The organism is Hallella mizrahii, from assembly GCF_009695775.1.
In the GTDB taxonomy this organism is placed as follows: Bacteria; Bacteroidota; Bacteroidia; order Bacteroidales; family Bacteroidaceae; genus Prevotella; species Prevotella mizrahii.
Map to the genome: position 1 here is coordinate 57,672 of NZ_VUNG01000002.1, position 57,671 is coordinate 115,342.

The window sequence follows — 57,671 nt, forward strand, 5'->3', positions numbered from 1 at the left end:
ACCGCCATATCTGAAAGAATTCCGGTACTGGTCAGCAGGGTGGGCGGACTGACAGACCCTTTAAAAATAGCCCCAATCGGTTGGGAAATAGATAAACTCGATGAAAAAGGACTTAAAGAGGCTCTGATGTCAATCATAAAGGCACCCAAAAAAATAAAAGATATCAAGGAAAACTTTCAAGCCTGGGAAAAAGTTGCTGAGCACTATTCTTGGAAAAGAATAGGTAATGAAACGACAAAGCTCTACAACACAATGATAGGACAATCGTAAGTATGGAAAACATAGAGCTCATCCCCACCGGTGGCTTGTGCAACAGAATGAGAGCCATAGCAACCAGCATATCAATTGCGCAACGCTACCACGCAAATCTGAAAATTTATTGGAACAATACAATAGGGCTAAAAGCCGACTTCTCTGAACTTTTCGAGCCTTTTCAGATTCCTCACATAGAAGTACACGAAAATAAAAAATGGCTTTACCGTATCAACGGCAGAAAAGATTATCTGTTGAAGTCTGCATACTTTCATTTTCGCGGGAAGGTATTTTTCAATTACAGCCTTTACAGGGAAGGCAATAATATCTTCCCCCTCACTGATAAGGTCCGACAAAAGAGACTCATCCTTATCACTTGTTATCCAATGTGTGAGCAAAATAACATGAAAAATTTGTTCGTGCCCGTACCAAAGATTAGAAAGGAGATAGAACTCGTTACCAGTAAGTTCAACGAAGACACCATTGGCATACATATCAGACGCACCGATAATAAGACATCCATAATCAACTCTCCCGTCAGTAAGTTCATTGAACTGATGAAAAAGGAAGTGGCTGCCAACCCAAATACAACTTTCTATCTGGCCACAGATGACCATAGCGTCAAACAAGAAATAACTGCACTGTTTGGCAACCGTATCTTTACCCAAAACGAAGAAGCCGACAGAAACAGTATCCGGGGGATGGTCTTCAGTGTCGTAGAGCTGTTCTGCCTCAGCAAGACAAGAAAGATATATGGCAGCTACGCCTCTTCCTATTCCCAAACGGCAGCCATATTGGGAGGATCAGAATATATTCAAGTGACAAAAGACCTTTAACGGATACGCTTATAAACCCGAACCCAATCAAATTGTGTCTCATACACGGCATGGGTGTCTGGCTCGTGCCACCCTTCCTTACCCACACTCTGGTCGAGAATGATAAAGAAATCCCTGTCAAAACTCCATTGACCCTCGTTTTCTCCATCCTGGTACGGCAATCGTGTATATTTTCCCGTGACAACACCGTCTAAAGAAAACACAACTTGATTCTGATCCCACTCAACGGCATAGATATGCCATTTGCTTAAGTCGACCTTCGTAGAAAAAGAATGTTTGGGACAATTTTTCTTCAGTATCTCCGACCGATGGCTATGAACGGTCTGACGCGCTAATCCGTCCTTGCCAAAGGCCTCGAAGATGTCGAATTCCGCATAGGTGTAGGGATGACCATCGTCTACAGGTCTCATCCATACAGCCGGGAAATTTCCCTCCTTAACACAGGTTCTTAATCTCACCTCTATCTTCCCATATCGGATACTAAACCGCCCTTTGGTGTCTATCGATCCCGTCAGCATCTTTGCTGTGTCACTCATCTCTGAATCATTAGGGATAGCCCGGCAACATAACTTACCTTTCTTAATAAATGCCACTTTGCCAGAATTACTGTTCCACCGAGCACAGATGTTGTTGGCACGCTCCCGAAACCTCCACTTCGTGCTGTCGGGCAAGCTGCCATCACATTGGTTAAACTCATCACAAAATACAAGTCTGTACTTTCTCGAAGCATACTCACGCTGTTCTTCCGCCTTCACCAACACGCGGAATGAGAAAAACAGGAAATAGGCTATCAACAAGCCTTGACTTAGAATAGTAATGCCCTTCTTCATTGCCGTATCTTTATTTTTAAATACAAAGGTAACAATATAATATTGGCCGACAAAACCGATAACGCATTTTCTTGAAAACAACAACAATGAATGAATTAGTTTCAGTCATCATGCCAACATACAACACGGTGGCCTTCTTGGAGAAAAGCATCAATAGTGTACTTTCCCAAACTTATCCCCATATTGAGTTGTTGATTACCGACGATCATTCCTCCAATCCGCAAACCCACAAGATTCTCCAAAAATACGCAGAATCTCCCAAGGTAGACATCATTTTCCTAAACGAAAACCATGGTGCTGCCTTTGCCAGAAACGAGTCAATCCGCCGAGCCCGCGGACGCTATATTGCTTTCTGCGACAGCGACGACGTTTGGTTCCCTGACAAAATAGAGAAACAACTCATTTACATGCAAAGAACAGAATGCGCTCTATGCTGCTCCTCCTATTTGCTAATCGACGAGCACGACAACCATTGCAGTATCAGAATACCGCCACGACGCATCTCATTCAGAATGGAAGAAAAAGATAACAAAATTGGATGTTCCACAGCCATTTATGACACCCAAGCCTTTGGCGGCAAAGTGATGATGCCACAACTGAGGAAGCGGCAAGATTGGGGTTTTTTTCTCACTCTACTAAGAGATTGCAAATGTGCTTTTGGAATCCAGCGTCCATTAGCTTATTACCGCATAAGGAGCGACTCTGTATCAAGCAACAAACTTAAGCTGATCGGATACAATCTAAAAGTATATACCGATGTGCTCAACTACTCTTTAGGCAAGGCTTTGGTCTATTTACTATTTTTATTCCTGCCTACCTACTTGATTAAAAGGATAAAAAGAAAAAAAATCAAAAAGAAATTCTTGAAAAGTTCTGTATACTCTAGTCATTTATCCCAATCACCATGCAATATTAATACATCTACAACGTTATAAAAAGAAATTAACGATAGAAAGACTAAATGGAAACAGCAACCTGCAAAAAAGATAACGCTAAAGATTCCGCAGAAGAAAAGGGGTCTAACACTAGAACGATTCCACCATACATCAAATGGAATGATGACAAGGACAACCCACGGTTCATCCCTGATGGTATGAACACATTTGAGCGTAACACCAAAAGGGTTGGAGATTGTCTTATAGCTGCTGTTTCTCTTATTATCTTCTCACCGCTCTTCCTCATATGCTATTTTTTGGTCAAGAATGAGGATGGCGGGCCGGCTATCTTCAAGCAGGAACGCATCGGACGCTTTGGCAGGCCTTTCACCATTTATAAGTTTCGCAGCATGAGAGTGGACGCAGAGAAGGACGGGCCTCAACTCTTCGCCCATAAGAAAGATAAACGCATGACGCACATCGGGCGTTTCCTGCGCGATCATCACCTCGACGAGCTGCCTCAGCTTTGGAATGTCTTCAAGGGTGACATGGCGTTTATCGGGCCACGGCCGGAACGGAAGTACTACATCGACCAGATCATGCAGCACGACCCACGATATGTCTACCTCTATCAGATCAGACCGGGAGTGACTTCCTATGCCACCTTATATAATGGATATACCGACACAATGGAGAAGATGCTCAAGCGACTGGATCTCGACCTCTACTATCTGGAGCACCGCTCGTGGTGGTTCGACGCAAAGATACTCGTCAAGACCTTTATCAACATCGCCTTCGGAAAAGTGTTTTGAGGACAGAGAGAACAGAAAGAGGAAAAAAGACAAAAGGAACAGATATTGAGTCATTCTAAGACAGAAAGGCAAAAAATACAGATGCTGTGCCTCTTTCTAAGACAAAAAGACATAAAAGACAGATATTGTGATGCTTTATATTGCAATTCCCTTCTCCATTCCTTCACGCTTAGCAGCGTCCATGCCGTTCTCGATGTCGCGGTAAGCATAGGCACTCAGCTCGCGGAGAAGGCGGCTCTCAGCATGCGGATTGATATTCATATTATTACGTTTACAATTTCTTTATTTCTTCCGCTGGCAAACCCGTCATTTCCGAAATCATCCCATCCTCCAGTCCTCTTGCCTTCATCTTTCGTGCCACTTCCAATGCTTTTGCCTGTGCACCCTTCTCGGTTCCAATTGCGATTCCCTTCTCGGTTCCAATTGCGATTCCCTTCTCGGTTCCAATTGCGATTCCCTTCTCGGTTCCAATTGCGATTCCCTTCTCGGTTCCGATTGCGATTCCCTTCTCCATTCCTTCACGCTTAGCAGCGTCCATGCCGTTCTTGATGTCGCGGTAGGCATTGGCACTCAGCTCGTAGGCGCGGCGGTCTTCGGTGGTCATCTTAGCAATCTCGGCAGTCTTGAAAAGCTTTTCGAAGACACGACCTTGCAAGGCCATCGGACGGCTCATCAGATTTTGAAGATTCCTTAAGCAATAAATCCATTTCTCCAAAATGCTGTCGCACTCCTCCAAGGTTTTATGGAAATTGGCGAGCTCCACATAGATATAGGTGAGCTTGTCGTAGAAAATTTCGTGTGACTCTGTGTCCATGAGCTTCACTTCGCGGAAGATACTGCTGTCGCTATGCTTGTCCTCGGGAAACGTGAAGTTCAGTATGCCGATGGTGTATACGTCGTGGAGTTCATAGTTCCAGCTACCCCGCTGCGCCTGCTCAGCGATGGGGAATGTGGAATAGTAGATGGAGCGGTCTTTATAGAAATCTTGGTATACATTCTGCATCTCCACTATGATGCGCGCGCCAGTATCCGTTGTGCAGTATACGTCAAAGACAGCGCGGCGGGCTTCCTCGTTCGTACCGAACTTCTCGCTGTTTTTATAGGTGATGTCAGAGACGACAGGATCACCATTGAACAGCGCATTGAGGAAGCTCATCAACAAGTCCTTGTTGAAAGGGGTGCCGAAGATGCGCTTGAAACCAAAGTCGGTCAACGGGTTGATGTATCTTTCTCCTGTGTGTATCATGGCAGCGATTGTTTTTGTTACAAAGATAGGGGTTTCTGTCGACAATCGCAAACTTTCGACCTGACTTTTTGCCATCAGCATAGTAATTTCTACCTTCCCTCATATTGATTTGTTGGAATAATATGCTATTTATGCAAATGTAAACAGCGGTTTATATAAGCGGCGGTTTACTTTTAAGAGGAAGTGAGAAGGCTGAAATCTTGCCTAAAAAGCCGTTCGCGCACTATCTGTACGACCTTAAAGGCCTTTCATTGCAGGATATGTAAGATAACTGAAAACAAAATCAACGAGAAATTTGGTGGAGCGCAAGAAAAGTAGTAACTTTGCAGGCAATTACGCTCCAAGGGTCGTGAAAGACCCGCAACGTGATCATAGAATTCTATAACAAAACGAATAATTAAAGAAATGAAAAAAGGTATTCATCCAGAAAACTATCGCCCCGTCGTGTTCAAGGACATGTCCAACGGCGATATGTTCCTCACACAGTCTACATGCAAGACCAACGACACTGTAGAGTTTGAGGGCGAGACTTACCCAGTGGTAAAGGTAGAAATCTCCAGCTCTTCGCATCCGTTCTACACGGGCAAGAGCAAGCTCGTCGACTCGGCTGGTCGTGTGGACCGCTTCATGAGCCGCTACGGCAAACTGAAGAAGTAAATACCAAAGCTAAGAGAATAGAAGCGCGATCGAACGTAGTTGCATATACGTTTGATCGCGCTTTTTTGTAGAAGAAATTGGAAGACATAATTATGAAGAACAGAAACTGCAATAAGCTTTACGCCATTTGGACGCGAATTGCGACCTTTGTCTTTATCCTTTCTCTCCCAGTCATCGCCTCATGCTCCGGAGACGATAATGGCGAACAGGGGGAGACGGTCAACACCAATGCCAATGCCAACAACAACACTCAGGTCTTCCCGGAATATGCTCGTATGGAGATGCCACGCATAAAAGACGGCAGCCGTATCATCATACACCGGACCAACGCATTCGGCGTGAACTATATCGTAGAATGGGATGACGGACTACGTGCGCAGCGCTGGACATGCTACCGCCTTGATGCAGAAAACAGCATCGTGACAGGCAGTCGCAGTGGTTGGTGGAACGGAAGAGATCCCTTTGCTGAAGACGACCTGATACCCGCCGCGTACCGCACGACACTGAATGACTACAGCCAGATGACCCCTCACTACGACCGTGGGCATATCTGTCCGTCAGCTGACCGTCTCAACTCCAAGGAAGCCAATCAACAGACTTATCTGCTCGGCAACATACAACCGCAGCTCAATGGTTTCAACACCGGCGTATGGCTCTACATGGAGAACAAAATCCACGGCAACACTTACGAGAAGATCATAGGATGGAACCGAAGTGCTTTCCGTGACACCTTATATATATGTAAGGGTGGTACGATTGACAACAACAACTACACGCGTTCCAACACAGGTTTGGTCATCCCGAAATATTTCTTCGCCGCCATCCTGCGCATCAAAAATGGACAGTACAACGCCCTCGGCCTATGGTTTGAACACAAAAACGACCATAGCACAAGTCTGAAGGCTTACGCGTGCAGCATCGACGAGCTGGAGAAGCGCACAGGCATCGACTTCTTCTGCAACCTGCCCGACGACCGCGAACGTGTCATCGAAGCCGCCCAACCCAATGACGCTCTGTGGGGACTGAAATAAAAACAAGACCATCCATTAAATAGGTACATAGTTTAAAGTTTTAATGCTCTGCTATACAGAATAAAGAATATCAACGAATATCAAGAACATCCTCTATATATTCGGTCATATTTGCTATCCCATCGAAGATGGAGCGTTAAAAGTCTAAACGGTTACCGTGTACCTATTTAACGGATGAACTCAAAACATCTTTATTGTGGACTGATCACTTCTTCGCGGTCATCACCACTTTCCAGTGAGTCTTGCCTTTATCCGAGCCACGCGTAGCAGCCTTGGCATTTCCGGTGTAGCGGTTGAACCAGAAGTCATCGACCTCACCACCAGCCGAAGACCACAGATAGCCGGTGAACGTACGGTCGTTGAGATTCAGATCATCGTAGGCGACACGCATGACATAATCTGTCGTGGAGCCATTCTCCAGCACAGTTTTATAAGTGAGATAGATGTCACCTGTCTTCGGATCGATGTACCAGGTAAAGTCACGCTGCAACTCCTTCTCATTCGTCTGAGGGTTGTAGTCATACTGCGTACCCGTGCCCGAGATCGCCGTATTGTTGTATTGCACGAACTCGATATCTGTCGAGTGGTCGATGCTGTCGACAGCCACGCCTTGCTCATTGAGCTCGTAAGCTCTCATGCTGCCGCGCCACTGTCCATTGAGTGTCTGCGCCATAGCCACGAAGAAGTCCTGGTTGTTGACATCATCGTCATCTGGCCGATGGTTGTAGTCATTGCCCCATGTCCAGTCATCATACCAGTCATCGTACCAGTAATCCGGATCATCATCACAACTTGTGAAAAGCATTGGCACGACAGCTATGGCTGCCACTGCCATCATTATCTTAAACGCTTTCATATCTCTGAATGTTTAATCCACCTTGCTTGATCAATCTTACTCTACCTTTCCGAAATGTCTCACCGGCTTTGCCGTACTATCATCTTTAGCGCGCGTTCCAGCAACATTCTTCTTGGCATAGCCACCATAATAGTCGTCGTAGTAGTCATACCCCCAATCAGTGTAGCTATTCCAGTTGGGTGAAGACACCTGGACAAGACTAAAGTCTACGGTCTGGTTACCATAATAGATAGTGCCTTCAAAGCGACCGCGATACAGTCGATAGTCGCGAATCTGTACTGATGTACCCTCTTCTACGAAGTACACATTGATGACACCGTTGGACACTGTCCACTGAATATGGTTGGCTACCTGATTGTTGCGCCACGGCGAGTTCTGATAATAGTCGATCCAATAGCCCGTACCCGAAGAATAAGTATAAGGATCCTGCACAAAGCAGATCTCAGAGGACAAAGCCTGATAATGATAATGCTGACCATTATAATTATAATCTGTACTTACTTTCATATCACCTTGCCACGTTCCTTCAAGCGTCATGGCGATATCACTGTCGTCGTCGCAGGAGACCAGCGTGGTAGCTGTCAGTGCGAGGAGCAGCATAGAGATTATAGACATTAACTTTTTCATTGCCTTTTCATTTTTATGTTATTGATGCCACAAAGTTAACGCATTTCTATTAAACGGCAACGGGAAATCGGATATTTGTGAGAGGGATTTCCCTACTGTGTGAAGAGAATCCCGTTATTAATTAATCAAAAATAACCAGCAAAAGATGGGCTATCTCCATTCTTTTTTGTACTTTTGCCTTGCATTGTCTCAGAAAGGGAGAATGTGAAAACATAAGATTGTAAAACATAACTAAGATAAAGCCAAGAATAGAAAACAATGAGAACCGTTTACGAATTCAGTGTGAAAGACAGAAAGGGTAACGAAGTGTCCCTGCGCGAATATGCCAACGAGGTACTGCTCATCGTCAACACAGCCACCAAGTGTGGTTTCACCCCTCAGTATGAGGAACTGGAGAAACTCTATGAGAAATACCATGCCCAGGGCTTCGAGATCCTCGACTTCCCCTGCAACCAGTTTGGCCAGCAGGCACCGGGCACCGACGAGAGTATTCACTCTTTCTGCAAGCTCACCTATGGCACCGAGTTCCCACAATTCAAGAAGATCAAGGTCAACGGCGACGACGCCGACCCGCTCTATAAATTTCTCAAGTCTCAGAAGGGCTTCGCTGGTTGGGACGAGAATCATCCTATCTATCCCATCCTCGACAAGATGCTCTCTGAGGCCGATCCTAACTATAAGGAGAACCCGGACATCAAGTGGAACTTCACCAAATTCCTCGTCAACAAGAAGGGGCAGGTGGTGAAGCGCTACGAGCCTACGGAGAAGATCGACAACATCGCCAAGGATATCGAGGCTCTGTTATAATTTCATCACCTATACCACCCTATAATATAAAAGGAGAACAACGACATGAAGACAAAGTGCTTAATCATCGGCAGCGGACCCGCTGGCTACACAGCCGCCATCTACGCCGGACGCGCCAATCTCAATCCTACTCTGTACACCGGTTTGCAGATGGGCGGACAGCTCACACAGACCACCGACATCGAGAACTTCCCCGGATTCCCCGACGGTATTGACGCCAACGAGATGATGGAGAACTTCCGCAAGCAGGCAGCACGCTTCGACGCTGACATCCGCGACGGTGTGATCACCGAGGTGGACTTCAGCCAAAAGCCCTACGTGGCCACCAACGACCGCGGCGAGAAGATAGAGGCTGACACGATCATCGTAGCAACAGGAGCATCTGCCAAGTACCTCGGTCTTCCCGATGAGGAGAAATACCGTGGCCAGGGCGTCTCTGCCTGTGCCACCTGCGACGGCTTCTTCTATCGCAAGAAGGTTGTCGCTGTCGTCGGCGGCGGTGACACAGCCTGCGAGGAGGCCACTTATCTGGCCAATCTCTGTAGCAAGGTGTATATGATCGTGCGCAAGCCTTACCTGCGCGCTTCCGAGATCATGAAAAAGCGTGTGGAGGACAATCCCAAGATAGAGATTCTCTACGAGACCAACACACTCGGACTCTATGGCGACAATGGTGTGGAGGGAGCTCATGTGGTTTATCGCAAGGGCGAGGCCGACGAGAAGAAATACGATCTGCCTATTGACGGTTTCTTCCTCGCCATCGGTCATAAGCCCAACACCGACATCTTCCGTGGCAAGCTCGACATGGACGAGGTAGGATATATCAAGACACAAGGCGACACGCCGCGCACCAACATCGAGGGTGTCTATGCCGCCGGTGACTGCGCCGATCCCACCTACCGTCAGGCTGTCGTTGCCGCCGGATCAGGCTGCAAAGCCGCACTGGAAGCCGAGCGCTATCTGCAAGGAAAGTAAGCAGAGTATATATTATAAGTAAGATAACAGAATGCCATACTGCTAATCAACGGACTTGAGCAGTATGGCATTCTATCGTTTAGAAAGATACCTTTTCTTCCCCCTCATATTCCGTTTTTTTTGTTTGGAAGTGTATTACATCTGGGAAACCGTGTATTACTTATATATTAGAAAAAAATATAAATGAGAGTGTATAGGCTATTATGCCACGTGTATAAACGCACTAAGGGAAGCCACTCTCGTCGGCCTCCCTTAGTGCTTGGCGGAAGATGAGGGATTCAAACCCCCGATACCCGAAAGGGGTATACCGGATTTCGAGTCCAGCGCATTCGGTCACTCTGCCAATCTTCCAATTGTGACTACAAAGGTAATAAAAAGTTAGTAAAGGACGATTGTCTTTCTTTGACAATTTTAATAAATTAACACTACAACTTTGTCTCGATCCACTTTTTCAGAACTACAGCCTGGTTGTGAGTTTCGTCTTTTGCACCGAAAAGCAGCGTCACATTGGCTTGCGACAAGAGCGTCCTGCATCTTTCCACAAAGCTTTTGGCCTCGTCGCTCTGATTGAGTTCCTCAATATACTTCTCTGTGAAAGCAGGGAAAAGCGCAGGCTGATGCCCAAACCATTTTCTCAACTCCGTGGACGGTGCGAGCGATTTGTTCCACTCATCAATATTGGCGTTCTCCTTGGAGATGCCACGCGGCCACAACCTGTCGACCAGCACGCGATAACCATCCTGTTCTTCGGCAGGCAAATAGACTCTTTTAACTTTCAGCTGTCCCATCATCCTTCTGATATTTAATTATTTAATGCTGCAAAGATACCATGCTTCCACAATTTCCAACGGTAACAATTGTGCCCATTCATGAACAAAAAAAAGTTAAAAGTGTTCACTTCAACTTATTGCTGTCCAGAATTTTAATGCTTCGTCCATCAATCTCGATAGCACCTTCCTTCTCGAAATCGGCCAACACACGCTGCAAAGAGTACTTTTGGATGCCGAAGCTGTCGGCAATCTGTTGTCGGCTGCGATAGAGCTGGATGACGCGGGAGTTTTGTTCTTTCGCCCTCTTGATCAACAGGTAGCCTACTTTTTCTCTGACTGTCATCAGCGATAGCACGTTGATTTTGTGGGTCAGGAACACGTTGATGTCAGACAGCGTACGGATGAAGTTCATACACAGTCTACTATTCTCATCGATCGCTCTGACAAAATCCATCTTGTCGATGCGGAGAATCAAGCATGGCTCCACGGTCTCCACGCTCACGGGCATGAGATTGTTGGCAGAGAAGATGAAGGCCGGCGCAATGAGATGCCCTGCCCGAAGGCGGCTCACCTCTATCTGCTTTCCGCCCACAGAAGACATCCTGCACACCATTGTTCCTTCCAACACGATGTCGACATGCCGGTATGGCATACCGGCAAGCGCATAGATCTCGTTTTTGCTAAAAGCTATTCGTTTGTAACTGATGCTGTCTAAGAACTGCATGATATCTGTCTCTGAAAAATTCGCAAACAACTTACATTGCTGTAAGGTATTGATCTGTTTATTGTCTAACATGTCAGAAGTAATATTAATCACGGTGCATTATTTCATTGATACCTTTATGAATAATAACGAGCGAACTGACACCTTATTATATATGTCGGCATCCATCTCCCCGCCACGAGGCATACAAAAATCCAGGGCACCCCGAAGAGTGCCCTGCTTGGATATTATGCCATACGCATACACTTCGTCAGAATATACCGGCTTTACCCACAACGATCAAGAGTACAAAGCCAATGATCAGTGTCAGGAAACCGACGATAACACCTGTCTTGGCCATATCCTTCTGATCGATCAGACCTGTAGAGTAAGCGATAGCATTTGGAGGAGTTGAGATCGGCAAAGTCATGGCTGCAGATGCTGCCACAGCAATACCAATCAGCATGGTGGATGTGCCGCCGATGACGCTCAGCTTATCGCCCATGCCCTCGCAGACAACCGTGAGGATAGGAATCATCAGAGCTGCCGTTGCCGTGTTGGAAATGAAATTGGAAAGGAAGTAGCATACCAGACCCGCAATGATCAAGATCACGATCGGACTCCAGTCGCCGAACGGTATAGCCTGAATAGCAACCTTTGCCAACCCTGTGCCATTGAGTGCCAATCCGAGAGCGAAGCCGCCGGCCACCATCCAAATGACACCCCAGTCGATCTTTTGCAAGTCCTTGGCTGTGATGACGCCCGTGATAGCAAAGATGGCAATCGGAAGCATAGCCACCGTGTTGGAGTTCACGCCAACATACTTACCAACGATCCACAACAGGATGGTCAAGGCAAACGTGATACCGACAACAGCTGTACGCCAGTTGTGGCTCATATCACCTTGTATGTTCAGTTCAATGGTTTTCTGAGTAAAAGGAAAGAACTTTTTCAGTACTACCCATGCAATGAACAGCAAAACGATGACCAGTGGTACCATGATCAGCATCCACTGTCCGAAACTGATCTGCATATTGAGTCCTGCAGGATCAATGAGCACTTTATAGGCAAAAGCGTTGGGCGGTGTACCGATCGGTGTGCCCATACCTCCAAGGTTGGCACCGATAGGAATAGACATCGTCAAGGCGATGCGCCCCTTGCCATTGGCAGGCAGTGCCTTGAAGACAGGCGTAAGGAAGGTCAGCATCATTGCGGCTGTAGCCGTGTTGGAGATGAACATGGAGAAGGTACCGGTGATGAGCAGGAATCCCAACAGCACATTCTCACTCTTCTTGCCAAACGGCTTGATGAGCGTCTTTGCCATCCACACGTCGAGACCCGACTTTGTGGCGGCAATAGCAAGGATGAAACCACCGAGGAAGAGGATGATCGTAGGGTCGGCAAAGCAGGCCATGATACCTACCGAGTCCAACAACTGGCCATACTGTCCTTCGTTGCCTTGCAAAAAATTGAAGGAGGAATCACTCACACAGAACAATAGAACAAAGATGATTGCGATGGACGTCGCCCATGCGGGTATAGCCTCCGTAATCCACAACATCACGGCCATCACAAAGATGGCAATCACTCTCTGCTGTACCACAGTGAGCCCAGCAATACCAAAGCAGGCGCTTGGCAAATTCCAAATAATCAGCGTTACCAGTGCAGTGATCAAGAACCAAATCAGCTTCTTCTTGTCTAAGTGACCAGTAACGACATTCTGTTCCGTTTCCTTCGTCATAACTAAATGATTTTAGATGAATACTTATAGGTTTGAGGTATAATTGCTGCAAATATACGTGGATTTATTGAGATAAACAACTATTTTTGTCCTAACTTAGTTTTAATAATCGCTTAATTCTGTTAAATGTATAACAAAAAGAAGCATCTGTCAGAAACATTTTCTATTTTTGTAAGTCTTAAATAATGTAGGCGGGATATGATGCCCGCTGATCAACAAACCAACAAAAAGAATCGCACTCCTTATATATATAGGAGTACAACAGAAAGAAAACAAATAAAAAGTATCATAAAATGAAAAAGAAAGTATTATTGTTCGCCATGCTCCTGTTCTGTTGTATAGGACAGGCCTTTGCGCAGGCTCAGATCAAGTTCGACAAGGTTACCTATAACTTTGGCACATTCTCCGAGAGCCAGCCCGTGCAGAAATGCACATTCACTTTCACCAACGTGGGTGACAAGCCCTTAGTCATCAACCAAGCCCTGGCCAGCTGTGGTTGCACGGTACCTTCCTACACCAAAGCTCCAATCAAGCCGGGAGAGAAAGGTGTGATCTCTGTGACCTACAACGGCAAAGGCAAATTCCCAGGCCATTTCAAAAAGGCCATCACCGTCCGCACAAATGGCGTCCCGGAGATGACGAGACTCTACATCGAAGGTGAGATGAAAGAAGCTAACAATAAATAGGCAAAAGCAAAGCAGTGCTCTCAGACATACGGGAGCACTGCTTTGCTTTTTGCTACAAGCCCCAAACCACATTGCTGTTTAGATCTGTAGCATATTATATTCTATTCCAATGACAAGATGATCGAAGTGGCGCCAAGTGTGAACAATGTTCCATCTTCTATCACCCGACGCTCATGGTCGCCCAACAACTCGTTGCCAACAAAGGTACCAGTATTACTTGGACCATCACGAAGGATATACTTAAGCCGCCCATTGCGGTCACGCGACACGTTCACGACGCAATGTGTCATATCCATACTGGGATCATCCGTGGCAATTGCACAGTCGACATGTGAACTACGGGAAGCTCTACCGATGAAGTTATCGCCGAGATGCAAAGGAAACTCCTGCTTATAATGGAAGCGGTTCTCTATCACGACCAATTTTCCAAAGTTCTCTGATGGTTCTGCAACTGTAGGCGAGACAACAGAATCAGATGCTGCCTTATCCTCTTCTTTTGACAGCGGAGCCTGAGCAACAGATTTCTTCGCGATTTTCAATCTGACTCCGACTTTCTTTCCACATTCAGGGCAAGATGTCACAAACGTTCCGTTCTCATCCACCTCACTCTCATCAAAGTAGATGACGTTTCCACATTTAGGACAACGAATCTTTTTCATGGTTCCATGGATCATTACTGCTTCACTTCCATCACCCAACCTTGAGCAAACTCGTCATAGTCGGCAAGCTTGTTGCGAATCTTTTGAGCCGTATGGGCAGAGGAATACATACCATAGACCACTCTTCTGCGGCCTCTAAGCATAAGCACCTTTGCGCTATCCAAGCCTCTTTTGTGAAGTTTCTGTACATAAGTCTCAGCATTGGCCTTGCTGACCTGACTGGCCAAAACGATCGTATAGCCCGTCCCGACAGTCTGCCCAGTCTGGAATTTCCGAACAGCACTGTCTTGCTTGGCCTTCTGGATTAAAGCTTTCACATTAGCCTTTCTGACCGTCTCGCCTACCGTCTTCTCTCCGAAGGTCTTCTGCTGTGGCAAGACGGGCTGGAGCAGATCGGTGTTAACCCGGCTCTCAATGACACCCTGACCATTGCTCAAACGTGTCGGCAAGAGCAGAAAGACGATAAGTGCAATACACGCTACAGCCACATTACGCCATAAGGCGATCAGACGCACGTCGCGTTTGTCCGACTTGTCTGTAACAGCGTTCTCACTATCGGCACTCTGAATTTTCGGCATCACCACTGCCGCCTTGGCAACAATTTCTTCTTCGCCTGACTCTTTGACAGTGGGACCGAGTGCCTTCATTTCAAACGAGCCCAAGCCATAGAGCGAGGGAGTAAGAATCCCAGCTTCACAGGGTGAGAACTCATAATGGCCATCACTGTTGACACGGATCGTTCCAATATCTGTCAACTCGAAATAGCCTTCGTTTTCCAAATGGCCTTTCAGCTCACGCACTTCCTCCTCTATGCGCTTGCAGGCATCGGGATAGCTGATATCATAAGCTTCGACATAAGATTGTGTAAGCAACGAATCATTGATGGTGAGCTTTGGATTGAAGCCCACCGTGCGCTTTGGCGGTAGAAAGGTGCCGTCGGTCGGATCGTATATAGCACTGACATAGTGCGCCATAAACCCACCAAAGCCGGGAACAATGACACAATCATTGTCCAAAAGCAATATTTCTATATGTCTACTTAATTCTATCACGTTTGCAAAATTAAGAAAAAAGGCCATAAACACCAAAAAATAACATACTAAAAATCAGACCTGACATTTTTTTTAGACAACACTGCAAATTATTCAAATGAATTTGTTATCTTTGTGGCAAAATATTACGAAAGACAAGATGGAATACGAAGAGACAAATATCAAAGGAGTTTGGATATTAACTCCAAAAGTTTTTAACGATAACCGAGGATATTTCTTCGAGGCTTGGAAAAAAAGCGACTTTGAGGCCCATGTGGGCAAGGTCGACTTCATCCAGGACAATGAGTCGAAGTCGTCTTACGGCGTATTGCGTGGACTGCATTACCAAAAGGGAGAATTCTCCCAGGCAAAACTCGTTAGAGTCATCAAAGGCAAAGTACTCGATGTGGCTGTAGATCTTCGTCAGTCATCCCCGACTTTCGGTAAGTATGTGATGGTTGAGCTGTCGGAGGACAACAAGCGTCAACTCTTTATCCCCCGTGGCTTTGCCCATGGTTTCCTAGTGCTGAGCCAGGAGGCCGTCTTTACTTATAAAGTTGACAACATCTACGCTCCTGCCCACGAAGCCAGCATCCGGTGGAACGATCCGCAGATCGGCATCAACTGGCCTATAGACCAGAAAGATGTCGTCACCAGCCCTAAGGACTTGGAAGGCAAAGACTTCAAAGACGCTGACTTCTTTGAATAATTTACCTTTAAGCACAGACTTAGCTTAAACGTATAGAAATGAATATAGCAATTGTAGGTACCGGATACGTCGGACTCGTCAGCGGCACGTGCTTTGCGGACACAGGCGCCATCGTCACTTGTGTAGACACCAATGCCGAGAAAATCCAGCGTTTACAAAACAACGACATACCTATTTACGAACCAGGGCTCGTGGAGTTGGTACAGAAGAATGTCAAGGCAGGCCGATTGAAGTTTACGACCGATTTGGCTTCTATCGTCAACGAACAAGAGATCATCTTCACAGCTGTTGGTACACCACCCGACGAAGACGGGTCTGCTGACTTGACCTATGTGCTGCAGGTGGCCAAGACCATCGGACAAAGCATTAACAAATATGTCGTCGTTGTCACCAAGAGCACTGTGCCCGTAGGCACCGCCAAGAAAGTCAAGGACACGATTCAGAGAGAGCTGGACAAGCGGGGTGCAAAAGTGCAGTTCGACGTTGCCAGTAACCCTGAATTCCTTAAAGAGGGCAACGCCATCAAGGACTTCATGAGTCCCGACCGCGTAGTCATCGGCGTAGAGTCGGAGCGGGCCAAAGAGATACTCTCGCGTCTCTACAAGCCTTTTCTGATCAATAACTTCCGGGTGATCTTCATGGATATTCCGAGTGCCGAGATGACCAAATACGCTGCCAACTCGATGCTCGCCACACGCATATCGTTCATGAACGACATGGCTAACCTATGTGAACTAGTACATGCCGACATCAACATGGTCAGACAAGGCATCGGCAGCGACACCCGCATAGGCCGTAAATTTCTCTACGCCGGTTGTGGCTATGGCGGTTCGTGCTTCCCCAAAGATGTGAAAGCACTTATCAAAACCGCCGACGACAATGGCTATTCCATGGAAGTACTCAAGGCAGTGGAGCATGTCAATGAGCGTCAAAAGACCGTGCTTTTCAAAAAACTTGAGAAGGCCTACGGATCAGAGGGTCTCAAAGGCAAGACCATCGCCCTGTGGGGACTGGCTTTCAAACCTGAGACAGACGACATGCGCGAGTCCACAGCCCTGGTCATTATCAAATTGCTGAAGGACGCCGGTTGCACAATCCGCGCCTACGACCCCGTGGCGATGAACGAATGCAAGCGCCGCGTGGGCGATGCCGTCGTCTACTGCCACGACATGTACGACACCATTGACCAGGCCGACGCGCTGCTCCTGCTCACAGAGTGGAAAGAATTCCGCCTGCCCAACTGGAACGTTATCGCCCGAGCCATGCGGCGCCCACTGGTCATCGACGGCCGGAACATCTTCGATGCCAAGGAGCTCGGTGAGGCCGGAATCGAATATCACTGCATAGGACAATAGTCCATCATCATTTGTCGACAAGGAATCGTGACACCTATATATAAAATGTAGTCTATGAAAAAGCAATTCTTTCTGCTGATATGTTTGCTCACAGCTTTAACGATAAGTATTGGCGGTTGCCGTGAGCGGGCTAAACAAGTTTCAGCTCCGCAAGAAGACCTCGCAGCCAAGAAAATGCTACAAGGTATATGGGTGAACGAAGATGAGGAGAGTGTCGCCTTCGAAGCCCAAGGCGACTCGATCTTCTATCCCGACACAACGAGCCAGCCTGTAAGATTCCAGATAGTTGAGGACACGCTCGTGTTGCATGGTGCCGAGGATATTAAATATCCCATCATCAAGCAGACAACGCACCTCTTTATCTTTAAAAACCAAAACGGCGATGAGGTGAAACTGGAAAAAAGTGATGATCCAGACGATGCCGCACAGTTTACACACCAAAAGCCGAAGGCTGTCAACCAAAACCAGCTCATCAAACGTGACACCATCGTAAGCTACAACAACGTCGGATACCACTGCTACGTCACTGTCAACCCTACCACGTACAAGGTTGTCAAAGCCTCATACAACGACGAAGGCGTGGAGGTAGACAATGTCTATTACGATAATATCGTCAACCTCAATGTCTATCATGGTGCTACAAAACTCTTTTCCGGTGACTTCCGCAAACAACAGTTCAAGCATATCGTTCCTGAGGATTTCCTGGAGCAGGCGATCCTCAGCGACCTGATATTCGACTCTATCGACAAGAATGGTGTTCACTACATTGCTGTGTTGGTCATTCCCGACAGCATGAGCAGCTATGAAGTACAACTCACCGTCAGCTATACCGGACACTTGCAGATGCGATTGAAATAAACATCTCTTGCCCTGCTCCGAGGCTCGGAAAACAAAAAAAATCGTTAGCCGAAGGTCGGTTTTTCTTGCATCCTTGCACGATTGTAGCTAAAATAATGTAAATTTGCAGCAATTATGGAAATAGCGATCGTAAAATACAATGCTGGCAACATGTTTTCAGTGGTAAACGCCCTCAAACGGTTAGGTATTACCCCGCAGATTACCGACGAGGCAGAACAGCTACAGAAAGCGGACCGTGTCCTATTCCCCGGACAAGGCAATGCCAAAACGGCCATGGACTATCTGCGACAGCATGGGCTGGACAAAATCATCACAGGACTGAGACAACCTGTGTTGGGCATATGTGTGGGACAACAATTGTTGTGCCGACATTCTGAAGAGGGTGACACACCATGCTTGGGCATCTTTGACGTGGATGTGAAGAAGTTTGTTCCCAACCACCATGACGAGAAAGTGCCCGCTATGGGATGGAATGAGCTCACACATCTGAAGTCGCCGCTTTTCAAAGGACTCCACGAAGGCAACTACACCTATTTCGTCCATAGCTATTATGTGCCAGTATGTGAAGACACAATCGCTCAGGCCAACTATATCCTCCCCTACTCCGCAGCGATCCATAAAAAAAATTTTTGGGCGACACAGTTTCACCCGGAGAAGAGTGGACAGGTGGGAGAGACCATTCTGCGCAACTTCTTGGAAATAAAAGATTAATCAGGATCAGCCATGCACAACATAGAACTCATACCAGCCATTGACATCATCGATGGCAAATGTGTGCGCCTCACCCGCGGTGATTACCAGCAGGTGGCTACCTACAACGACGATCCCGTGGATCAGGCCAAGCAGTTTGAGGCACTTGGCTTCCGCCGTCTTCATGTCGTGGATCTCGATGGAGCCAAATCCAAGCATATCGTCAATGTTGGCGTACTCTCCGCCATCACCCACGCCACCAGTCTCACCGTAGACTTTGGAGGCGGTGTGAAGAGCAACGATGATCTCGACCGTGCCTTTCAGGCTGGAGCCTCTATGGTCACCGCAGGCAGCATCGCCATCACTCATCCTGAGGAGGTAGGGAAATGGATCGGACACTTTGGTGCTGACCGTATCATTCTCGGTGCTGACGCGCACGACGGTCGCATCAGCATCAACGGATGGAAAGAGGACTCTTCCGTCAGCCTGACAGATTTCCTGCATGAATGGGTCGATGCCGGCATCACAAAGGTGCTCTGCACAGACATCTCTCGCGACGGCACACTGCAAGGCCCCTCCACCGCACTATATCGTGACATCATGGCACGTTATCCCCATCTACAGCTCATCGCCAGCGGTGGTGTGGGCAACATTGCAGACATAGCAGCCCTTGACCAGGCAAAGGTACCCGCCGTGGTATTCGGTAAAGCTTGGTATGAAGGAAAGATCACGGCCGCAGACATTCAACCATACATCAACAGCAAAGAAAGATAAAGATGTTAGCCAAACGTATCATACCCTGCCTTGATGTCAAAGACGGCGAGACCGTCAAAGGCACACACTTCGTCAACCTTAGACAGGCCGGAGATCCCGTGGAACTGGGAAAGGAATATAGCCGGCAAGGTGCTGACGAGCTGGTGTATCTCGACATCACAGCAACATCCGACGGGCGCAAGACCTTCACGGACCTCGTCACGAGAGTAGCCCGGGAGATCAATATTCCCTTCACTGTCGGAGGCGGCATCGAGAGCATTGCCGACGTGGAGCGACTACTCTATGCCGGTGCTGACAAGATCAGCATCAACTCGGCAGCGATCCGCCACCCTGAGCTCATTGACGAGATAGCCAAGCGCTTCGGCTCACAGGTTTGCGTATGTGCCATTGACGCACGCAACGATGCCGACGGCTGGCACTGCTATATCAAAGGCGGACGGGAACGTACTTCTCTGCGCCTCATGGACTGGGCCCGCGAGGTCGCTGACCGCGGAGCTGGCGAGATACTCTTCACCAGCATGGATCACGACGGCGTCAAGCAAGGCTTTGCCAATGAAGCACTGGCAGAGTTGTCAACAGAAGTGGCAATACCCGTGATCGCCAGCGGTGGCGCAGGAAAGAAAGAGCATTTCCGCGATGCCTTCACGCTGGGAAAGGCAGATGCTGCTCTGGCTGCCTCTGTCTTCCATTTCGGCGAGATCACCATCCCCGAACTAAAGCAATATCTCAGAAGAGAGGGGATCAATGTGAGAATATAAACAAATTTAGATACGACAACATACCATAGTAAATAGAGGACAATATGGAAATAGACTTTGAGAAAATGGGAGGGTTGGTTCCTGCCATCATACAGGATGCAACCACCAAGAACGTGCTCATGCTGGGTTTTATGAATCAAGAAGCCTACAAAAAGACCATGGACACGAAGTTGGTCACGTTTTGGAGCCGTTCACGTAACTGTCTTTGGACAAAGGGCGAAACATCGGGCAACTACCTGCATCTGGTTTCCATTCAAAGCGACTGCGACAATGACACGTTGCTGATCAAAGTCAATCCCGACGGCCCTGTCTGCCACAAAGGCACGGACACATGCTGGGGTGATACCAACAAATGTAATCCAGTGGAATTCCTCAGCGAATTGCAGGACTTCATCAACAAGCGCAAAGAAGAAATGCCGGAGAACAGCTACACTACCAGCCTCTTCCGCAAAGGCATCAACAAAATTGCACAAAAGGTTGGTGAGGAAGCAGTTGAGACCGTGATAGAAGCTGTCGGAGGCACAAATGAGCAATTGGTCTATGAAGGTGCCGACCTCATCTACCATCTCATTGTCCTGCTGAGTGCCAAAGGCATGCGCATTGAGACCCTTGCCAATGAACTGGCCAAGCGCCATAATCCCAACTGGGACAAGGCACGTCGCATCAAGAAGTCACAGGAATAGAGTATACCCTGTTTGCGTCCTACTCTGATATGTAACTTAGAAAAATATTAATTGATCATGCTTATCGATTATCATAAAGTAAATATATACCAACAAGACAAACTCATCCTCCATGACGTGGATTTCCATGCCGAGGAAGGAGAATTTATCTATTTGATAGGAAAGGTGGGATCCGGCAAGAGTTCACTGCTCAAGACTTTCTATTGCGAGCTTGATCTTCCACAGAAAGAAACAGAAAAGGCCCAGGTCCTGGGACGTGATTTGAAAGCACTCAAGCGCAAAGAGGTGCCTGCACTCCGAAAGGAAATGGGCATCATCTTTCAGGACTTTCAGTTGCTCCATGACCAGACTGTTTACCGCAACCTGCGCTTCGTGCTCAAGGCCACAGGTTGGAAGGACAAGAAAAAGATCGATCAGCGCATCGACGAAGTGCTTGAGGCTGTGGGCATGGCCGACCGTAAAGAGAGCATGCCCCACGAACTGTCCGGCGGCGAGCAACAGCGCATCTCCATTGCACGTGCCCTGCTCAACCATCCCAAGATCATCATCGCCGACGAGCCTACCGGCAATCTCGACCCAGAGACGGCTTGCAATATCGTGAAGTTGCTCAAAGACATCACTACCACGGGTACGGCTGTCGTCATGTCGACTCACAACATTCCGCTACTCGACCGCTTCCCTGGTATCGTATACCGATGCAAGGAAGGACTGCTCAGTGACGTCACCAAAGAATACGCTAACCTCGACCTCACCGAGGACGAGGCTACGATGTAGCCGGCAACCACTCCTATTTATAATATATAACACGTCAATCCATAAAGACTAAGCAATATGAAGGTTTTAAAATTTGGAGGTACTTCCGTTGGATCACCAGATCGAATGAAACATGTAGCAGGTCTCGTCACCGCTTCAGGCGAGCCCACCTTTGTCGTTCTCTCAGCCATGAGCGGCACAACGAACTCTCTCGTAGAAATCAGCAACTATCTCTACAAGAAGAATCCCGACGGTGCCAACGAGGTGATCAACAACCTCGAAAAGAAATACATGAAGCATGTAGACGAACTTTACGATACAGATGCCTTCAAAAAGAAAACCACAGAATTCCTGATAGGAGAATTCAACTATCTGCGCTCTTTCACCAAAGACCTCTTCACCAGCTTCGAGGAAAAAGCTGTCGTGGCTCAGGGAGAGGTGATGTCAACCAACATGGTTGTCAACTACCTGCAAGAGCAAGGAGTCGATGCCGTGCTGCTCAATGCCCTTGACTTCATGCGCACAGACAAAAACAGTGAGCCTGATACCACTTATATTAAAGACAAGCTCCACGAGGTGATGGAGAAAAACCAAGGTCATCAAATCTATATCACTCAAGGCTTTGTCTGCCGCAACGCCTATGGCGAGGTCGACAATCTGCAACGCGGAGGTTCTGACTACACAGCTTCGCTCATCGGCTCGGTGCTTCCCGCCGACGAGATACAGATTTGGACCGACATCGACGGTATGCACAACAACGACCCGCGTGTAGTAGATCACACCGAGGCCATCCATCAGCTCAACTTCGAGGAGGCTGCCGAGCTTGCCTACTTCGGTGCCAAGATCCTGCATCCTACCTGCGTGCAGCCTGCTAAGTATGCCGGAATCCCTGTTAGACTGAAAAATACACTCGACCCGGACGCTGAGGGGACGATCATCGACAACGTCCTCGTCAGAGGCAAGATCAAAGCCGTCGCCGCCAAAGACAATATCATCGCCATCAAAATCAAGTCGTCACGCATGTTGCTGGCCACCGGTTTTCTGCGCAAGGTCTTTGAGATCTTCGAGAGCTACCAGACTCCGATCGACATGATCGCTACATCAGAAGTAGGCGTGTCCATGAGCATCGACAACGACGCACATCTGAACGAAATCGTTGACGAACTGAAGAAATATGGCACCGTCACCGTCGACACCGACATGTGCATCATCTGCGTAGTTGGCGATCTCGACTGGAGCAACCTCGGCTTCGAGACAATGGCAACAGAAGCCATGAAGAACATTCCCGTTAGAATGATCAGCTATGGCGGCAGCAACTACAACATCTCATTTCTCATCCGGGAAGCCGACAAGAAGAGAGCTCTGCAAAGCCTCAGTGACACACTGTTCAACAATAAATAACAAACATCGTCAACAGACAACATAAGGGATCCCTTGCGGATCCCTCTCATCTGAAGATAAGAAAATGAAAAGAGAGCTGACCAAAGGTCGTTTCCCCATTGAGAAGTTCAGTGGAGTGACGACTCCTTTTTATTATTACGACACAACTCTTTTGCGCAACACGCTGCGCACAATCAACGAAGAGTGTAAATCGTATGACAACTTCAACGTGCACTATGCGGTGAAGGCCAATGCCAATCCCAAGGTGCTCAGCATCATCAGTCAGGCTGGTTTAGGTGCAGACTGCGTTAGTGGAGGAGAAATCCGGGCCAGTCTGAAAAGCGGCTTCCCCGCCAATAAGATTGTCTTTGCCGGCGTAGGCAAGAGTGATTGGGAAATCAACCTGGCATTGGATGCCGATATCTTCTGCTTCAACGTGGAAAGCGTCCCTGAATTAGAGGTGATCAACGAGTTGGCTGCAGCCAAGAATACGGTGGCCCGCGTCTGCCTGCGCATCAACCCAAACGTAGGGGCACACACACACGCCAACATCACGACGGGACTGGCTGAGAACAAGTTCGGTATCGCCATGGAAGACATGCTCCCTACCATAGAGCGCATCAAAGAGATGAAGCATATCGAGTTTCTAGGTCTCCACTTCCATATTGGCAGTCAGATCCTCGACATGGGCGACTTTGAGGCACTTTGCAATCGCATCAACGAGCTCCAGGATCTCTTGGAAAAGCATCAGGTTAAAGTCTCAAATATCAATGTAGGCGGCGGACTGGGCGTGAGCTACGATCATCCCAACCGTCAACCTATCCCCAACTTCCATGACTATTTCAAGACCTATGCCTCACACCTGCGTCTGCGCCCAGGTCAAGAGCTCCATTTCGAGCTTGGGCGTGCTGTGGTAGCTCAGATGGGAAGCCTCATCACCAAAGTACTATACGTCAAGCAGGGCACCTATAAGCAATTTGTCATTGTAGATGCCGGTATGACGGATCTCATACGCCCCGCACTCTATCAGGCATATCACAAAATAGAAAACTTGTCAAGCAATGAGCCTGCGGCCACATACGATGTAGTAGGTCCCATCTGTGAATCAAGTGATGTCTTTGCGAAAGCGGTTGACCTCAACACCGCACACCGTGGCGATCTCATCGCACTTCGCTCTGCCGGTGCCTATGGTGAGATCATGGCCAGCCAATACAACTGCCGCCCATTGCCCAAAGGCTACATTACTGAAGACTTTATATAAAAAATGAACATTGCTTTATTTTTTGATACAACAACGATTGTCTGCGGAGCAGCTGTCATCATTTTGGCTGTTCTGTCTTCTCTCATGAATCCATTTTTCCGTTTCCTGCCCTCACACGATGAGGAAGAGGAACCGGAAAAGGATAGCTACAACACAAACTCTGAAACAAACACTGCTTCAGGAGACGAAGAACCCCTTGAGTCTACGGAGAACCAGGAAGAAAAGATTGACGAACCTGTAAACGCCAATGATACAAAACAACCTTCTCTCCCTAAACTGACAGTGATCCTCTCGCCTCACGAAGAAGCAGAGAAACTGGAACGCCACCTTCCAGACATACTCCAACAGGATTATCCTGCCGGATACCAAGTCATCGTGGTCACAGAATATGGTGCACACGACACGCTGGACGTTTTGAAGCGTTTCAAACACAGCATGGAAACAGATCCCGCGGCTTATCCACATGTGTCGCTCTACGTCACCTATATCCCTAACTCCTCACGGTACATGAGCCGAAAACGATTGGCCATGACCTTAGGCGTGAAGGCTGCACAGACACAGTGGGTGGTGTTTATCGAAACTGATTCTACGCCGTCGAGTCGTCAATGGCTGCAACATATCGGTAAAGCCTGCACGATGGCTGACACAAAAATGGTTATCGGCTATGGTCACTTCGAGCCAGAGACACCGACCGCATGGCGATTCGACCGTCTGCAGGCAGCTTGCTATCTTCTCCGTGAAGACGTCAAAGGTACAGCTTACCGTACGTTGAGCCATACGGTTGCTATACAGAAGGATGAGTTCATGCAGAATGATGGTTTTGAAGGATCATTGAGCTTGGTCAGAGGAGAATATGAATGTCTGGTCAACAAATATGCTGAAAAGGGTATGACGCAAGTCGTTACCCATCCAAAGGCGATAATGACCGACGACAAACCTACCAAACGCGCTTGGCGCAGCAACCGTCTTTTTTATTTAGCTACCCGCCGCCATCTTAGCCGTAGCCTGCCCCACCGCATGTTGTTTATCACAGATCAGATCCTGCTTCATCTGAATGTCTGGGCCATCTTGGGTATTGCTTTATGGGGAACACTGACGCAGAAATGGGTGATGCTGGGTGCAGCTGTCTTAGCTTTCATCCTCACCATTATACTCCGTCTGTGTGGAGCCCACAGGGCTTTTAGCCGTTTACGAGAACCCATCACACTGTGGAGCGTGTTACCATTGGAACTGACCGTGGTTTGGAGAAGGTTAGCCACTGCCGTGCGCTATCTGTTTGCCAGCCCCTATGACTTCACCACACACAAACAATAAATATTGAACATCCATCTATGGAAAAGCAGAATCTCCTCATCTTTCTCCCCTCAGGATCAGCAAGCTATGCATTGGGACAGGCTTATGTCTCAAAGCTACAGACCTTGCTGACCCAAGACTATGAGGTGACCTGCCTTCATTCACTCGACCGCTCGACCCTGGCCGTCCTGGACGATTACGATGTCATACATGTCTTCACCCTTTGGCACCGCTCTGTCCTCCACCTCCTACACAAAGCATACAGTCTGCACATCCCTGTGGTCATCACACCCTTGGGCGACCTGCAGCCTTGGGTCTATGCCCAACATCGGCATTCCTATGACTGGCTGAGATGGAAAAAAGTCATTGCCAAGGCCAGTGCAGTGCAAGTATGTGGAAAACTCGAGGAGCATTCCTTTCAACAGCTTCATCTCAATGCCCGTAAGGTATTGATCAAAAATCCTATTCTCACCAGTATGGTGACATTTGAGTCAGTGGCACAAGCTACCCAAAGACTCTATCGTAAAGTCATCGACTCTAATGTGCGTTTCTCGATCACGGAGGAAATCTATGCTCTGCTTTGCGGCACAATACAGATAGGCATCGATGACTTCATGCTCCGTGACCACGAACAATGCAATAAGCTCTGCCAACAATGGGCCAAGCTCACCAATGAGCAATGGCGCATGATACTCATCTACGCTACCGACGAGCATGTCGACGACTATCTCAGTCTGGGACTGGAAAGACTCAATATCAGCAAGCCGGAACTCAACGTGCACGATATTGACAGATATCCTCTTCCATGGAAATACCCAGAAGATGACCTGCCTTCCGACACGCTGATCCCCCACTCTATCCTTGTCCGTAGCAAACTCAGCGAAAATGTTGACAAGAATGAAGTGGGAGAACGCAAACTGGTCATTGAATTGATCAACCTGCATCATGAGAGTGAAAACGGCCGTGTGCCTCTGCGGCATTTGGCCAACGTCTATATGACACTTCGTTTCACACCGATGGACGAAGATCGGGTGGCAGACATTTTGAAAGCGATGGGGCTTGCCGACTTTACACAAAAAGTAACAAAAAAACTGCAAAAGACACTTCGTCTCCCCGATGGCTATGCTATCAACATGAGGCATTAACAACCTAAACATTCCATAAAACTTTCTTTTTTACACAAATCTTCCAATGATTATGAACGACAATAAGAAACTCGACGTACGATACCTGCAATTGCTGGCACAGTCCTTCCCCTCGGTGGCCGACGCCAGTACAGAGATCATCAATCTCCAAGCTATCCTCAATCTGCCAAAAGGTACTGAGCATTTCCTGGCTGATCTTCATGGAGAATACGAGGCATTCCAACACGTTCTAAAAAACGCATCCGGTAATATCAAACGCAAAGTTGGCGAACTCTTTGGTACAACGTTGCGTGAGACAGAGAAGCGAGAACTCTGCACACTCATTTATTACCCCGAACAGAAACTGGAACTCGTCAAGGCTTCGGAAAAAGACCTCGACGACTGGTATCATATCACAATCCACCATCTCGTAGCCGTCTGCCGTGATGTCTCCAGCAAATACACACGCAGCAAGGTGCGCAAATCGTTGCCCAAAGACTTCTCTTATATCATTCAGGAACTGCTCCATGAACGCACGGAGGATTCTGACAAGACCGCATACGTCAACGTCATCATTGATACGATCATCAACACGGGACGGGCTGATGCCTTTATCATTGCCATCGCAAACGTCATCCAGCGACTCGCCATCGACCAGTTGCATATTCTCGGAGACATCTATGACCGCGGTCCAGGAGCGCATAAAATCTTGGACTTGCTTCAGAACTATCATCACTGGGATATCACGTGGGGCAATCACGACATGCTGTGGATGGGAGCAGCCGCCGGCAATGATGCCTGCATCTGTAGCGTCATACGCATATCACTACGATACGCCAATCTCGCTACACTCGAGGAAGGCTATGGTATTAATATGGTACCATTGGCCACCTTTGCCATGGACGCTTACGCCGATGATCCCTGCACAGAGTTCCGCCCCATCCTCTCGGGTGATGCCGAGAACCTCAATGAGAAGTCCATACGGCTCACGGCCCAAATGCATAAGGCAATCGCTGTAATGCAGTTTAAACTGGAAGCGCAACTCTATGAGAAACACCCAGAATGGAAGATGCAAGATCGCGAGCTTTTCAATTTCATCGATTATGAACATGGCACGATCATGCTTGAAGGGAAGATCTACTCGCTGCGTAGTTGCCATTTTCCAACCATCGATCCTGCCAATCCTTGCGTTCTCACAGATGAGGAGCACGAACTGCTGCAAAGACTGCATCATAGCTTCATGGTCAGTGAGAAGCTCCACAAACATATCGACATGCTGCTCGACCATGGCTGTATGTACTTGGTATGCAACAACAACCTGCTTTATCATGCATCCATACCTCTCGAAGAAGATGGCAGCCTGAAAAAAGTAGAAGTCTATCAAGGTCAACCTGTGGCAGGAAAAAATCTGATGGAGACCGTCGGGCATCTGGTACGCTCCGCTTACCAAAGCGACACCAACCCGGTGGAGCGCGACTATGCCATTGATTATTTCTTCTATCTCTGGTGCGGTCCGGACAGCCCTCTCTTCGACAAGTCTAAGATGGCTACCTTCGAGCGCTATTTCATCGAAGACAAGGAAACACATGTTGAGCATAAGGGCAACTACTTCAAACTGCGTGACGACGAGAAGATTTGCGAGCATATCATGGACGCTTTTGGCGTCACTGGGCCTAACCGACATATCATCAACGGCCACGTCCCCGTGAAAGTGGGTGCCGGAGAGAATCCTATTAAAGCAGGAGGCAAGCTGATGGTCATCGACGGTGGATTCGCACAAGCCTATCATAAGCAGACCGGCATTGCAGGATACACGCTCGTCTATCACAGTCGTGGTTTTCAGCTCGTACAGCACGAGCCATTCACAAGCACCGAGGACGCGATCTTACGCGGTACCGACATCAAGTCCACTACACAGATTGTTGAGATGTCTGCCCACCGTATGTTGGTAGCCGACACGGACAAGGGTGTAGAACTGCGCAAACAAATCGATGATCTCATGGAGCTTCTCTATGCTTACCGTCATGGCATTATCACGCCAAAACTATAGCCACAGAGCACCGCAAGACAGTACCCGACCATTCCTATCTTGCAGACACTCGTCTTGCAGGAACACCCCTATCTTGTGTCTTGCAGCCATCCCCGTCTTGCAGTTCTGTTCGTCACGATATATCGTGGCGCTCCCTATATCGTGACGCTTCCGCCTTCTAAGTAAAAGCACAAAAAAGCTCCCGCCAATCCTGACGGGAGCTTTTTATGATCTTTGACGATGATAATCGCCCTGTTTATACCAGATACTGAGAAGAGATGCTCTCGTTATTCACCACACGACGGATCGTCTCGGCAAACATATCAGCCACGCTGAGCTGCTTTACCTTATGGCAACGCTGCGTATAAGGGATCGAATCTGTGAAAACAATCTCTTCAAGCGCAGAGTTCTCGACACGCTCACTGGCCGGACCACTCATGACGCAATGCGAGGCACAGGCTCTCACACTCAGTGCACCATGCTCCATCATCAAATCGGCAGCCTTAGTAATGGTGCCGGCAGTGTCTACCATATCGTCGACAAGCACCACATTCTTACCCTTCACGTCACCGATGATCTGCATGCTTTCTACCACATTGGCACGTGCTCTTGTCTTATTGCACAGCACCAATGGGCAACCCAGATACTTGGCAAATGTGTTGGCACGCTTAGAACCACCTACATCGGGCGATGCAATCACAAGATCCTTCAGACGCAAGCTTTGCAGATAGGGCAGTAACACACCAGAAGCATAGAGGTGATCTACAGGCACATTGAAGAAGCCCTGGATCTGATCAGCGTGCAGATCCATCGTGATCAGACGGTCAATGCCCGCCACACTCAGCAAGTCGGCGACAAGCTTGGCACCAATGCTTACACGTGGCTTGTCCTTGCGATCCTGGCGTGCCCAACCAAAATATGGAACCACTGCAATAATGTGACGTGCGGATGCACGCTTGGCAGCGTCGATCATCAACAACAATTCCATAAGGTTGTCAGAATTCGGAAAGGTGCTCTGCACCAAGAAAACATCACGGCCACGGATCGATTCCTCATAACTGACAGCAAACTCACCGTCAGAGAAGCGCGTGATGACTAAATTGCCCAACGGGCAACCCAAGCTGGCACAAATCTTTTCTGCAAGGTATCTCGTCTTTGTTCCCGAGAAAACCAAAAAAGAGTTTTTTTCACTCATCTTGTTTAGCGTTTATATAACAAAAGTGTAATGGTCATTGCCTTTGATGATGCAAATGTAGGAATTTTCTGTCACACTCACAATAATATTGGAAAATAAAACGTATCTTTGCATTAAAAAATTGATATATGAAGGTAGATTTGCAGACTTTTAGCCAACTCCATTACCCGGCCTACGTGCTCGAAGAGCTACGCTTGCGTAAGAATCTCAAACTTATCAGCAGTGTAGCCCGCCGTTCTGACACAACGATTATCCTTGCTTTCAAGGCGTTTGCCCTTTGGAAGACTTTCTCTATTTTCCGGGAATACATCCCCGCTACAACCGCCAGCTCACTCTACGAAGCAAGACTTGGTTACGAAAAGTTTGGCAGTCGTGTTCATACATTCTGTCCCGGATATACCGATGACAACATCTCTGAGATTGCACATTATTCCAGTCATCTTATCTTCAACTCTCTGAGCCAACATCAAAGTTTCGCCGCCAAGGCAAAAAATGCCAATCCGGAGATCAGCCTCGGCCTACGCGTTAATCCGGAATATAGTGAAGTAGAGACGTTGCTCTACAACCCTTGTGCACCAGGATCTCGCTTTGGTGTCACTGCCGACCAATTACCGGAAGAGCTACCAAAAGATATAGAAGGATTCCATTGCCACTGCCATTGCGAGAGTGGAGCCGACGTTTTCCAGCGCACGCTCGCTCATATCGAAGAAAAGTTCGGCAAATGGTTTCCACAACTCAAATGGATCAACTTTGGCGGCGGACATCTGATGACTCGCAAAGACTACGACACAGAGTTGCTGATCAACATCCTGAATGGCTTCCACAAACGCCACCCACACTTAAAACTGATATTGGAGCCAGGCAGTGCTTTCCTATGGCAGACGGGACCTTTGGTAAGTCAAGTGGTCGACATTGTTGAGAATCATGGCATACGCACAGCAATTCTCAACGTCAGTTTCACTTGCCACATGCCCGACTGCTTGGAAATGCCTTATCAGCCACAAGTGCGTTTCGCAGAAAGTATTGGTACCGATGCCGACGGTCTTTACCCGGCAGAAAAGGCTCCACACATCTATCGCCTTGGAGGAGACTCCTGTCTTAGCGGTGACTTCATGGGCTATTGGAAGTTTGACCATGAGTTACAGGTTGGCGAGAATATTATCTTTGAGGACATGATCCACTATACTACCGTGAAGACAACAATGTTCAACGGTATCTCCCATCCCTCTCTCATGCTGGCACACCCCGATGGAGAACTTGAGATGCTCCGCAAATTCTCATACGAAGACTACATGAACAGAATGGATTAATCCTTTCCACATCACTATCTCACAGTGATGTGGAAGCACCCTTGATTCACCTCGTATTTGACATAACAGCGCTTTTCCTCACGCATATCACGAAGCACTTCGGCTAAAATGTATTTCAGCGTATCATTGCGCACGACACGCCGTTGCTCTCCGGGCGGTTCTACAGTTTTATAGCGGTTATAGCAGACGTCGAAAGTCGTGCCATAGAGATGACAACTATTTTGCGTGGCATTGCCATTATGACCACGAAGACGCTCCACATCATCCTTGGACCGAAGCACACTGGTGACAATAATCTTATGCAAGGGAATGCCCTTCATCGTCAGGCTGTCGAAATAGCTGCGGCCTATATCTTGTAAAAGAATGGACGCACGGGGAACCAAATAGGGAATGCTGCTATGTAGTTTGTCAATATAGACATAGGGATTGCTCCCCACAAACACCAGACCGGATTTACGTCTGGCAGCTTCGTCACGGTTCTGCACAGGCTGGATTCCCCACTTACTGGCTGACACGAGTTGTACGTCCTGCTGATCCTCGAAGGTACGCTGATAGCCGGGGACACTATAAATAGGTGTGTGGCGCAACGAACCATCAGACTTGAAGAACGGCGAGACACCTGCCGAATAACGCAAAGAAGGCAATGGTGACGGAGCCAACTTGCTCAAATAGGTTCCTTCCAACACTACTTTGTCTGTATCATTTCCTGCTTCACCCGCTTGTGCAACAGCAATAGCCTGACCGGCATGCGCTGTATCTGAGCGCATACCTACACTATCCGCTGCTTCTCTCTGACGCACAGCAGTCTGTGCCGTTCGGTTGTTGGCGATGGAAGGAAACAGCAGACGCACGATGGCTAAGACCACCGTAACAATCAAGAAACTCTGCAGGTATCTTTTCTTTGTAATTCTCATTTCACATGCAAAAATAACACAAATCAGAAGAATATCAAAACAAACAAGAAGAAATCATGCGACTCTAAAACATATTTTTGCCTTTAATCTGTCTTTTCTCGGTATTTTATTGTAATTTTGCAGGGTAATATATTACGTACTTAATAGATATACATTGATAGAAAAACATATCGTACTCGAGGATATCGACCCCGTCGTATTTTACGGAGTCAACAACGCACATCTGCAAATGCTGAAGGCTCTCTTCCCCAAGTTGCGTATCGTTGCGCGGGATAATGTCGTGCGCGTGCTTGGAGACGAGGAAGACATGGCCCGATTTGAAGAAGATATCGAGAAGATGAGAAAACATGTGGTGAAGTATAACTCCATTACAGACGAGGATATTCTCGACATCATCAAAGGACGACAGACTAAGGCCGATGCCGTAAAGGACGTTCTCGTATACAGCATTTCGGGGCGCCCTATCAAGAGCAGATCTGAAAACCAGCAACAGCTCATTGATGCTTTTAATAAGAGTGATATGATATTCGCCGTAGGACCAGCCGGAACGGGCAAGACCTATCTGAGCATTGCCCTTGCTGTGAAAGCACTGAAAGAGAAAGCCGTCAAACGCATCATCCTCAGCCGACCGGCCGTGGAAGCCGGTGAAAAACTGGGATTTCTCCCCGGTGATATGAAAGACAAAATTGATCCTTATCTGCAGCCGCTCTACGATGCCTTGCAGGATATGCTGCCCGCTACAAGACTCAGTGACTTGATGGAAAAGCATATCATACAGATAGCACCGCTCGCCTTTATGCGCGGCCGCACGCTCAGCGACGCCGTTGTCATTCTCGATGAGGCTCAAAACACTACGACCGCACAAATCAGGATGTTTCTTACACGCATGGGATGGAACACCAAGATGATCATAACGGGTGATATGACTCAAATCGACCTGCCAAAAGAATGCAGGAGTGGACTGAAAGAAGCTCTGAAAATACTAAAAGGCGTGGAAGGCATTTCTGTCATAGAGCTCACAAAAAAAGATATTGTCCGCCACCAACTCGTCACCCGCATCGTCAACGCCTATGAAGCTTACGACAAGCATCAAGAGGAAGAACACCGAAAACGAGTTGAAAAACAGAGAAGAGACTCACTTGAAAACAACGATGACGAACAAGAACTGACCATCATCGGCACCGGTAATTTCACTGAAAACTGATTTTCACCTCCCAACTAAATAGAAGACATTTCATAAAAAACTTTTTTATATTCATACTATTATGAAAGCTTTAACTCATACCGATTTTCATTTCGAAGGACAGAAAAGCGTTTACCATGGCAAGGTACGCGACGTTTACAACATCAACGATGACCTCATCGTAATGGTCGCTACAGACCGCATCTCGGCTTTCGACGTCGTCTTGCCCAAAGGCATTCCTTTCAAGGGCCAAGTGCTGAACCAAATCGCATCGAAGTTCCTTGACCAGACAGCCGACATCTGCCCGAACTGGAAACTGGCAACACCCGACCCAATGGTCACCGTAGGACTGAAATGCGAGGGCTTCCGTGTGGAGATGATCATCCGCTCTATCCTTACCGGTTCTGCTTGGCGCGCTTACAAAGACGGATGCCGTGAACTCTGTGGCGTGAAATTGCCGGAAGGTATGCATGAAAACGAGCGCTTCCCCGAGCCCATCATCACTCCTACCACCAAAGCCGATGAAGGTCATGACCTGAACATCTCTCGCGAGGAGATCATCAAGCAGGGTATTGTGTCTGCCGAGGACTATGCTGTCATCGAGGACTGGACACGCAAGCTCTTCCAGCGCGGACAGGAGATTGCAGCCAAACACGGTCTGATCCTCGTCGACACCAAATACGAATTTGGCAAGCGCGACGGCAAGCTCTATCTCATCGACGAGATCCACACACCGGATTCCAGCCGCTACTTCTACGCCGACGGCTACGAGGAGCGTCTGGCAAAGGGTGAGCCCCAGCGTCAGCTCTCCAAGGAGTTTGTAAGACAGTGGCTCATCGAGCACAACTTCATGAACCAGCCCGGACAGACCATGCCGGAGATCACCGACGAGTATGCAGAGAGTGTGTCTGAGAGATACATCGAACTCTACGAGCACATCACGGGTGAGAAATTCGACAAGGCTGCTGAGGAAGGCGACATTGCTGCACGCATCGAGCGCAATGTGAAGAACTATCTCGCAACACGTAAGTAAAAGCTCAACACATCAGGAATGTACAAACAAGAGCGCATCAAGCCCTACAATGGCACAGGTGACAAGGGGCAGCTCGTAGAGGAGATGTTTGACAACATCGCCGACAACTACGACACCCTCAACCACCGGCTGTCATGGAATATCGACAAAGGATGGAGACGCAAGGCTATCAAGGCCCTTGCGCCTTACCACCCTTGTTCTGTCCTTGACGTGGCAACAGGCACCGGCGATTTTGCCATACTCTCAGCCCGAATGCTTCATCCACAGAAGTTGATCGGAGCCGACATCTCGGAAGGGATGATGAACGTAGGACGACAGAAAGTGAAAGCGGCAGGACTGGACAGCATCATCTCTTTCCAAAAGGAAGACTGCATGCATCTGTCATTCCCCGACAACACTTTCGATGCCGTCACAGCGGCTTTTGGCATCAGAAACTTTCAGGATCTGGATCAGGGACTGCGCGAGATGTGCCGGGTATTGAAAAAAGGTGGTCATCTGAGCATTGCGGAGCTTACCGAGCCTGTGCACTTCCCCATGAAGCAGTGCTTCAAACTCTATTCCCACACCTTCCTGCCGGTCTATGGCAGCATCATCTCTAAAGACAAGAGCGCATACAGCTATCTCACAGCCACCATCGAAGCTTTCCCCCAAGGAGAGCAGATGATGGGCATCCTGCAAAAGGCAGGCTTCTCCAAGGTCTCCTTCCGGCGACTGACCTTCGGAATATGCACTCTGTATTTCGCTGAAAAATAACCATCACGTCAAACAAGTAACACCAGCTGCACAATGGACAAATACGGACTGATAGGCTACCCTCTTGGACACTCCTTCTCTATCAGCTATTTCAATGAGAAGTTCCAAAACGAGAACATTGACGCTACGTACGAAAACTTTGAGATCCCCACGATCGAGGAACTACCGGAGATCCTTGACTCCAATCCTGAATTGAGAGGACTCAATGTCACGATTCCCTACAAAGAGAAGGTCATCAGCTATCTCGACTCTCTCTCTCCCGAAGCGCGTGAGATCGGCGCTGTCAATGTCATCAAAGTCACCCATAAGAACAAGAAAACGATTCTTAAGGGCTTCAACAGCGATGTCATCGGCTTCACCCAGAGTATAGAACCGCTATTAGAGCATTTCCATAAGAAAGCGCTCATCCTCGGTACCGGCGGTGCATCGAAAGCCATTGACTTCGGTCTGAAGTCGCTGGGGTTGCAAACGATGAAGGTTAGCCGATACGAAAAGCCGGGGACCATTGAGTACAGCCACATCACAGCAGACACCATCAAGGAGTATAACGTGATTGTCAACTGCACACCCTGCGGCATGTATCCCCACGCCGACGAATGCCCCAACCTCCCCTACGATGCCATGGACAGCCATACGCTTCTCTATGATCTCATCTACAATCCCGATGAGACGCTGTTTATGAAGAAAGGCAAAGAGCATGGCGCTGTAGTGAAGAACGGACTGGAGATGCTCCTGCTCCAGGCTTTTGCCAGCTGGCAGTTCTGGAATGACGAAAGGTAAGACTCCACATTCCGCAGATTCTATCATACCATATTATATTATTATCATTCAAGACTTACGATTGAAAAAATGAATAATCGATACATGATGCGAGGCGTCAGTGCCGCCAAGGAAGATGTGCACAACGCTATCAAGAACATCGACAAGGGTATCTTCCCCCAGGCTTTCTGCAAGATCATCCCCGACATCCTCGGTGGCGATCCGGAATACTGCAATATCATGCATGCTGACGGCGCCGGCACAAAGTCTTCTTTGGCCTATCTCTATTGGAAGGAGACGGGTGATCTGAGCGTTTGGAAGGGAATTGCGCAAGACGCTATCGTCATGAACACCGATGACTTGCTCTGTGTGGGAGCTGTTGACAACATCCTCGTGTCAAGCACTATTGGTCGCAACAAAATGTTGATCCCAGGTGAAGTTATCAGTGCTATTATCAATGGCACCGACGAACTGCTTGCTGAACTGCGCGGCATGGGTATCGGCATCTGGCCCACGGGTGGTGAAACTGCAGATGTCGGTGACTTGGTACGTACCATCATCGTCGACTCTACCGTCACGTGCCGAATGAAACGCAAGGATGTCATCAACAATGCCAACATTCGCCCCGGCGATGTCATCGTAGGACTTAGCTCCACCGGTCAGGCTACCTATGAGCACCAATACAATGGCGGCATGGGCAGCAATGGACTGACAAGTGCACGCCACGATGTCTTCGCAAAGTATCTGGCTGAGAAATATCCCGAAAGTTATGACCATGCCGTACCCGACGAACTGGTGTATAGCGGGAAATACCACCTCACCGACAAGATTGAAGGTGTGCCCGTCAATGCCGGTCAGATGGTTCTCTCTCCTACCCGCACATACGCTCCGGTCATCAAGAAGCTCCTGGATGAGCTACGCCCCGAGATTCACGGTATGGTGCACTGCACCGGTGGCGCTCAGACCAAAGTACTGCACTTCGTAGGCGAAAACTGCAAAGTGGTAAAGGACAACATGTTCCCCGTTCCCCCACTCTTCAAGACCATTCACGACTGCTCCGGCACAGACTGGAAAGAGATGTATCAGGTCTTCAATATGGGACATCGCATGGAGATCTACGTCCGTCCGGAAGTTGCGGATCAGGTCATCGCCGTAAGCAACAGCTTCAACATCGATGCCCAGGTCATCGGACACATCGAAGAAGGCAAGCGCTCACTGACCATCAAGTCAGAATTCGGAACGTTTGAATATTAAATCCAACGCTTGCTTTTAACAAACAAGCGTATGAATATTAAACTATAAGACGATTTATGCCAGAAAACAACAGCATATTGGAGAAGCTCGACGGTTTAGAGGCTCGCTATGAGGAAGTCAGCACGCTTATCACCGACCCCGCCGTCATAGCCGATCAACAACGTTATGTAAAACTCACCAAGGAGTATAAGGATCTCGACGACATCATGAAGGCACGCAAGAGATACATCGACTGTCTCAATGCCATCAAGGAAGCCAAAGACATACTGGCCAACGAGAAAGATCCCGACATGAAGGAAATGGCCCACGAAGAGCTCTCGGAGAACGAGGCCCTCAAGCCGAAGCTGGAAGAGGACATCAAGATTGCCCTCGTGCCCAAGGACCCGGAAGACGCTAAGAACGTGCAGATGGAGATCCGCGCGGGAGCCGGTGGCGACGAGGCAGCCCTCTTTGCCGGCGATCTCTTCAACATGTACAAAAAATACTGTGAGTCGAAAGGCTGGACCGTCAGCGTGACAAGTGTCTCGGAAGGAGCCGTTGGCGGATACAAGGAGATAGACTTCGCCGTGAGTGGCGACAATGTCTATGGCACATTGAAATATGAGAGTGGTGTGCATCGCGTGCAACGTGTCCCCGCAACAGAGACTCAGGGGCGTATGCACACTTCTGCCGCCACAGTCGCCGTTCTCCCGGAAGCCGAAAAATTTGAAGTCCACATCAACGAAGGAGACATCAAGTGGGATACTTTCCGCTCCAGTGGTGCCGGCGGTCAGAACGTCAACAAGGTGAGTTCCGGTGTCCGTCTGCGCTATCCTTGGAAGAACCCCAACACGGGTGAGGTAGAAGAAATTCTCATCGAGTGTACCGAGACGCGTGACCAGCCAAAGAATAAGGAACGAGCATTGAGCCGTCTCTATACATATATATATGATCACGAGCACCAGAAATACGTCGACGACATCTCCAGCCGCCGCCGTTCTTTGGTATCTACTGGTGACCGCAGTGCCAAGATCCGTACATACAACTTTCCACAGGGGCGTGTCACTGATCATCGTATCGGTTACACCATCCATGACCTGCAAGGATTTCTCGGCGGCAACATCCAAGACATGATCGACCATCTCACCGTGGCCGAAAATGCAGAAAAACTGAAGGAGAACGAGTTATAGGCTGCATAGAGCGGTCAGCAAGCTGACAAGGTATATAGCTAATCGATCACTGGCAACAGCAATCTGATAATTAGTAAAAAGTAAACAGATAATTGTTCATAAACGACAGACCATGAACCGTAAGCAATTAGTCGAACAGATATTCCAAAAGAAAACATTTCTCTGTGTAGGCTTGGATCCCGACATCCGCAAGATGCCGGAATGCGTCCAGCAAGAAGAAGATCCAATTTTCTTCTTCAACAAGCAGATCATCGACGCCACAGCACCCTACTGCGTTGCCTACAAGCCCAATCTGGCATTCTACGAATGTCTGGGTGTCAAGGGCATGACTTCTTTCGAGCGTACAGTAGAGTATCTCCAGAAGTTCTATCCCGATCATTTCATCATCGCTGATGCCAAACGCGGCGACATCGGCAACACCTCAGCCATGTATGCGCGCACCTTTTTTGAAGAATACAATGTCGATGCCCTCACAGTAGCTCCCTATATGGGTGAGGACAGCGTTACTCCTTTCCTTGAGTACAAAGGCAAGTGGGTGGTATTGCTCGCATTGACAAGCAACAAGGGCAGCCACGACTTCCAGCTCACAGAGGACAAGGAGGGCGAACGCCTGTTCGAGAAAGTGCTGAAGAAATCACAGCAGTGGGGCAATGAGGACAACATGATGTACGTCGTCGGAGCCACACAAGGACAGATGTTCCAGGACATCCGCAAAGTAGCTCCCAACCATTTCCTTCTTGTTCCAGGCGTTGGCGCACAGGGTGGTTCACTTCAGGATGTTTGCAAATATGGCATCATCAAAGACTGTGGACTCCTGGTCAACTCCAGCCGTGGCATCATCTATGCCGGACATGACGAAAACTTCGCCCAGGCCTCGGCAGAGAAAGCCAAAGATTTGCAACAGCAAATGGAGGTGGAACTGTCTAAAATCGGATAAGTAAAAACGCATTGCTCGTTCAAGCAGAGCCTCATTTTTATTTCACAAAAAGCGTACTAATGTGCAATTAGTGCGCTTTTTTTTATCTAAAAAGCACAAAAACTCAGCCTATCTTCAAAGATTCGAGAATAATTTATTATATTTGCAGAAATGTTTCAATCCTATTAGAAGATGGAATTTACCGCAAAGCAAATAGCTCAGTTTGTACAGGGCACTATTGAAGGAGACGAGAACGCCAGCGTGCACACCTTTTCCAAGATAGAGGAGGGCACGGCAGGCTCTATTTCCTTTTTAGCCAATCCCAAGTATATCCACTATTTATATGATACCAAGTCCACCATTGTTTTGGTAGACTCACAGATAAGCATCGACCGTCCGGTAGCCCCCACGCTCATTCGCGTAGACAACGCACGCGACTGTGTAGCCCGGTTATTACAGCTCTACGAGGCAGCCAAGCCCAAGAAGCATGGCATCGATCCCCTGGCCTTCGTATCTCCTAAGGCCAAAATCGGAAAGGATGTCTATGTGGGTGCCTTTGCTTATATCGCAGACGGCGTAACCATCGGCGACGGCTCACAGATCTATCCCAATGTGACCATCATGGACAATGCCACTCTTGGCGACAACTGCCTGATCTATCCTCAGGTGAGCATCTATCACGACTGCAAGCTTGGCAACAATGTCACGATCCATTCCGGCAGTGTCATCGGTGCCGATGGCTTCGGCTTCGCTCCCAACGCTCAGACTGGTCAGTACGACAAGATTCCTCAGATCGGCATCGTCACCATTGAGGATAATGTAGAAATCGGTGCCAATACTTGCATCGACAGATCAACGATGGGATCTACCTTCGTCAGAAAAGGCGTGAAGCTCGACAACCTTGTGCAGATCGCCCACAATACCGACATTGGAGAGAACACCGTGATGTCAGCACAGGTCGGTGTGGCTGGCTCCACCAAAGTAGGACAATGGTGCATGTTTGGCGGACAAGTCGGTGTCTCCGGACATATCACCATCGGCGACAAAGTGCTGCTGGGTGCCCAATCTGGTGCTCCATCTTCCCTCAAATCCAACCAGACCCTGATTGGCACTCCACCAATGCCTCAGTTCGCCTATTTCAAGAGTCAGGCGCTGTTCCAAAGACTTCCGGAAATCTACAAGCAGCTGAACGCATTGCAGAAAGAAGTGGAAGAACTGAAGAAGAAGTCATAAAACAGCAGACTTACATAATAACAAGTAAAATAACCTCAACAGAGCTTTACACGCTTGATCGTTAAGCAACACAATAAAGATGGATACAGAAAAGCAAAAAACGCTTGGTGGCAGTTTCTCTCTCTTTGGTAAGGGACTGCACACAGGTCTGAATCTCACTGTGACGTTCAATCCCGCACCGGAAAACACCGGCTATAAAATCCAACGCATCGACCTGGAAGGACAGCCCACTATCGAAGCAATTGCCGAAAACGTCGGTAATACAGAGCGTGGCACCGTTCTGCAGCAGGGAGACGTACGTGTCTCTACTGTTGAGCACGGCATGTCTGCCCTTTATGCAATGGGCATTGACAACTGCCTCATACAGGTCAATGGTCCCGAATTCCCCATTCTCGACGGTTCGGCTGCCATGTATGTCGAGCAAATCCAAAAGGTGGGCATCGTAGAGCAGAGCGCACCGAAGGACTATTATATCATCCGCAAGAAGATAGAAATCAAGGACGAAGAGAGCGGCTCATGCATCACCATTCTCCCGGATACAGATTTCTCCATCACGGCCATGTGCTCCTTCCCTTCGAAATTTATTTCCAGCCAGTTTGCCACACTCGACAAGATGGAGAACTATGCCGAAGAGATAGCACCAGCCCGTACTTTCGTCTTCGTACGTGACATCGTGCCATTGCTCAACGCCAACCTCATCAAAGGCGGCGACCTCGACAATGCCATCGTCATCTACGAGAAACCCGAAGAGCAGGCTCAGCTCGACAAACTTGCCGACCTGCTGAAGGTGCCGCATATCGACGCCGCCAAGATCGGTTATATCCAGCACAAGCCACTCATGTGGGACAACGAATGCACGCGCCATAAACTCCTTGACATCATTGGTGACATGGCCTTGATCGGCAAGCCCATCAAGGGACGCATCATTGCCACACGCCCCGGCCACACCATCAACAACAAGTTCGCGCGTCTGATGCGTAAGGAAATCAGAAAGCATGAGGTGCAGGCTCCTATCTACGATCCCAATGAGGAGCCGCTGATCGACAACATTCATATCCGTCAGCTACTCCCCCACCGTTATCCCATGCAACTCGTCGATAAGATTGTAGCCATGGGAGCAACAAGCATCGTCGGCGTGAAAAACGTCACTGCCAACGAACCTTTCTTCCAAGGTCACTTCCCCGATGAGCCCGTCATGCCCGGCGTGCTGCAGATCGAGGCCATGGCACAGTGCGGTGGACTGCTCGTGCTCAGCCAGCTCGACGAACCCGAGAAATGGTCGACCTATTTCCTCAAGATCGATGACGTGAAGTTCCGTCATAAGGTTGTGCCGGGCGATACGCTGCTCTTCCGCGTAGAGCTGCTCGGTCCGGTGCGCCATGGCATCAGTTCCATGAAAGGATATATGTTCGTCGGTGATCATGTCGTGTCCGAAGCGACATTCACGGCTCAGATCGTCAAGAACAAATAAGCCCCTATATTAATCTCAAGACCACATTTACACAAAATGAATCAGATTAGTCCTTTAGCATTTGTGCATCCCGAGGCCAAGTTAGGCGACAACAACGTCATCGGCCCCTTCTGCTACATCGACAAAAATACAGTACTGGGTGACAACAACGTGATGCAAAACAGCGTCACGATCAACTACGGTGCCCGCATCGGCAATAACAACGAGTTCTTCCCAGGTGCCAGCATATCCACCAAGCCACAAGATCTCAAGTTCAAGGGCGAGGAGACCATCTGCGAGATCGGCGATAACAACAGCATTCGCGAAAACGTGACCATCTCCCGTGGCACAGCCTCAAAAGGCACTACACGCGTGGGCAACAACAACCTGCTGATGGAAAACATGCACATCGCCCATGACTGTTTCTTTGGCAACGGACTGATCATCGGCAATTCCACCAAGTTTGCCGGTGAGGTCACCTGCGACGACTTCGCTGTGATCAGTGCCGAGATCCTCTGTCATCAGTTCTGCCACATCGGCGGCTACGTGATGATCCAGGGCGGTTGCCGTTTCAGCCAGGATATTCCTCCTTATATTATAGCTGGCAAAGAGCCTACCCGCTACTGCGGTGTCAACCTTGTAGGGCTGCGCCGTCATGGTTTCAGCAACGATCTGATTGAGCTCATCCACAACGCCTATCGTCTGCTCTATTCCGAGGGCATCCTCAAAGATGGCATCAAGAAGATCAAGAGCGAACTGCAGATGACACCCGAAATCCAATATATCTGCGACTTTGTCGAGTCTTCCAAGCGTGGCATCATCAGATGATGAGACCTTTCGCCCGAAGAGATGAACACATACAACGATGAAGTCAAGAAACTATTGTCATTCTCTAAGAGTTAGGAGCAGCTTTGCCCCTAACTCATTTTCCTTTTTATGAAAACACTCTTCGTCGTCCTTGGCCCAACAGGTGTTGGCAAGACTGAGCTATGCCTTTCCATAGCCCGATATCTCCATTCCCCCATCATCAATGCCGACTCCCGGCAGATCTTCAAAGAGATTCCTATCGGCACCGCCGCCCCTACAGCAGAGCAGCAGCAGAGCGTCCGCCATTATTTCGTGGGCAACCACAGCCTTCAGGACTACTACAGCGCCTCGATGTACGAGCAGGATGCCATGAAGCTCATCACCCGCTTGTTCAGTGGTGAGGAAGGCGGCTGTGCGCACGACAGGCTTTTGCTCTCCGGGGGCAGCATGATGTATATCGATGCCGTTTGCAATGGCATTGACGACATCCCGACTGTGCCCGAAGATATCCGCGAGAACCTCAAGCGCCGGTTGGCCGACGAAGGTCTTCCCGCCCTTGTCGAACAGCTCCGTCAACTCGATCCCGTGCACTGGGCTATCGTCGACCGCAACAATCCCCGCCGCGTCGTCCACGCTTTAGAGATCTGCCTCGCTACCGGCAAGACCTACACCTCATTCCGCACCCATCAGAAGAAGCAACGGCCTTTCAACATCGTCAAGATAGGGCTCAACCGCCCACGCGAGGAACTCTACGAGCGCATCAACGCCCGAGTACTGAAGATGATCGACAAAGGCCTTGAGCAGGAAGCCAGAACAGTGTTTCCCCTTCGTCATCTCAACTCGCTCAACACCGTGGGCTATAAGGAGTTGTTTGCCTACTTCGACGGCCGCATCCCCAAAGAAGAAGCCATCCGACAGATACAGTCCAACACACGACAGTATATGCGCAAGCAACTCACATGGTTCAAGAAAGATGATGCTATCCAATGGTTCTCTCCCGACAATATTGAAGATATCTTAAAATATATAGATTCCGTGTCATAATCAACTATTATTTTATTACTTTTGTAAACAACAGAGCCACCCCATATAATCACACACAGAGATGCGCGTTCATGCCGTCAACGACAAGGTGTTGCACTCTGTAGTCACGCGATAACAGAAAGAAAATGAGAAAATTAAGATCTTTCATGAGTTGGTGCTGGAGAAAGGCACGCAACTTCTGGCCTTGGTACAAATCGCTCTACAAAGGACGAAAGTGGTATACCAAAACACTCATCGCCTTTGTGTCCTGTATCGTGGCCTTCCTGCTTTATTTAGGTGCCGTAGACATCAACTTCCTTTGGCTGTTCGGCAAGAGCCCCGGCTATTTCTCGGGCATCATGGATCCTCAGACCAGCCAGGCCTCCGAGATCTATGCTGCCGACGGCACGCTCATTGGCAAGTTCTTCAATGAAAACCGCTCCCCCGTGAAATACGAAGAAATCAATCCTTATTTCTTCAAAGCACTCATCGATACCGAGGACGAGCGATACTACAAGCGTCCACGCGGCATGGCTGTCGACCCGATAGGTATCTTCAGTGCCATGAAAGACGCTGTGCTCCGCCACGACGGTCGCGGTGCTTCGACAATATCGCAGCAGCTGGCCAAGAACATGTTCCGCGTGCGCTCTCAGTATTCCACCGGTCTGTTGGGCAAGATCCCCGGGCTGAAGATTCTCATTGTCAAGAGCAAGGAGTGGATCATCGCCACCAAGTTGGAGACGGTCTTCAACAAGAAAGAGATCATCACCATGTACGCCAACACCGTAGACTTCGGTTCTAACGCCTACGGCATCAAGACCGCTGCCAAGACCTATTTCGACACCACGCCGAAAGAGCTGACCACCGAGCAGTGCGCTCTGTTGGTCGGTATGCTCAAGGCCACCACGATGTACAACCCGCGTACCAATCCCAAGAACAGTCTGGCACGCCGCAACACCGTGCTCCACAACCTTTATACCCACAGAGACCTCACCCGTGAGGAGTGTGATTCCTTACAGCAGATTCCCATCCAACTCCATTTCAAAGTGGAGGAGAACTACGATGGACAGGCCATGTACTTCCGTGAGGCTATCGCCAACGAACTCCAGGACTGGTGCAAGGAAAATGGCTATGACCTCTACAGCAGTGGTCTGAAGATCTACACCACACTGGATCCTAAGATGCAGAAATACGCAGAGGAAGCTGTGCTCAAGCAAATGAAAAATGTTCAGCGCAACTTCGACAGCGAATGGGGAGCCAACAAGAAAAGTGTCTGCTGGTATGACGAGAATGGCAACGAGGTGCCTCATTTCATTGAGGACATCGCCCAGCGACTGCCGCAGTACAAGCAACTCTTGGCTAAATATGCCAACAACCCCGACTCTGTCTCTTACTACATGAACAAGCCCCACATGGTCAAGCTCTTTGACTATGACAAGGGTACTGTAGAGAAGGAGATGTCCTCGCTCGACTCTATCCGCTATATGGTGCATTTCATGCACTGTGCCATGGTGGCCATGGAACCTGAGACTGGTGCCATCCGCGCCTACGTGGGTGATGTAGACTTCAAGACATGGAAATTCGACAAGGCCGAGGCTACTCACCAGCCGGGTTCCACCTTCAAGCTCTTTGTCTATACCGAAGCCATGAACCAGGGACTCACGCCCTGCGACAAGCGCCGCGACGAGTATATCTCCATGCAGGTCTACGACAAGAAAAAACATGAGATGACCACTTGGACACCTACCAATGCCAACGGCACGTTCTCCGGTGACTCGCTGACACTGCGCAGTGCCTTTGCCCGAAGCATCAACTCCGTAGCCGTACGTGTCGGTCAGGAGGTCGGCATCAAGCGCATCATCGAGACTGCTCAGGCCATGGGCATCAAGAGTCCGCTCGACGACGAGCCCTCATTGGCTTTGGGCTCCAGCGACGTGAAGCTGCCCGAACTGCTCAACGCCTATTGCGTGGTTGCAGACAACGGCCGTCACCACGATCCCGTCATGGTCACACGCATCGTAGACAAAGACGGCAACGAAGTCTATACCGACAACAGTCAGGCTACGCAGGTCATCCCCGTGAAGAGCGCATACCTCATGCAGCAAATGCTCATGGCCGGTACGCATGATCCGGGCGGCACCTCCACCTCGCTCTCCTCCGCCGACTACGCTGGCTCTTTCTTCCGCGACACCGATTTCGGCGGCAAGACCGGTACGTCCAACAGCCACGCCGATGCCTGGTTCATGGCCGTCAGTCCTAAGCTCTGCGTCGGCGCGTGGGTAGGCGGCGAATACCGCAGCATCCACTTCAAGAGCGGTCGTCTGGGACAAGGCTCACGCTCCGCGCTGCCTATCTGCGGATACTTCATCAAGTCGGTCTTCAGCGACCCCGCCTATAAAAAATACCATGGTCACTTCGCCAAGCCCGATGATGAGAGCATCACCTCGAGCATGTACAACTGCGTGACCTACATTGCTCCTGTCAAGCACGACACTGTCCGCCACGACAGCGCGCACTTCGTCAGCAACGAGGAGGTGATCCTTGACGAGGACGGCAACCCGGTCGAGGAGCCGCAAGGACAGACTTCGTCTTCCACAAGTTCCTCTTCTGCTACGACAGGCAGCAAGACAGGCAGCAAGACCGACGACAATAAAAATACCAAGAAACACAAAAAGACAACCGAAGAGGTCAACTTCAACAATTTGTAAAGTTCAAGACCCTACGATTTCATGAACGATCATCACGACGATCCTATCGATTTGGAGAACCCGGAGATGCAACAGGCTCTCCAAATCATACAGTTTACCCATCGCTCGCTTTTCCTCACCGGAAAGGCGGGGACGGGTAAATCTACTTTTCTCAGATACGTTGCCGCCCACACCAAGAAGAAACACGTCATCCTCGCCCCGACAGGCATTGCCGCCATCAACGCCGGTGGCTCCACGCTCCATAGTTTCTTCAAGATTCCTTTTCATCCGCTCGTTCCCAATGACATCCGATACACTGTCAGGCATCTGCGGGACACCTTGAAATACAATGCCGAGAAGATCAAGATCATCAAAAGCCTCGAGCTGATCATCATCGATGAGGTGAGCATGGTTCGCGCTGACATCATCGACTTCATCGACAAGGTGCTACGTGTCTATTGCCACCGCATGCGCGAGCCTTTCGGAGGCAAGCAGCTGTTGCTCGTCGGCGATGTCTACCAGCTGGAGCCTGTCGTCAAGGAGGAAGACCGGCAGCTGCTCAGCCCCTTCTACCGCTCCGCCTTCTTCTTCGAGGCTCATGTCTTCCAGCAACTGCAATTGGTATCTATTGAACTGCGAAAGGTCTACCGGCAAAGTGATCCCACCTTTCTACATATCCTCGACCACATCCGCTCCGCGCAGGTGACCGATGCGGATCTGCAGCGACTCAATCTACAAGTGGAAAGCACAGGTCATCTTCCCCCGTCCTCCCCCGCCACGCTCTCTGAAGCCAAGGACAGCCAACAGCTATCAGAGTCGTCAGCACCTTCCGTCGGCAACAAGGAAGGAGGGAAAAACCAAAGCAATGAGCTTTCCATCACGCTCTCCACCCGCCGCGACACGGTCGATTTCATCAATGAGAAAAAGTTGGCACTACTTCCCGGCAACCCAGCCGTCTTCATGGGCATGATAGAGGGCGAGTTTCCGCTCAACAGCCTCCCCACCCCACAGGAGCTGCATCTGAAGCTGGGCGCACAGGTGCTGTTTGTCAAGAACGACAGAGAGCGCCGCTGGGTCAACGGCACCCTGGGCACCATCATCGCCTTTGACGAAGACGAGCAGGAGCATATCCTCGTCAGAACCGAGGACGGCGAGGAGGTGGATGTGGAACGCGAGATTTGGAGCAACATGCAATACTCCTACAACGAGCAGGAGAAAAAGATAGAAGAGAAGGAGTTGGGGACCTATACCCAGTTCCCCTTGCGGCTGGCTTGGGCCATCACTGTCCACAAGAGTCAGGGACTCACCTTCAACCACGTGCGCATCGACTTCACGGGTGGTGTCTTCGCCGGTGGTCAGACCTACGTGGCACTCTCGCGCTGCCGTTCCTTGGAGGGCATCACATTGAAGGATCCTATCCAGCGCAGCGAGATCTTTGTCCGGCAGGATGTCGTGGACTATGCCAAGAGCAACTACAACAACACGCAGATCATCAGCAAGGCCTTGCAGCAGTCCAAGGCCGACAAGGAATACTTCGATGCCGTCTGTGCCTTTGACAAGGGCGACATGCAGGGCGCGCTGGATCATTTCTTCATCGCCATCCACAGCCGCTACGACATCGAGAAGCCGATAGCGAAAAGATATATCCGCCGCAAGCTCGACATCATCAACCGGCAGCAGAGACAGATCGAGGCACTGAAGGAGAAAGAAAAGGAAACCAAGGAATTCCTCAAGCACCTCGCCGCCGAATATGTCATCATGGGCAAGGAGTGCGAGCACGAGGGCATCACCGAGGCCGCCATCCGCAACTACGAGAAGGCACTCAAGCTCTACCCAGAATACCCGCACATCGCGGAAAAGCTCAAAAAACTAAAAAAGAAGAAATGACTGCATCTGCAAGATAAAATAAACTTCCAGCACTATGTCCACAGACATAATCCTGGAAGTTTATTTTATCTTGTTTTCCTCCTTGCCATCCTTTTAAACGCCTGGCGATGGAACTTTTCCTCAGCCTTGATGACAGCGAGCACCTTGCCGGGAGAGAGCACCTTGCAGAATTTCAGATGATATTCCTGTTGGATCTTCTTCATCTCCACCTCTATCTTGTCGCACTCCTTGATGGTCTTGAGGCTTGCCGCATCATTGCTGGTGTCGGTATGAGCATAAAATCTCATCTTTCCGAACAGCGCGCGTTGCTTGTTTTGCATCTCCCTGAACAGAGGGAAAAAGCGTGAAGCCTCCATAGGTGTCAATCCCACCTCAGTAGTGATAAACTGCTCCATGTCCGCCTCAAACTTTGCGGGATTGAAACGGGGCGGCTGCGGTGGTTGCGCAAAGGCGACCAGAGACAGGAGCATGGTCACCATCCACAGTCCTAATCGTTGCTTCATATTCTTCATTCTGTTTTCTATTCTTTTATTGAGCGTCCGCCATGTAGGCATACATATCGTTTGTGTCTGTCATCGTGTAGTCCGCCATCTGGTCAAAACCCGACCAGGTACTTGTCTGAACATGCTGACTGGATGCTGTGGCAGGCTGTTGCGTCATCTTCCCACTCCCCAAATGGAGGAAGAAAAGAGCCAGACATGCTGCGCTGACGCTTCCGGCCGACCACAGCAGAACAGGCCGACGCCACCATGGCTTCCGAGGATGAAGTGCCACAACAGAGGCTGTAGCCTCCTTAGGTTGCTCGGGCAGCTGCATCTCCAACTGCTTGGCAAAGTCCTCGAAATAGTGGTCAGGAACCCTAAACGGATTCTCGCGACCCAGATGCTCTTCGATATATCTTTCGTCCTTATCCATATTTAATGATCCCCTATGATTATTTATCAACTCAATGTTAATGGTTTCTATGATATTACTATGATTAAGACGCATCAGATCTCAGATTGTTTAATCACCGCGGCAATTTTTTTCACGGCAAGGTGATAGTTGGCCTTCAAAGCCCCCTCACTGGTTCCCAACACCTTGCTGATCTCGGAGTACTTCATTTCGTCGTAGTATCTCATACAGAACACCGTGCGCTGCGCATCGGGCAGCAAGGCGATGGCGGCTTGCAAAAGACTCTGTAGCTTGTCGCCGTCGAAATAGCTGTCGGCCATCAGTTGCCGTGAAGCCGAAAGCAAGGCCTCGTCGCCAGCTTCCGGCACATTCCGCTGGCGTCGGAGAAAGTCCAAAGCCTCGTTGACAGCAATCCGATAGAGCCATGTCGAGAGTTTTGCTTCCCCCCGGAAAGAATCCAACTTGTTCCATGCTTTCAGAAAGGTGTTCTGCAAGACATCGTTGGCATTGTCGTGGGTCAGCACCATGCGTCGGATCTTCCAGTACAGCGGTTCACTGTAGAGCGCAACCATTTTGGAAAAGGCAGCCCGACATGTAGAGGGATCTGTCAGCTCCCTCTTCAGTATCTGGTCTTCTTTATTAGGAAAATGATCTTGCTGCCCCATGATCTTGTTTTTTGTTAAAGGGTGGTCTCCTTCCAGTAGTTTGCCAGCCACACCGCCATCACCTGATCATAGCCATAGACATCGTCGTAGCGTTGCAGGATGCCGCCGGCCGATGGCCACAGCGTGAAATAGGTAATAAAAATCGGCACCTTCGGCTCAACCTTCACCCGCCCCACAAGCATGTTTCTTTTCAGCGTGTCGGCAACGGCACGCTGCTCATCGGTGAGTTCTTCCGCCTTCTTGCCTAATGGCGAGACGTCAGCCTGCATGGAATAAGCGATTTTCTCTGCCATCTTGTTCTGGCCATCGCCTAAGAGAAACATCGCCAGCTCGTAAGGATGCTCTACCCTCACACAGCCATGGCTCACTCCCCGATCTTCTTGCCGGAAGACACCACGTGAGGAAGTATCATGGAGATAGATCGAAAAATCGTTGTTGAATCGGAAGATGATGCGTCCCAGCGCATTACCCTCACCGCCTTCCTGGATGACGAGATAGTCGCCGCTCTCCAGCATGGCCCGGTTGCACTGCGACACAGGGATATCGCGTCCAGTAGCCCGCTCACGAATGAAATAATGCTTGCTACGGAAATAGCCAGTGCTCAACCGGTGTGCAATGCTCTTTTTGACGATGCTCTTGGGAATGATCCACTGGGGGTTGACATCCATGCAATAGACATAGCTCGACAATAGCGGCGTCTTCGTCTCCAACGACCCTGATGCCACTCTCATCGTCAACGACTTTTCCCCGTCCACAGCCCATAGATGATAAGCCGGGATGTTGACCAGCACGAAACGCCGGTGCTTATGGGGATAGTCACTCAACCGCCACCGGCACCGCTCCATGTTGATCATCAAGCGCTTGGCACCATACCTCTGTCGCATCGTCTTGTCGAGGTATATGCGGCGCAATCTGAGATAGTAAGGGTCAGAGGGGCTCACGCTGTTCAGAAAAGCCGGGAGGCTGTCAGGCTGCACAGCGCACAATGCCTGCTGGAAAAACTTACGGTCGGGGTGGTCCATCTTCAGATCGAAGAGGGTTCTATAGATCTTTGCCTGCGAATCTGTCTTTTTGAGATCCAGCCGGTTGAAGACATCCGTGGGGTTGACAAAGCCAAAGCGCTGTCCGCAGACATAGCGGAGATAGGCCTTGGTAAGGTTGTATTCCAGCCGGGCAGCCACTTTACTTGCCGTGTTGCGTTTGTCAAAGTCGAGCGACCTCATTCGCCGCAGGTCTCTTCTAATCAGTGGAATGCGGAACTTTGCCTCACTGAATCCAATGCTGTCCACTTCTTGCAGATGAGCCAACAAAGTGTCGGCACGACTGTCCACTCCTTTCCGGTTGATCCATACAAAAGGCTGATGACGGAGATAATAGCCTTTTACCCTACGATCCACCAACATCGAGTCGTTGTCGTTGCGGATCATAGAGTCCAAAGCTTCCTTCACCTTAAAACTGGTAATATGATCTTCGCGTTGACGTAGATCATCGTAATACGATAGCGTCAACTCAGTATTTGGGTTAGGCACATGTTCCCTACATGAGCCCAACAAAATAGCGAAAAGACAAATAATCCCTATACGTCCTTTCATCTGTCATTATTCCCTCTCTCAAAAAGAATTATCTGAGGGCAATCTTTCTCACCACGTTCCCAACCTTCACAATGTAGCAACCTTGTGGCAAGTTGAGATGATAGCTCTTGTCCGACCCGTCGACCCGAATGTTCATCACTTTCACACCCGTCACCTTATAGATGGACAAAGTCTGCCCTGCCGCACCTGTCACGCGCAGCACCGACTCACCGACAACCGAAATGCTGATAGCCTGGATGTCGTTCTCCACCCTGTCCATGTCAGGAACGGTAGAGATGGCCCAACTTGGGTTTGCTCCCCCTAAGAGAGCAGATAGGACCATACATGAGACAAGTAGATATCTTTTCATACGCGTATATTTTCTTTTATTGCAAAGATAAACCTTTTAAGCAATAAACCCCAACATCTTATTGTGTATTTAGGATTTTTTAATATCGGGATATTCTCTAGTAACTACTCAGCGAATGCTGGCCAAAATGGCAGAAAATAAAAAGGTAATGCAGTAAAAAGCTTACTTCTAACTAATAACTACTTGCTAACTTCTCCATCGGTAGATGACATCATCCACCGTAGGGGCGGGGTTTATCCCCGCCCTAACCCCCTTGTCTGTAATATTCTCACACAGAGAACACAGAGATCTCTACCCGTGACGCACTGGATATTTTCCGTGGAATCATAGTGAGAGGAAATATAAATCTTTGATACTGCCATTATCGCTTTGGCATTTTCAAACGGAAAAGAGAAAAGAAAATCATGGTCATGCTTATGCTACCCAAGGAGCAATGGGTCTAAAGCTATGGGGTAGTCTTGCGAGCAAGCTCGCCGCCTACCCCATAGCTTTAGACCCACACCTTTGGTGTCAAGCCTGACCATGACGAAAATCGCTAACGCGTAAAATTGCCCCTTGGGCATAAAATCCTGCGGCCGAAAGATAGTCCATAGCGTCTTGAAAGTCTGCTATGCTGCTTGTGTTCTGTTGGGCGGCACAATATTTTATGCGCCTTGGCGCAATTTATTTTATGCGCTTATGCGCAATTTTATGCCAAGGCAATTTTCGTCATAGGCTGGCTTTTACCCCGTCAGGGGGGGGAGGGCGAGGAGAATGATTACCGACAAGGGGGTTAGGGCGGGGATAAACCCCGCCCCTACCACCCACCACTTCAAACGACGTTTAGAATCGGAGACAATTCCCCGCAATTCAGTGTCAAGGGTGACAAGTAGGGGCGGGGTTTATCCCCGCCCTAACCCCGCAAAAGATATAAAAACGGCGCACTGGATATTTTCCGTGGAATCATAGTGAGAGGAAATATAAATCTTTATACTGCCATTATCGCTTTGGCATTTTAAACGGAAAAGAGAAAAGAAAATCATGGTCATGCTTATGCTCCCCAAGGAGCAATGGGTCTAAAGCTATGGGGTAGTCTTGCGAGCAAGCTCGCCGCCTACCCCATAGCTTTAGCCCCACACCTTTGGTGTCAAGCCTGACCATGACGAAAATCGCTAACGCGTAAAATTGCCCCTTGGGCATAAAATCCTGCGGCCGAAAGATAGTCCATAGCGTCTTGAAAGTCTGCTATGCTGCTTGTGTTCTGTTGGGCGGCACAATATTTTATGCGCCTTGGCGCAATTTATTATTTTATGCGCTCTGGCGCAATTTATTATTTTATGAGCCTTGGCGCAATTTATTTTATGCGCTTATGCGCAATTTTATGCCAAGGCAATTTTCGTCATAGGCTGGCTTTTACCCCGTCAGGGGTGGTGTTGGGGCAGACTGCGAGCTTGCTCGCAAAGGCTGCCCCATCACTTCCACACCATAGCTCCATCGGGAGCTTAAGCCTGCCTATGATTTTCCTTGAGTTATGGACCTCTCTAACCAATTATGAACATATCGGCCCATGGGAAATATCCAGTGCGCCGATAAAAACATGTGGCACGGGGGTGGAATGATTACCGACAAGGGGGTTAGGGCGGGGATAAACCCCGCCCCTACGTTCTCACCACCTGCCGCACCGTTAACGGGGTAATACCACCCAAACGATGTGGATGCTATCCACCAAAAGGAATTCTATATAACTAACCCTGTTATATCAACAACTTGTTATCGCCAAAGGGCGATATGGCAGCTGAGTAGTTACATTCTCTGGTAACTACTCAACGAATGCAGGCCGAAAAGAATCCGCTGAACAGTCGCATCCTCTATTTTGATCAGACCTTGTCCAGAATCAGACTGAACAGATAATCAGAAAGGCGGTTGAGATAGATGCGGATCTCCTCGGGGAAACTCATTTGTCGATTCAGCGTCACAAAGCGACGCTCGCAGGTGCGTGCCTTTGCACGGGCAAGGTGCAAGGTGGCGTCGGCAACACTCCGCCCCGGAAGCAGAAAAGTGAAATGGCGGTGACGCCCCACCTCAGCGATATGTGCTTCCATCTTGTCGACGGACTGTTGCAACGCCTGCAAAGTATCCTCCTCCGCCTTGCCATTGCTGGCCACGATCGTCATCACGTCAGTGAGCTGACGCTGCAACGACTCAAAAGGTTCTTGCTGTCCGCTTTGTGCCTTGCAGAGTCCAAGGAGAGCGTTGAGTTCATCCATTTCTCCGTTGAGCTCTATCCGCAAGTCGTCTTTCTCCACCCGTTCTCCAGTGTAGAGCGATGTTGACCCGTGGTCACCAGTCTTTGTTGTGATAATCATAAATTGAGTATTAGAAGGTTAAAAATCAAATGAAACGTATCGTACACGACCGTCTCTTAGTGCCGCTTACCCAAAACGACATACACGATCACCGGCGCGCCGATGAGTGGCGTGATGGCATTGAGGGGCAACACCTCACCGCTCCCCGGCATTGTGGTGAAGATGTTGCAGAGCAAGGCGATGGCACCGCCACACAATATCGTCACCGGCAACAGTCGCCGATGGTCGCTCGTGCCTATCATCAAGCGTGCAATATGCGGTACCGCCAAAGCAAGAAAAGCTATCGGACCGCAGTAGGCTGTCACCACAGCGGTAAGCAAACCGGTGAGCAGCAACAGCAGGTCACGCATGTGCTGGACTTTCACGCCGAGGTTCGTGGCATAGCCCTCACCCATGAGCAGTGCATTGAGTGGCTTGGCAAACAACAGCGACATGACGATGGCTACGATGGTCAGACCGGCAAACAGCGGCATCTCGTCCATCGAGACACCGCCAAAGCTGCCCATCCCCCACACCGAGAAGACCTTCACGCCCTGCTCTGAGGCAAAGAAGTTGAGCAACGTGATGGCACTTGAAGCGACATAGCCCACCATCATGCCTAAGATGATCACCATCACACTATTGCGTACCATGCGACTCGCGGCCCAGATCAGAGCCGTCACCGCCATAGCGCCCGCAAAGGCAGCAGCGACCGATGACAGCGCACTCAGCATAGAAGGCAGCATAGTCACCGGGCTTAGCGTGACGAGAGCCACTGCAAGACTTGCCCCACTCGAGACACCGAAGACATCCGGTGCGGCCAAAGGATTGTGGAACACCGTCTGCAGCAACAAGCCACTGACAGCAAGCGCACAGCCGGCTAACAATGCAGTGATGGCCTGTGGCAGACGGGTCTGCACGACGATATACTCCCATGCGCTCGGTGATGGCTCGCCCAGCAGTATGCCGGCCACATCACGCGCAGGGATATCCACGCTGCCATGCAACAGACTCAATGCGAAAAACACCACAATGGCAATGACCGCCACCGCCACGCTCAGGATCCATCTCCTTTGACTCATGGACTTTAGCTATTCTCCTTTCTGTAATATCTCAGTCCGCCTAACTTTGCCTGAGGATGCAGCAACTGGATGAACTCGCGCAATTGCCAGTCCGGTCGCCAGCTCACTTCCTCGAAGTAAGGCACCACCGAGCAGTCACACACATAGATCTGTCCGGTTTTCATGGCCTTCAGCACGCTGTATGCCTTGCATTCCTGTAGCAGAGTTTTCTTGGTCAAAGGCTGTGGGCCGTTGTATTTCAGAGCCCACACATCGCTCTGCCCCGCCTTGGCAATGACCTGCTCCAGCGACAAAGGCAGACTGCCACTATGCCGGTCATCAGCAAAGGCATAGCGCCCGTGGGCATCATGGATGATAGCCGCTACCGTACTTTTCCCTCCTGGCATATACCATACGTTGCCCGTCATCCGCTCGGTGAGGATGCTTTTGCCCAATGGCAAACTGGCAGCATAGCTTTTCAGACTCTGATAAGTGCTGTCCACCACATGGAACAGCGAGTCGGCACGCTCTCCACAGTCAAACAGCCGACCGTAGTAGCGCATCCATTCCGCACGTCCCAATGCCGACGTCTCCATATAGTCGGCAGCCTGAATGATGGGGATACCCAGCCGCGACAATTGGGTGATTGCGGAATTGCCCTCGTAAGGGCTGATGATGATGGCATCGGGATGCAAGGCGATGATCTTCTCTACATCAGGCGACATAGAGTTTCCGCAGTCCACGATTTTGCCCGCTTTTACCCGACGCTGTATGTCGGGGATGAGGATATATTGCAAGTCGCATACGCCGACGATGCGGTCTTGCAGATGGAGGTATTCCAGCAACTGACAATGCGATGTCGTGAACACGACCACACGACGAAGCGGACGCAAGGTACCATGGGCTTTCTCCTTGCTGCCAGCCTTGAGCAACAGCCACTGCTGCAAGACCTTACCTTGTTGCCAAGGGTCCATCACGGTGACGGAAGTCCCGTCGCCCTGATCGTCCATCTTTAAAAACGTGGCATACTGCAGATCGTTCTTACCCTTGGCATCCTTAGCCTGGCGATAAGAACAACTGTTCAGCAAACACACCCCTAAGAATATGAGGAGTGTTTCTTTCAATAGATTTGTCATGTGTCTATGTTCAGAAATCCCTATATATAATAAGGTGTAGGCGTGATCAGTGTGTACGCCTCCACCATGCAGTCTTCTCACGGCCTTTGACAGCCACGCTGTTCAGACTCATATCAGATATGGTGATACCACTGAAGGTCTTCACAGGAATAGAGTAAGCAGAATAATAGATATTAGTAAATACCGAATCTGTAGCCTGCTTATACTTCACCACATTGTCCAGTGCCGAATGGAAATCGCTCTTCAGATTGGCATTTTGACAAACATGATCGACATAGCTGCCCATGTCGTAGAAGAGATGATTGTTGAAGCCGTCGAGCACCTGTACACTGTCACGCAGACTGTCAGCCAAGGTATAATGACTGTTGATCTCTTTCATCACCGTGGCCAACTGCTCAAGATTGCGGCAGTCGATGGCCGACAAGGCACCGCCGGGAATGATATATTTTGTATTGTTGCCGTAGTAGATTCTGTAATTAGAGTAGAAGGAATGGAAGCTGTTGATGATCCCTTCATAGCCTGGTGTGCTCTTGGCCAGATTGCTCCACAACTCCCGGTAAGGCATCCCCATCGCCATCACCTCGCTGGTGGAGGCAATCAGATAGTTGGTGGCATCCTTGAGCATATAGGCTGTCTCGACGTTGGCCATATAGCAGTCGTCAAAAAGGATGTATTGCATCTTCATCCCAGCCTGCTGAATGGCATCAGCCAGGTCGGTGATGTTAAAAGCATAGTTCATATCACTCACGCTGCCAAAGAAGCGCGTCTGAGAATAGATCGGCAGGACACCGTCGGCAACAGCTTTGTTGCCCTTTGCGGCAGCAGAGCCATAAGCCTTGGCGTTAAAAGGATAGTTGTTCCAATCTTCTTTGAACGTCCAACCCGAGCCATGACCTCCGATGATCATCGCATAGTTGAGGGCGTAGGCATTAGCCTTGACATCATTGAGAATCTGAAGCATGCCCTGTGTCGTATCATACTCGTTGCCCGTATATTCCTTAATCGTATGATGCTCA

The 57,671-nt window shown here is 49.2% G+C and carries 57 protein-coding genes and 1 tRNA gene (2 of these 58 cut by a window edge); 36 read left to right on the top strand and 22 right to left on the bottom strand.

Features of this window, described 5'->3' with window-relative positions; genetic code table 11:
- Together FYJ73_RS01135 and FYJ73_RS01140 are read left to right on the top strand one after the other, a co-directional pair.
- Positions 1 to 270, top strand: the 3' end of a protein-coding gene (locus FYJ73_RS01135) for a glycosyltransferase family 4 protein (protein ID WP_206081660.1). The gene continues 867 nt to the left of window position 1, outside the view; only the last 270 of its 1,137 coding nucleotides appear in the window; its start codon lies off the left edge, out of view; the stop codon is at positions 268 to 270.
- 386 nt (positions 271 to 656) lie between these two features.
- Complete coding sequence (locus FYJ73_RS01140; RefSeq protein WP_154532785.1) at positions 657 to 1,088, top strand: O-fucosyltransferase family protein; 432 nt, start codon at positions 657 to 659, stop codon at positions 1,086 to 1,088.
- Here FYJ73_RS01140 and FYJ73_RS01145 read toward each other — a convergent pair.
- Positions 1,085 to 1,918 (bottom strand): glycoside hydrolase family 16 protein, encoded by an 834-nt coding sequence (locus FYJ73_RS01145; protein WP_154532787.1) that lies wholly within the window; start codon positions 1,916 to 1,918, stop codon positions 1,085 to 1,087. The two genes, FYJ73_RS01140 and FYJ73_RS01145, sit on opposite strands and share 4 nt — an antisense overlap.
- An 86-nt stretch (positions 1,919 to 2,004) precedes the next feature.
- Here FYJ73_RS01145 and FYJ73_RS01150 point away from each other — a divergent pair, with 86 nt between their 5' ends.
- Together FYJ73_RS01150 and FYJ73_RS01155 are read left to right on the top strand one after the other, a co-directional pair.
- A complete protein-coding gene (locus tag FYJ73_RS01150; RefSeq protein WP_154532789.1) occupies positions 2,005 to 2,853 on the top strand; it encodes a glycosyltransferase family 2 protein in 849 nt (282 codons plus the stop codon).
- A gap of 158 nt (positions 2,854 to 3,011) precedes the next feature.
- Positions 3,012 to 3,605, top strand: coding sequence for a sugar transferase (locus FYJ73_RS01155; RefSeq protein WP_235899169.1), 594 nt, complete (start codon positions 3,012 to 3,014; stop codon positions 3,603 to 3,605).
- Between the two features lie 135 nt (positions 3,606 to 3,740).
- On the opposite strand, the gene FYJ73_RS16115 is transcribed toward FYJ73_RS01155, so the two are convergent.
- Together FYJ73_RS16115 and FYJ73_RS01160 are read right to left on the bottom strand one after the other, a co-directional pair.
- Complete coding sequence (locus FYJ73_RS16115; RefSeq protein ID WP_262885110.1) at positions 3,741 to 3,866, bottom strand: hypothetical protein; 126 nt, start codon at positions 3,864 to 3,866, stop codon at positions 3,741 to 3,743.
- Positions 3,867 to 3,876: 10 nt separating this feature from the next.
- Entirely contained in the window at positions 3,877 to 4,851 is a 975-nt protein-coding gene (locus FYJ73_RS01160; protein ID WP_154532793.1) for an Rpn family recombination-promoting nuclease/putative transposase, read from the bottom strand.
- 405 nt (positions 4,852 to 5,256) lie between these two features.
- Here FYJ73_RS01160 and FYJ73_RS01165 point away from each other — a divergent pair, with 405 nt between their 5' ends.
- Positions 5,257 to 5,508 carry a type B 50S ribosomal protein L31 gene (locus FYJ73_RS01165; protein WP_154532795.1) on the top strand — a complete coding sequence of 84 codons (252 nt, stop codon included), beginning with the start codon at positions 5,257 to 5,259 and terminating at the stop codon, positions 5,506 to 5,508.
- Between the two features lie 92 nt (positions 5,509 to 5,600).
- The gene (locus FYJ73_RS01170; protein ID WP_154532797.1) at positions 5,601 to 6,539 is read left to right on the top strand and encodes a DNA/RNA non-specific endonuclease; all 939 of its coding nucleotides are present in this window, start codon (positions 5,601 to 5,603) and stop codon (positions 6,537 to 6,539) included.
- Positions 6,540 to 6,744: 205 nt separating this feature from the next.
- On the opposite strand, the gene FYJ73_RS01175 is transcribed toward FYJ73_RS01170, so the two are convergent.
- Both FYJ73_RS01175 and FYJ73_RS01180 read right to left on the bottom strand, forming a co-directional pair.
- Complete coding sequence (locus FYJ73_RS01175) at positions 6,745 to 7,395, bottom strand: hypothetical protein (RefSeq protein ID WP_154532799.1); 651 nt, start codon at positions 7,393 to 7,395, stop codon at positions 6,745 to 6,747.
- A 36-nt stretch (positions 7,396 to 7,431) separates the two neighbouring features.
- Positions 7,432 to 8,022, bottom strand: coding sequence for a hypothetical protein (locus tag FYJ73_RS01180; protein ID WP_154532801.1), 591 nt, complete (start codon positions 8,020 to 8,022; stop codon positions 7,432 to 7,434).
- A 258-nt stretch (positions 8,023 to 8,280) separates the two neighbouring features.
- Between FYJ73_RS01180 and FYJ73_RS01185 the strand changes: the two genes are divergently transcribed.
- Positions 8,281 to 8,829: a glutathione peroxidase gene (locus FYJ73_RS01185; protein ID WP_154532803.1), complete on the top strand. Its 549-nt coding sequence runs from the start codon at positions 8,281 to 8,283 to the stop codon at positions 8,827 to 8,829.
- Between the two features lie 45 nt (positions 8,830 to 8,874).
- A complete protein-coding gene (trxB, locus tag FYJ73_RS01190; RefSeq protein WP_154532805.1) occupies positions 8,875 to 9,804 on the top strand; it encodes a thioredoxin-disulfide reductase in 930 nt (309 codons plus the stop codon).
- 260 nt (positions 9,805 to 10,064) lie between these two features.
- On the opposite strand, the gene FYJ73_RS01195 is transcribed toward trxB, so the two are convergent.
- The 4 genes from FYJ73_RS01195 to FYJ73_RS01210 all read right to left on the bottom strand — a co-directional run bounded on the left by FYJ73_RS01195 (position 10,065) and on the right by FYJ73_RS01210 (position 13,018).
- Positions 10,065 to 10,155 (bottom strand) — tRNA-Ser (locus FYJ73_RS01195).
- 74 nt (positions 10,156 to 10,229) lie between these two features.
- The gene (locus FYJ73_RS01200; RefSeq protein ID WP_154532807.1) at positions 10,230 to 10,592 is read right to left on the bottom strand and encodes a DUF488 domain-containing protein; all 363 of its coding nucleotides are present in this window, start codon (positions 10,590 to 10,592) and stop codon (positions 10,230 to 10,232) included.
- A gap of 106 nt (positions 10,593 to 10,698) precedes the next feature.
- On the bottom strand, positions 10,699 to 11,370 hold the full coding sequence (locus FYJ73_RS01205; protein WP_154532809.1) for a Crp/Fnr family transcriptional regulator: 672 nt from the start codon (positions 11,368 to 11,370) through the stop codon (positions 10,699 to 10,701).
- A gap of 178 nt (positions 11,371 to 11,548) precedes the next feature.
- On the bottom strand, positions 11,549 to 13,018 hold the full coding sequence (locus FYJ73_RS01210; protein WP_154532811.1) for an SLC13 family permease: 1,470 nt from the start codon (positions 13,016 to 13,018) through the stop codon (positions 11,549 to 11,551).
- A gap of 293 nt (positions 13,019 to 13,311) precedes the next feature.
- Here FYJ73_RS01210 and FYJ73_RS01215 point away from each other — a divergent pair, with 293 nt between their 5' ends.
- Positions 13,312 to 13,704, top strand: a complete 393-nt coding sequence (locus FYJ73_RS01215; RefSeq protein ID WP_154532813.1) for a DUF1573 domain-containing protein — start codon at positions 13,312 to 13,314, stop codon at positions 13,702 to 13,704.
- Between the two features lie 101 nt (positions 13,705 to 13,805).
- Here the strand turns inward: FYJ73_RS01215 and FYJ73_RS01220 are convergent, their stop codons facing one another.
- Entirely contained in the window at positions 13,806 to 14,363 is a 558-nt protein-coding gene (locus FYJ73_RS01220; RefSeq protein WP_154533009.1) for an FHA domain-containing protein, read from the bottom strand.
- 14 nt (positions 14,364 to 14,377) lie between these two features.
- Positions 14,378 to 15,442 (bottom strand): HU domain-containing protein, encoded by a 1,065-nt coding sequence (locus tag FYJ73_RS01225; RefSeq protein WP_154532815.1) that lies wholly within the window; start codon positions 15,440 to 15,442, stop codon positions 14,378 to 14,380.
- A 112-nt stretch (positions 15,443 to 15,554) separates the two neighbouring features.
- On the opposite strand from FYJ73_RS01225, the gene rfbC reads away from it, so the two are divergent.
- From rfbC to FYJ73_RS01290, 13 genes are all read left to right on the top strand, one after another.
- Positions 15,555 to 16,103 (top strand): dTDP-4-dehydrorhamnose 3,5-epimerase, encoded by a 549-nt coding sequence (gene rfbC, locus FYJ73_RS01230; protein WP_154532817.1) that lies wholly within the window; start codon positions 15,555 to 15,557, stop codon positions 16,101 to 16,103.
- Positions 16,104 to 16,141: 38 nt separating this feature from the next.
- Positions 16,142 to 17,458 (top strand): UDP-glucose dehydrogenase family protein, encoded by a 1,317-nt coding sequence (locus FYJ73_RS01235; RefSeq protein WP_154532819.1) that lies wholly within the window; start codon positions 16,142 to 16,144, stop codon positions 17,456 to 17,458.
- A gap of 54 nt (positions 17,459 to 17,512) precedes the next feature.
- Positions 17,513 to 18,316, top strand: a complete 804-nt coding sequence (locus FYJ73_RS01240) for a DUF4738 domain-containing protein (protein ID WP_154532821.1) — start codon at positions 17,513 to 17,515, stop codon at positions 18,314 to 18,316.
- Positions 18,317 to 18,430: 114 nt separating this feature from the next.
- Positions 18,431 to 19,027, top strand: a complete 597-nt coding sequence (hisH, locus tag FYJ73_RS01245; RefSeq protein ID WP_154532823.1) for an imidazole glycerol phosphate synthase subunit HisH — start codon at positions 18,431 to 18,433, stop codon at positions 19,025 to 19,027.
- Positions 19,028 to 19,039: 12 nt separating this feature from the next.
- Positions 19,040 to 19,780, top strand: a complete 741-nt coding sequence (gene hisA, locus FYJ73_RS01250) for a 1-(5-phosphoribosyl)-5-[(5-phosphoribosylamino)methylideneamino]imidazole-4-carboxamide isomerase (protein ID WP_154532825.1) — start codon at positions 19,040 to 19,042, stop codon at positions 19,778 to 19,780.
- A 2-nt stretch (positions 19,781 to 19,782) separates the two neighbouring features.
- On the top strand, positions 19,783 to 20,538 hold the full coding sequence (hisF, locus tag FYJ73_RS01255) for an imidazole glycerol phosphate synthase subunit HisF (RefSeq protein WP_154532827.1): 756 nt from the start codon (positions 19,783 to 19,785) through the stop codon (positions 20,536 to 20,538).
- Between the two features lie 44 nt (positions 20,539 to 20,582).
- Complete coding sequence (gene hisIE, locus FYJ73_RS01260; protein WP_154532829.1) at positions 20,583 to 21,221, top strand: bifunctional phosphoribosyl-AMP cyclohydrolase/phosphoribosyl-ATP diphosphatase HisIE; 639 nt, start codon at positions 20,583 to 20,585, stop codon at positions 21,219 to 21,221.
- 57 nt (positions 21,222 to 21,278) lie between these two features.
- The gene (locus FYJ73_RS01265) at positions 21,279 to 21,995 is read left to right on the top strand and encodes a cell division ATP-binding protein FtsE (RefSeq protein WP_154532831.1); all 717 of its coding nucleotides are present in this window, start codon (positions 21,279 to 21,281) and stop codon (positions 21,993 to 21,995) included.
- 57 nt (positions 21,996 to 22,052) lie between these two features.
- Entirely contained in the window at positions 22,053 to 23,375 is a 1,323-nt protein-coding gene (locus FYJ73_RS01270) for an aspartate kinase (RefSeq protein WP_154532833.1), read from the top strand.
- A 64-nt stretch (positions 23,376 to 23,439) separates the two neighbouring features.
- Complete coding sequence (lysA, locus tag FYJ73_RS01275; RefSeq protein ID WP_154532835.1) at positions 23,440 to 24,615, top strand: diaminopimelate decarboxylase; 1,176 nt, start codon at positions 23,440 to 23,442, stop codon at positions 24,613 to 24,615.
- Between the two features lie 3 nt (positions 24,616 to 24,618).
- On the top strand, positions 24,619 to 25,929 hold the full coding sequence (locus tag FYJ73_RS01280; RefSeq protein ID WP_206081661.1) for a glycosyltransferase family protein: 1,311 nt from the start codon (positions 24,619 to 24,621) through the stop codon (positions 25,927 to 25,929).
- Positions 25,930 to 25,946: 17 nt separating this feature from the next.
- Entirely contained in the window at positions 25,947 to 27,053 is a 1,107-nt protein-coding gene (locus tag FYJ73_RS01285) for a glycosyltransferase family protein (protein WP_154532839.1), read from the top strand.
- Between the two features lie 52 nt (positions 27,054 to 27,105).
- Positions 27,106 to 29,082, top strand: a complete 1,977-nt coding sequence (locus FYJ73_RS01290; protein WP_235899171.1) for a fructose-1,6-bisphosphatase — start codon at positions 27,106 to 27,108, stop codon at positions 29,080 to 29,082.
- A gap of 235 nt (positions 29,083 to 29,317) precedes the next feature.
- Here the strand turns inward: FYJ73_RS01290 and FYJ73_RS01295 are convergent, their stop codons facing one another.
- Positions 29,318 to 30,256 carry a ribose-phosphate pyrophosphokinase gene (locus tag FYJ73_RS01295; protein ID WP_154532843.1) on the bottom strand — a complete coding sequence of 313 codons (939 nt, stop codon included), beginning with the start codon at positions 30,254 to 30,256 and terminating at the stop codon, positions 29,318 to 29,320.
- A gap of 128 nt (positions 30,257 to 30,384) precedes the next feature.
- On the opposite strand from FYJ73_RS01295, the gene nspC reads away from it, so the two are divergent.
- Entirely contained in the window at positions 30,385 to 31,566 is a 1,182-nt protein-coding gene (gene nspC / locus FYJ73_RS01300) for a carboxynorspermidine decarboxylase (RefSeq protein ID WP_154532845.1), read from the top strand.
- A gap of 14 nt (positions 31,567 to 31,580) precedes the next feature.
- Here the strand turns inward: nspC and FYJ73_RS01305 are convergent, their stop codons facing one another.
- On the bottom strand, positions 31,581 to 32,480 hold the full coding sequence (locus FYJ73_RS01305) for a DUF5715 family protein (protein WP_154532847.1): 900 nt from the start codon (positions 32,478 to 32,480) through the stop codon (positions 31,581 to 31,583).
- Between the two features lie 154 nt (positions 32,481 to 32,634).
- Between FYJ73_RS01305 and FYJ73_RS01310 the strand changes: the two genes are divergently transcribed.
- From FYJ73_RS01310 to FYJ73_RS01370, 13 genes are all read left to right on the top strand, one after another.
- The gene (locus FYJ73_RS01310) at positions 32,635 to 33,684 is read left to right on the top strand and encodes a PhoH family protein (RefSeq protein ID WP_154532849.1); all 1,050 of its coding nucleotides are present in this window, start codon (positions 32,635 to 32,637) and stop codon (positions 33,682 to 33,684) included.
- Between the two features lie 61 nt (positions 33,685 to 33,745).
- Positions 33,746 to 34,696 carry a phosphoribosylaminoimidazolesuccinocarboxamide synthase gene (locus tag FYJ73_RS01315; RefSeq protein ID WP_154532851.1) on the top strand — a complete coding sequence of 317 codons (951 nt, stop codon included), beginning with the start codon at positions 33,746 to 33,748 and terminating at the stop codon, positions 34,694 to 34,696.
- A gap of 18 nt (positions 34,697 to 34,714) precedes the next feature.
- The gene (gene ubiE / locus FYJ73_RS01320) at positions 34,715 to 35,449 is read left to right on the top strand and encodes a bifunctional demethylmenaquinone methyltransferase/2-methoxy-6-polyprenyl-1,4-benzoquinol methylase UbiE (protein WP_154532853.1); all 735 of its coding nucleotides are present in this window, start codon (positions 34,715 to 34,717) and stop codon (positions 35,447 to 35,449) included.
- Between the two features lie 33 nt (positions 35,450 to 35,482).
- Positions 35,483 to 36,229 carry a shikimate dehydrogenase family protein gene (locus FYJ73_RS01325; protein ID WP_154532855.1) on the top strand — a complete coding sequence of 249 codons (747 nt, stop codon included), beginning with the start codon at positions 35,483 to 35,485 and terminating at the stop codon, positions 36,227 to 36,229.
- Positions 36,230 to 36,298: 69 nt separating this feature from the next.
- A complete protein-coding gene (locus tag FYJ73_RS01330) occupies positions 36,299 to 37,462 on the top strand; it encodes an AIR synthase-related protein (protein ID WP_154532857.1) in 1,164 nt (387 codons plus the stop codon).
- Positions 37,463 to 37,518: 56 nt separating this feature from the next.
- Entirely contained in the window at positions 37,519 to 38,631 is a 1,113-nt protein-coding gene (gene prfA, locus FYJ73_RS01335; protein WP_154532859.1) for a peptide chain release factor 1, read from the top strand.
- A 112-nt stretch (positions 38,632 to 38,743) separates the two neighbouring features.
- Entirely contained in the window at positions 38,744 to 39,568 is an 825-nt protein-coding gene (gene pyrF, locus FYJ73_RS01340; RefSeq protein WP_154532861.1) for an orotidine-5'-phosphate decarboxylase, read from the top strand.
- Between the two features lie 171 nt (positions 39,569 to 39,739).
- Entirely contained in the window at positions 39,740 to 40,780 is a 1,041-nt protein-coding gene (lpxD, locus tag FYJ73_RS01345) for a UDP-3-O-(3-hydroxymyristoyl)glucosamine N-acyltransferase (protein WP_154532863.1), read from the top strand.
- Between the two features lie 79 nt (positions 40,781 to 40,859).
- The gene (locus FYJ73_RS01350; RefSeq protein ID WP_154532865.1) at positions 40,860 to 42,251 is read left to right on the top strand and encodes a bifunctional UDP-3-O-[3-hydroxymyristoyl] N-acetylglucosamine deacetylase/3-hydroxyacyl-ACP dehydratase; all 1,392 of its coding nucleotides are present in this window, start codon (positions 40,860 to 40,862) and stop codon (positions 42,249 to 42,251) included.
- A gap of 36 nt (positions 42,252 to 42,287) precedes the next feature.
- Complete coding sequence (lpxA, locus tag FYJ73_RS01355; RefSeq protein WP_154532867.1) at positions 42,288 to 43,058, top strand: acyl-ACP--UDP-N-acetylglucosamine O-acyltransferase; 771 nt, start codon at positions 42,288 to 42,290, stop codon at positions 43,056 to 43,058.
- Between the two features lie 108 nt (positions 43,059 to 43,166).
- Positions 43,167 to 44,081, top strand: coding sequence for a tRNA (adenosine(37)-N6)-dimethylallyltransferase MiaA (gene miaA / locus FYJ73_RS01360; RefSeq protein WP_154532869.1), 915 nt, complete (start codon positions 43,167 to 43,169; stop codon positions 44,079 to 44,081).
- A gap of 125 nt (positions 44,082 to 44,206) precedes the next feature.
- Entirely contained in the window at positions 44,207 to 46,768 is a 2,562-nt protein-coding gene (locus FYJ73_RS01365; protein WP_154532871.1) for a transglycosylase domain-containing protein, read from the top strand.
- Between the two features lie 21 nt (positions 46,769 to 46,789).
- Positions 46,790 to 48,634 (top strand): ATP-dependent DNA helicase, encoded by a 1,845-nt coding sequence (locus tag FYJ73_RS01370; RefSeq protein ID WP_154532873.1) that lies wholly within the window; start codon positions 46,790 to 46,792, stop codon positions 48,632 to 48,634.
- A gap of 65 nt (positions 48,635 to 48,699) precedes the next feature.
- On the opposite strand, the gene FYJ73_RS01375 is transcribed toward FYJ73_RS01370, so the two are convergent.
- The 9 genes from FYJ73_RS01375 to FYJ73_RS01415 form a co-directional block, all read right to left on the bottom strand.
- Positions 48,700 to 49,137: a hypothetical protein gene (locus tag FYJ73_RS01375; protein ID WP_154532875.1), complete on the bottom strand. Its 438-nt coding sequence runs from the start codon at positions 49,135 to 49,137 to the stop codon at positions 48,700 to 48,702.
- A 25-nt stretch (positions 49,138 to 49,162) separates the two neighbouring features.
- Positions 49,163 to 49,549: a hypothetical protein gene (locus tag FYJ73_RS01380; RefSeq protein ID WP_154532877.1), complete on the bottom strand. Its 387-nt coding sequence runs from the start codon at positions 49,547 to 49,549 to the stop codon at positions 49,163 to 49,165.
- A 74-nt stretch (positions 49,550 to 49,623) separates the two neighbouring features.
- Entirely contained in the window at positions 49,624 to 50,193 is a 570-nt protein-coding gene (locus FYJ73_RS01385; RefSeq protein WP_154532879.1) for an RNA polymerase sigma factor, read from the bottom strand.
- A 14-nt stretch (positions 50,194 to 50,207) separates the two neighbouring features.
- Positions 50,208 to 51,641, bottom strand: a complete 1,434-nt coding sequence (locus tag FYJ73_RS01390; protein ID WP_336509561.1) for a L,D-transpeptidase family protein — start codon at positions 51,639 to 51,641, stop codon at positions 50,208 to 50,210.
- A gap of 172 nt (positions 51,642 to 51,813) precedes the next feature.
- Positions 51,814 to 52,134 carry a secretion protein gene (locus FYJ73_RS01395; RefSeq protein WP_235899173.1) on the bottom strand — a complete coding sequence of 107 codons (321 nt, stop codon included), beginning with the start codon at positions 52,132 to 52,134 and terminating at the stop codon, positions 51,814 to 51,816.
- Between the two features lie 1,856 nt (positions 52,135 to 53,990).
- Positions 53,991 to 54,479, bottom strand: a complete 489-nt coding sequence (locus FYJ73_RS01400) for a cob(I)yrinic acid a,c-diamide adenosyltransferase (RefSeq protein WP_154532883.1) — start codon at positions 54,477 to 54,479, stop codon at positions 53,991 to 53,993.
- A gap of 56 nt (positions 54,480 to 54,535) precedes the next feature.
- Positions 54,536 to 55,540, bottom strand: a complete 1,005-nt coding sequence (locus tag FYJ73_RS01405; RefSeq protein WP_154532885.1) for a FecCD family ABC transporter permease — start codon at positions 55,538 to 55,540, stop codon at positions 54,536 to 54,538.
- A 5-nt stretch (positions 55,541 to 55,545) separates the two neighbouring features.
- Positions 55,546 to 56,655 (bottom strand): ABC transporter substrate-binding protein, encoded by a 1,110-nt coding sequence (locus FYJ73_RS01410; RefSeq protein WP_154532887.1) that lies wholly within the window; start codon positions 56,653 to 56,655, stop codon positions 55,546 to 55,548.
- Between the two features lie 46 nt (positions 56,656 to 56,701).
- Positions 56,702 to 57,671, bottom strand: partial view of a clostripain-related cysteine peptidase gene (locus FYJ73_RS01415; RefSeq protein ID WP_154532889.1) — the 3' portion only. It continues 302 nt past the right edge of the window; 970 of the gene's 1,272 nt are visible here — the last part of the coding sequence; its start codon lies off the right edge, out of view — the gene reads right to left on this strand; the stop codon is at positions 56,702 to 56,704.

Excerpts from the sequence above, each read along its gene's own strand:
- FYJ73_RS01285 (WP_154532839.1), top strand. The coding sequence starts at position 25,947 with ATGGAAAAGCAGAATCTCCTCATCTTTCTCCCCTCAGGATCAGCAAGC.
- FYJ73_RS01265 (WP_154532831.1), top strand. The coding sequence starts at position 21,279 with ATGCTTATCGATTATCATAAAGTAAATATATACCAACAAGACAAACTC.
- FYJ73_RS01200 (WP_154532807.1), bottom strand. The coding sequence starts at position 10,592 with ATGGGACAGCTGAAAGTTAAAAGAGTCTATTTGCCTGCCGAAGAACAG.
- FYJ73_RS01205 (WP_154532809.1), bottom strand. The coding sequence starts at position 11,370 with ATGTTAGACAATAAACAGATCAATACCTTACAGCAATGTAAGTTGTTT.
- FYJ73_RS01400 (WP_154532883.1), bottom strand. The coding sequence starts at position 54,479 with ATGATTATCACAACAAAGACTGGTGACCACGGGTCAACATCGCTCTAC.
- FYJ73_RS01370 (WP_154532873.1), top strand. The coding sequence starts at position 46,790 with ATGAACGATCATCACGACGATCCTATCGATTTGGAGAACCCGGAGATG.
- FYJ73_RS01215 (WP_154532813.1), top strand. The coding sequence starts at position 13,312 with ATGAAAAAGAAAGTATTATTGTTCGCCATGCTCCTGTTCTGTTGTATA.
- lpxA (WP_154532867.1), top strand. The coding sequence starts at position 42,288 with ATGAATCAGATTAGTCCTTTAGCATTTGTGCATCCCGAGGCCAAGTTA.
- FYJ73_RS01220 (WP_154533009.1), bottom strand. The coding sequence starts at position 14,363 with ATGAAAAAGATTCGTTGTCCTAAATGTGGAAACGTCATCTACTTTGAT.
- pyrF (WP_154532861.1), top strand. The coding sequence starts at position 38,744 with ATGAACCGTAAGCAATTAGTCGAACAGATATTCCAAAAGAAAACATTT.
- FYJ73_RS01350 (WP_154532865.1), top strand. The coding sequence starts at position 40,860 with ATGGATACAGAAAAGCAAAAAACGCTTGGTGGCAGTTTCTCTCTCTTT.
- FYJ73_RS01375 (WP_154532875.1), bottom strand. The coding sequence starts at position 49,137 with ATGAAGCAACGATTAGGACTGTGGATGGTGACCATGCTCCTGTCTCTG.
- FYJ73_RS01240 (WP_154532821.1), top strand. The coding sequence starts at position 17,513 with ATGAAAAAGCAATTCTTTCTGCTGATATGTTTGCTCACAGCTTTAACG.
- FYJ73_RS01180 (WP_154532801.1), bottom strand. The coding sequence starts at position 8,022 with ATGAAAAAGTTAATGTCTATAATCTCTATGCTGCTCCTCGCACTGACA.
- FYJ73_RS01270 (WP_154532833.1), top strand. The coding sequence starts at position 22,053 with ATGAAGGTTTTAAAATTTGGAGGTACTTCCGTTGGATCACCAGATCGA.
- FYJ73_RS01330 (WP_154532857.1), top strand. The coding sequence starts at position 36,299 with ATGAATAATCGATACATGATGCGAGGCGTCAGTGCCGCCAAGGAAGAT.
- rfbC (WP_154532817.1), top strand. The coding sequence starts at position 15,555 with ATGGAATACGAAGAGACAAATATCAAAGGAGTTTGGATATTAACTCCA.
- FYJ73_RS01380 (WP_154532877.1), bottom strand. The coding sequence starts at position 49,549 with ATGGATAAGGACGAAAGATATATCGAAGAGCATCTGGGTCGCGAGAAT.
- FYJ73_RS01385 (WP_154532879.1), bottom strand. The coding sequence starts at position 50,193 with ATGGGGCAGCAAGATCATTTTCCTAATAAAGAAGACCAGATACTGAAG.
- hisIE (WP_154532829.1), top strand. The coding sequence starts at position 20,583 with ATGGAAATAGACTTTGAGAAAATGGGAGGGTTGGTTCCTGCCATCATA.
- FYJ73_RS01145 (WP_154532787.1), bottom strand. The coding sequence starts at position 1,918 with ATGAAGAAGGGCATTACTATTCTAAGTCAAGGCTTGTTGATAGCCTAT.
- hisA (WP_154532825.1), top strand. The coding sequence starts at position 19,040 with ATGCACAACATAGAACTCATACCAGCCATTGACATCATCGATGGCAAA.
- FYJ73_RS01295 (WP_154532843.1), bottom strand. The coding sequence starts at position 30,256 with ATGAGTGAAAAAAACTCTTTTTTGGTTTTCTCGGGAACAAAGACGAGA.
- FYJ73_RS01410 (WP_154532887.1), bottom strand. The coding sequence starts at position 56,655 with ATGACAAATCTATTGAAAGAAACACTCCTCATATTCTTAGGGGTGTGT.
- FYJ73_RS01280 (WP_206081661.1), top strand. The coding sequence starts at position 24,619 with ATGAACATTGCTTTATTTTTTGATACAACAACGATTGTCTGCGGAGCA.
- FYJ73_RS01155 (WP_235899169.1), top strand. The coding sequence starts at position 3,012 with ATGAACACATTTGAGCGTAACACCAAAAGGGTTGGAGATTGTCTTATA.
- lpxD (WP_154532863.1), top strand. The coding sequence starts at position 39,740 with ATGGAATTTACCGCAAAGCAAATAGCTCAGTTTGTACAGGGCACTATT.
- FYJ73_RS01175 (WP_154532799.1), bottom strand. The coding sequence starts at position 7,395 with ATGAAAGCGTTTAAGATAATGATGGCAGTGGCAGCCATAGCTGTCGTG.
- FYJ73_RS01365 (WP_154532871.1), top strand. The coding sequence starts at position 44,207 with ATGAGAAAATTAAGATCTTTCATGAGTTGGTGCTGGAGAAAGGCACGC.
- FYJ73_RS01290 (WP_235899171.1), top strand. The coding sequence starts at position 27,106 with ATGAACGACAATAAGAAACTCGACGTACGATACCTGCAATTGCTGGCA.
- FYJ73_RS01305 (WP_154532847.1), bottom strand. The coding sequence starts at position 32,480 with ATGAGAATTACAAAGAAAAGATACCTGCAGAGTTTCTTGATTGTTACG.
- ubiE (WP_154532853.1), top strand. The coding sequence starts at position 34,715 with ATGTACAAACAAGAGCGCATCAAGCCCTACAATGGCACAGGTGACAAG.
- FYJ73_RS01315 (WP_154532851.1), top strand. The coding sequence starts at position 33,746 with ATGAAAGCTTTAACTCATACCGATTTTCATTTCGAAGGACAGAAAAGC.
- prfA (WP_154532859.1), top strand. The coding sequence starts at position 37,519 with ATGCCAGAAAACAACAGCATATTGGAGAAGCTCGACGGTTTAGAGGCT.
- FYJ73_RS01325 (WP_154532855.1), top strand. The coding sequence starts at position 35,483 with ATGGACAAATACGGACTGATAGGCTACCCTCTTGGACACTCCTTCTCT.
- FYJ73_RS01395 (WP_235899173.1), bottom strand. The coding sequence starts at position 52,134 with ATGAAAAGATATCTACTTGTCTCATGTATGGTCCTATCTGCTCTCTTA.
- hisF (WP_154532827.1), top strand. The coding sequence starts at position 19,783 with ATGTTAGCCAAACGTATCATACCCTGCCTTGATGTCAAAGACGGCGAG.
- FYJ73_RS01160 (WP_154532793.1), bottom strand. The coding sequence starts at position 4,851 with ATGATACACACAGGAGAAAGATACATCAACCCGTTGACCGACTTTGGT.
- hisH (WP_154532823.1), top strand. The coding sequence starts at position 18,431 with ATGGAAATAGCGATCGTAAAATACAATGCTGGCAACATGTTTTCAGTG.
- FYJ73_RS16115 (WP_262885110.1), bottom strand. The coding sequence starts at position 3,866 with ATGAATATCAATCCGCATGCTGAGAGCCGCCTTCTCCGCGAGCTGAGT.
- nspC (WP_154532845.1), top strand. The coding sequence starts at position 30,385 with ATGAAGGTAGATTTGCAGACTTTTAGCCAACTCCATTACCCGGCCTAC.
- FYJ73_RS01210 (WP_154532811.1), bottom strand. The coding sequence starts at position 13,018 with ATGACGAAGGAAACGGAACAGAATGTCGTTACTGGTCACTTAGACAAG.
- trxB (WP_154532805.1), top strand. The coding sequence starts at position 8,875 with ATGAAGACAAAGTGCTTAATCATCGGCAGCGGACCCGCTGGCTACACA.
- FYJ73_RS01235 (WP_154532819.1), top strand. The coding sequence starts at position 16,142 with ATGAATATAGCAATTGTAGGTACCGGATACGTCGGACTCGTCAGCGGC.
- FYJ73_RS01225 (WP_154532815.1), bottom strand. The coding sequence starts at position 15,442 with ATGGCCTTTTTTCTTAATTTTGCAAACGTGATAGAATTAAGTAGACAT.
- lysA (WP_154532835.1), top strand. The coding sequence starts at position 23,440 with ATGAAAAGAGAGCTGACCAAAGGTCGTTTCCCCATTGAGAAGTTCAGT.
- FYJ73_RS01170 (WP_154532797.1), top strand. The coding sequence starts at position 5,601 with ATGAAGAACAGAAACTGCAATAAGCTTTACGCCATTTGGACGCGAATT.
- FYJ73_RS01405 (WP_154532885.1), bottom strand. The coding sequence starts at position 55,540 with ATGAGTCAAAGGAGATGGATCCTGAGCGTGGCGGTGGCGGTCATTGCC.
- miaA (WP_154532869.1), top strand. The coding sequence starts at position 43,167 with ATGAAAACACTCTTCGTCGTCCTTGGCCCAACAGGTGTTGGCAAGACT.
- FYJ73_RS01185 (WP_154532803.1), top strand. The coding sequence starts at position 8,281 with ATGAGAACCGTTTACGAATTCAGTGTGAAAGACAGAAAGGGTAACGAA.
- FYJ73_RS01140 (WP_154532785.1), top strand. The coding sequence starts at position 657 with ATGAAAAATTTGTTCGTGCCCGTACCAAAGATTAGAAAGGAGATAGAA.
- FYJ73_RS01165 (WP_154532795.1), top strand. The coding sequence starts at position 5,257 with ATGAAAAAAGGTATTCATCCAGAAAACTATCGCCCCGTCGTGTTCAAG.
- FYJ73_RS01150 (WP_154532789.1), top strand. The coding sequence starts at position 2,005 with ATGAATGAATTAGTTTCAGTCATCATGCCAACATACAACACGGTGGCC.